At 31.2% G+C, this 57671-nt stretch carries 45 protein-coding genes, 2 tRNA genes and 1 riboswitch (2 of these 48 cut by a window edge); of the genes, 18 read left to right on the plus strand and 29 right to left on the minus strand.

Going from position 1 to position 57671, the window contains the following annotated elements; all coding sequences use genetic code 11:
- Nucleotides 1-865 carry the 3' portion of a DUF3103 family protein gene (locus Q1A15_RS00275; protein WP_299617203.1) on the plus strand. It extends 308 nt beyond the left edge of the window, so the window shows 865 of its 1173 coding nt (coding positions 309-1173); the start codon falls outside the window, past its left edge; the stop codon is at nucleotides 863-865.
- Between the two features lie 184 nt (nucleotides 866-1049).
- Here Q1A15_RS00275 and aat read toward each other — a convergent pair whose 3' ends face one another.
- Nucleotides 1050-1685 carry a leucyl/phenylalanyl-tRNA--protein transferase gene (gene aat / locus Q1A15_RS00280; RefSeq protein ID WP_299617205.1) on the minus strand — a complete coding sequence of 212 codons (636 nt, stop codon included), beginning with the start codon at nucleotides 1683-1685 and terminating at the stop codon, nucleotides 1050-1052.
- A complete protein-coding gene (locus tag Q1A15_RS00285; RefSeq protein WP_299617207.1) occupies nucleotides 1685-3058 on the minus strand; it encodes a TIGR00366 family protein in 1374 nt (457 codons plus the stop codon). Before Q1A15_RS00285 ends, aat begins: the two co-directional genes overlap by 1 nt.
- Nucleotides 3059-3156: 98 nt before the next feature.
- On the opposite strand from Q1A15_RS00285, the gene Q1A15_RS00290 reads away from it, so the two are divergent.
- Complete coding sequence (locus tag Q1A15_RS00290; RefSeq protein WP_299617209.1) at nucleotides 3157-3780, plus strand: short-chain dehydrogenase; 624 nt, start codon at nucleotides 3157-3159, stop codon at nucleotides 3778-3780.
- 62 nt (nucleotides 3781-3842) lie between these two features.
- Complete coding sequence (locus Q1A15_RS00295) at nucleotides 3843-4082, plus strand: DUF1456 family protein (protein WP_299617211.1); 240 nt, start codon at nucleotides 3843-3845, stop codon at nucleotides 4080-4082.
- A gap of 40 nt (nucleotides 4083-4122) precedes the next feature.
- Here the strand turns inward: Q1A15_RS00295 and Q1A15_RS00300 are convergent, their stop codons facing one another.
- The 3 genes from Q1A15_RS00300 to Q1A15_RS00310 form a co-directional block, all read right to left on the minus strand.
- A complete protein-coding gene (locus Q1A15_RS00300; protein WP_299617213.1) occupies nucleotides 4123-4671 on the minus strand; it encodes a hypothetical protein in 549 nt (182 codons plus the stop codon).
- A gap of 151 nt (nucleotides 4672-4822) precedes the next feature.
- On the minus strand, nucleotides 4823-5191 hold the full coding sequence (locus tag Q1A15_RS00305) for a DUF3127 domain-containing protein (RefSeq protein WP_299617215.1): 369 nt from the start codon (nucleotides 5189-5191) through the stop codon (nucleotides 4823-4825).
- Between the two features lie 4 nt (nucleotides 5192-5195).
- Complete coding sequence (locus tag Q1A15_RS00310; RefSeq protein WP_299617217.1) at nucleotides 5196-6059, minus strand: flavin reductase family protein; 864 nt, start codon at nucleotides 6057-6059, stop codon at nucleotides 5196-5198.
- An 84-nt stretch (nucleotides 6060-6143) separates the two neighbouring features.
- On the opposite strand from Q1A15_RS00310, the gene Q1A15_RS00315 reads away from it, so the two are divergent.
- Nucleotides 6144-7289 carry a HAMP domain-containing sensor histidine kinase gene (locus Q1A15_RS00315; protein ID WP_299617219.1) on the plus strand — a complete coding sequence of 382 codons (1146 nt, stop codon included), beginning with the start codon at nucleotides 6144-6146 and terminating at the stop codon, nucleotides 7287-7289.
- 58 nt (nucleotides 7290-7347) lie between these two features.
- Here Q1A15_RS00315 and Q1A15_RS00320 read toward each other — a convergent pair whose 3' ends face one another.
- The gene (locus Q1A15_RS00320) at nucleotides 7348-7740 is read right to left on the minus strand and encodes an HIT family protein (RefSeq protein ID WP_299617221.1); all 393 of its coding nucleotides are present in this window, start codon (nucleotides 7738-7740) and stop codon (nucleotides 7348-7350) included.
- A gap of 87 nt (nucleotides 7741-7827) precedes the next feature.
- Nucleotides 7828-8301: a transcription elongation factor GreA gene (gene greA / locus Q1A15_RS00325; protein WP_299617223.1), complete on the minus strand. Its 474-nt coding sequence runs from the start codon at nucleotides 8299-8301 to the stop codon at nucleotides 7828-7830.
- A gap of 107 nt (nucleotides 8302-8408) precedes the next feature.
- Between greA and Q1A15_RS00330 the strand changes: the two genes are divergently transcribed.
- The 7 genes from Q1A15_RS00330 to Q1A15_RS00360 all read left to right on the plus strand — a co-directional run bounded on the left by Q1A15_RS00330 (nucleotide 8409) and on the right by Q1A15_RS00360 (nucleotide 15414).
- Entirely contained in the window at nucleotides 8409-8816 is a 408-nt protein-coding gene (locus Q1A15_RS00330; protein ID WP_299617225.1) for a Rieske 2Fe-2S domain-containing protein, read from the plus strand.
- Nucleotides 8817-8880: 64 nt separating this feature from the next.
- Nucleotides 8881-10038, plus strand: coding sequence for a 5-(carboxyamino)imidazole ribonucleotide synthase (locus tag Q1A15_RS00335; protein ID WP_299617227.1), 1158 nt, complete (start codon nucleotides 8881-8883; stop codon nucleotides 10036-10038).
- A gap of 58 nt (nucleotides 10039-10096) precedes the next feature.
- The gene (gene purE / locus Q1A15_RS00340) at nucleotides 10097-10576 is read left to right on the plus strand and encodes a 5-(carboxyamino)imidazole ribonucleotide mutase (protein ID WP_299617229.1); all 480 of its coding nucleotides are present in this window, start codon (nucleotides 10097-10099) and stop codon (nucleotides 10574-10576) included.
- Nucleotides 10577-10656: 80 nt separating this feature from the next.
- On the plus strand, nucleotides 10657-12681 hold the full coding sequence (locus tag Q1A15_RS00345; protein ID WP_299617231.1) for a M3 family metallopeptidase: 2025 nt from the start codon (nucleotides 10657-10659) through the stop codon (nucleotides 12679-12681).
- A 47-nt stretch (nucleotides 12682-12728) separates the two neighbouring features.
- Entirely contained in the window at nucleotides 12729-13298 is a 570-nt protein-coding gene (locus Q1A15_RS00350; protein ID WP_299617233.1) for a Crp/Fnr family transcriptional regulator, read from the plus strand.
- Nucleotides 13299-13357: 59 nt separating this feature from the next.
- Nucleotides 13358-14122, plus strand: a complete 765-nt coding sequence (locus Q1A15_RS00355; protein WP_299617235.1) for an MBL fold metallo-hydrolase — start codon at nucleotides 13358-13360, stop codon at nucleotides 14120-14122.
- A 65-nt stretch (nucleotides 14123-14187) separates the two neighbouring features.
- Entirely contained in the window at nucleotides 14188-15414 is a 1227-nt protein-coding gene (locus tag Q1A15_RS00360) for a carboxypeptidase-like regulatory domain-containing protein (protein WP_299617237.1), read from the plus strand.
- Here Q1A15_RS00360 and Q1A15_RS00365 read toward each other — a convergent pair.
- Nucleotides 15404-16651, minus strand: coding sequence for a glycosyltransferase (locus Q1A15_RS00365; RefSeq protein ID WP_299617239.1), 1248 nt, complete (start codon nucleotides 16649-16651; stop codon nucleotides 15404-15406). The two genes, Q1A15_RS00360 and Q1A15_RS00365, sit on opposite strands and share 11 nt — an antisense overlap.
- Nucleotides 16652-17122, minus strand: coding sequence for a heme-binding domain-containing protein (locus Q1A15_RS00370; protein WP_299617241.1), 471 nt, complete (start codon nucleotides 17120-17122; stop codon nucleotides 16652-16654). It abuts the gene before it with no gap.
- A gap of 97 nt (nucleotides 17123-17219) precedes the next feature.
- Here Q1A15_RS00370 and lpdA point away from each other — a divergent pair, with 97 nt between their 5' ends.
- A complete protein-coding gene (gene lpdA / locus Q1A15_RS00375) occupies nucleotides 17220-18620 on the plus strand; it encodes a dihydrolipoyl dehydrogenase (protein WP_299617243.1) in 1401 nt (466 codons plus the stop codon).
- 155 nt (nucleotides 18621-18775) lie between these two features.
- Entirely contained in the window at nucleotides 18776-20548 is a 1773-nt protein-coding gene (locus Q1A15_RS00380; protein ID WP_299617245.1) for a T9SS type A sorting domain-containing protein, read from the plus strand.
- Nucleotides 20549-20620: 72 nt separating this feature from the next.
- On the opposite strand, the gene Q1A15_RS00385 is transcribed toward Q1A15_RS00380, so the two are convergent.
- From Q1A15_RS00385 to Q1A15_RS00410, 6 genes are all read right to left on the minus strand, one after another.
- Nucleotides 20621-22741, minus strand: a complete 2121-nt coding sequence (locus Q1A15_RS00385) for a peptidylprolyl isomerase (RefSeq protein WP_299617247.1) — start codon at nucleotides 22739-22741, stop codon at nucleotides 20621-20623.
- Between the two features lie 106 nt (nucleotides 22742-22847).
- Complete coding sequence (locus tag Q1A15_RS00390; RefSeq protein ID WP_299617249.1) at nucleotides 22848-24140, minus strand: hemolysin family protein; 1293 nt, start codon at nucleotides 24138-24140, stop codon at nucleotides 22848-22850.
- 196 nt (nucleotides 24141-24336) lie between these two features.
- Nucleotides 24337-24906, minus strand: coding sequence for an LPS export ABC transporter periplasmic protein LptC (lptC, locus tag Q1A15_RS00395; protein WP_299617251.1), 570 nt, complete (start codon nucleotides 24904-24906; stop codon nucleotides 24337-24339).
- Nucleotides 24906-26219, minus strand: a complete 1314-nt coding sequence (locus tag Q1A15_RS00400; RefSeq protein WP_299617253.1) for a hypothetical protein — start codon at nucleotides 26217-26219, stop codon at nucleotides 24906-24908. The genes lptC and Q1A15_RS00400 overlap by 1 nt, the downstream gene beginning before the upstream one ends.
- A gap of 13 nt (nucleotides 26220-26232) precedes the next feature.
- Nucleotides 26233-27519 carry a hypothetical protein gene (locus Q1A15_RS00405; protein ID WP_299617255.1) on the minus strand — a complete coding sequence of 429 codons (1287 nt, stop codon included), beginning with the start codon at nucleotides 27517-27519 and terminating at the stop codon, nucleotides 26233-26235.
- Nucleotides 27512-28243, minus strand: coding sequence for a type III pantothenate kinase (locus Q1A15_RS00410; protein WP_299617256.1), 732 nt, complete (start codon nucleotides 28241-28243; stop codon nucleotides 27512-27514). The genes Q1A15_RS00405 and Q1A15_RS00410 overlap by 8 nt, the downstream gene beginning before the upstream one ends.
- A 100-nt stretch (nucleotides 28244-28343) precedes the next feature.
- Between Q1A15_RS00410 and Q1A15_RS00415 the strand changes: the two genes are divergently transcribed.
- From Q1A15_RS00415 to Q1A15_RS00430, 4 genes are all read left to right on the plus strand, one after another.
- Nucleotides 28344-28416, plus strand: a tRNA-Phe gene (locus tag Q1A15_RS00415).
- 304 nt (nucleotides 28417-28720) lie between these two features.
- Nucleotides 28721-28793, plus strand: a tRNA-Phe gene (locus tag Q1A15_RS00420).
- 308 nt (nucleotides 28794-29101) lie between these two features.
- Nucleotides 29102-30517 (plus strand): lamin tail domain-containing protein, encoded by a 1416-nt coding sequence (locus Q1A15_RS00425; RefSeq protein WP_299617257.1) that lies wholly within the window; start codon nucleotides 29102-29104, stop codon nucleotides 30515-30517.
- Between the two features lie 88 nt (nucleotides 30518-30605).
- A complete protein-coding gene (locus Q1A15_RS00430) occupies nucleotides 30606-31994 on the plus strand; it encodes a hypothetical protein (protein WP_299617258.1) in 1389 nt (462 codons plus the stop codon).
- A gap of 79 nt (nucleotides 31995-32073) precedes the next feature.
- On the opposite strand, the gene Q1A15_RS00435 is transcribed toward Q1A15_RS00430, so the two are convergent.
- The 7 genes from Q1A15_RS00435 to Q1A15_RS00465 form a co-directional block, all read right to left on the minus strand.
- Nucleotides 32074-39117: a M60 family peptidase N-terminal accessory domain-containing protein gene (locus Q1A15_RS00435; RefSeq protein WP_299617259.1), complete on the minus strand. Its 7044-nt coding sequence runs from the start codon at nucleotides 39115-39117 to the stop codon at nucleotides 32074-32076.
- 25 nt (nucleotides 39118-39142) lie between these two features.
- The gene (locus tag Q1A15_RS00440; RefSeq protein ID WP_299617260.1) at nucleotides 39143-43534 is read right to left on the minus strand and encodes a hypothetical protein; all 4392 of its coding nucleotides are present in this window, start codon (nucleotides 43532-43534) and stop codon (nucleotides 39143-39145) included.
- A gap of 320 nt (nucleotides 43535-43854) precedes the next feature.
- Nucleotides 43855-46155, minus strand: a complete 2301-nt coding sequence (locus Q1A15_RS00445) for a S9 family peptidase (protein WP_299617261.1) — start codon at nucleotides 46153-46155, stop codon at nucleotides 43855-43857.
- Nucleotides 46156-46237: 82 nt separating this feature from the next.
- Entirely contained in the window at nucleotides 46238-47194 is a 957-nt protein-coding gene (gene metF, locus Q1A15_RS00450; protein WP_299617262.1) for a methylenetetrahydrofolate reductase [NAD(P)H], read from the minus strand.
- Nucleotides 47195-47211: 17 nt separating this feature from the next.
- The gene (locus Q1A15_RS00455) at nucleotides 47212-47451 is read right to left on the minus strand and encodes a hypothetical protein (RefSeq protein ID WP_299617263.1); all 240 of its coding nucleotides are present in this window, start codon (nucleotides 47449-47451) and stop codon (nucleotides 47212-47214) included.
- A gap of 163 nt (nucleotides 47452-47614) precedes the next feature.
- Nucleotides 47615-50284: a methionine synthase gene (gene metH / locus Q1A15_RS00460; RefSeq protein ID WP_299617264.1), complete on the minus strand. Its 2670-nt coding sequence runs from the start codon at nucleotides 50282-50284 to the stop codon at nucleotides 47615-47617.
- The gene (locus Q1A15_RS00465) at nucleotides 50274-51287 is read right to left on the minus strand and encodes a homocysteine S-methyltransferase family protein (RefSeq protein ID WP_299617265.1); all 1014 of its coding nucleotides are present in this window, start codon (nucleotides 51285-51287) and stop codon (nucleotides 50274-50276) included. The genes metH and Q1A15_RS00465 overlap by 11 nt, the downstream gene beginning before the upstream one ends.
- Before the next feature lie 49 nt (nucleotides 51288-51336).
- Nucleotides 51337-51452: riboswitch (SAM riboswitch) on the minus strand.
- 98 nt (nucleotides 51453-51550) lie between these two features.
- Here Q1A15_RS00465 and Q1A15_RS00470 point away from each other — a divergent pair.
- A complete protein-coding gene (locus Q1A15_RS00470) occupies nucleotides 51551-52354 on the plus strand; it encodes a hypothetical protein (protein ID WP_299617266.1) in 804 nt (267 codons plus the stop codon).
- A gap of 71 nt (nucleotides 52355-52425) precedes the next feature.
- On the opposite strand, the gene cysM is transcribed toward Q1A15_RS00470, so the two are convergent.
- The 7 genes from cysM to Q1A15_RS00505 form a co-directional block, all read right to left on the minus strand.
- A complete protein-coding gene (cysM, locus tag Q1A15_RS00475; RefSeq protein WP_299617267.1) occupies nucleotides 52426-53313 on the minus strand; it encodes a cysteine synthase CysM in 888 nt (295 codons plus the stop codon).
- 3 nt (nucleotides 53314-53316) lie between these two features.
- On the minus strand, nucleotides 53317-54039 hold the full coding sequence (epsC, locus tag Q1A15_RS00480) for a serine O-acetyltransferase EpsC (RefSeq protein WP_299617268.1): 723 nt from the start codon (nucleotides 54037-54039) through the stop codon (nucleotides 53317-53319).
- A 23-nt stretch (nucleotides 54040-54062) separates the two neighbouring features.
- Nucleotides 54063-54389, minus strand: a complete 327-nt coding sequence (locus Q1A15_RS00485; protein WP_299617269.1) for a 2Fe-2S iron-sulfur cluster-binding protein — start codon at nucleotides 54387-54389, stop codon at nucleotides 54063-54065.
- A gap of 82 nt (nucleotides 54390-54471) precedes the next feature.
- Nucleotides 54472-55527, minus strand: coding sequence for an NAD(P)/FAD-dependent oxidoreductase (locus tag Q1A15_RS00490; protein WP_095074184.1), 1056 nt, complete (start codon nucleotides 55525-55527; stop codon nucleotides 54472-54474).
- Nucleotides 55524-56114, minus strand: coding sequence for a bifunctional precorrin-2 dehydrogenase/sirohydrochlorin ferrochelatase (locus Q1A15_RS00495; protein WP_299617270.1), 591 nt, complete (start codon nucleotides 56112-56114; stop codon nucleotides 55524-55526). The genes Q1A15_RS00490 and Q1A15_RS00495 overlap by 4 nt, the downstream gene beginning before the upstream one ends.
- Complete coding sequence (gene cobA / locus Q1A15_RS00500) at nucleotides 56107-56880, minus strand: uroporphyrinogen-III C-methyltransferase (protein ID WP_299617271.1); 774 nt, start codon at nucleotides 56878-56880, stop codon at nucleotides 56107-56109. The genes Q1A15_RS00495 and cobA overlap by 8 nt, the downstream gene beginning before the upstream one ends.
- Before the next feature lie 5 nt (nucleotides 56881-56885).
- A protein-coding gene (locus tag Q1A15_RS00505; RefSeq protein WP_299617272.1) for a nitrite/sulfite reductase crosses the window boundary here: on the minus strand, nucleotides 56886-57671 show its 3' end. The gene runs 1326 nt beyond the window's last position; the window shows 786 of its 2112 coding nt (coding positions 1327-2112); the start codon falls outside the window, past its right edge; it ends in the stop codon at nucleotides 56886-56888.

The raw sequence follows: 57671 nt of genomic DNA on the forward strand, positions 1-57671 counted from the left end.
AGAGACCTTTTCAGAAAATGAAGCTCCTGAAAAAATTGAAATCCTTGAAGTTTGGATGCATAATTCAAATGAAACTACTGATTTTTCAAATGTATTATTCTCTTTCGCTCCTGAAGGTGAAGAAAAAGATTGGTCGAAAATTGAAGCATACACTATAAACAAAGAGTTAGTTTACTTAGATGCTAAAAATCCACCAAACCAACCCGTAATAGTTATTGAAACAGATGGTTTTGAAACACTTAAAAAAGAAGTTGAATTAATGAATAAACAACTAAGACTTGAAGGTATTCAAAATTCTAGATTCGATCAAAAAAACAGTAACTCTAATTTACTAGCTTCTAGAAATCAAGGTTTAGAAACTACAAAATTGAATAAAATCCGTTTGAATGATGATGAAGAACCTTGGATTAGTGGTGCTGCTGAAATTTACGCTATTACTTCTGGAATAAAAGACAGTGATAATTCTCCTGAAATTAAAGTAATACCAATGTATTATTTAGATCATGATGATACCGATTATTATCCGAATCAAATTTTATTATTCTGGGATGATTATAAATATCAAGCAGCAAATATTCAGCTTTTTGAAAAAGACGATAATGTAAATTACAAAGATTTAACATCAACAATTGTTAATGGAGTATTTCAAATAATTGGCACAATTTCTACACAACCTTGGGTAAATGCTCTTGGCCAAGTTGCAGGTGCTATTATTCAAGCAATGCCCGATCAATGGTACACAAACAATGATGATTATGTAGATTCTTTTTACACGATAGAAAAAAACAAAAGCTATACAAATCACTACGGAGCTAGAGGAAATGCAAAAGTAAATTTAGCACCTTTCTTTGTTGCAGCTAATTAACACAATATTTCAAAAGACTTTTTAAATGAAACTTTACATAAAATCACAAAAGAATACACAAAACAACAGCTAGTGTTAAGGTTCTTTTTCGTGAAAAAACAAAAATGTATATTTGAATTTAATTTAGTAATTAAGTCTTTTCAACATCTTAGTATTTTAATTACTACTACTACAAAAGGGGCTTTTATGCCCCTTTTAAATATTTCAAAAATTGTTCTCTAGGTATTTCTCTTGCTCCTAAACTAGCTAAATGATCGTTATATACTTGACAATCGATGAGTTGATAACCACATTCTTTTACCAAATATATAAAAGCAACCTTACTCATGTTGCTCGCTTTACTAAACATACTTTCTCCACAAAAAATTCCGTTACCTAAATCGACTCCATATAAACCTGCAACTAAGGTTTCATTTTTCCAAACTTCTATCGATTTTACAAAACCTTTTTCATGCAATGTCGTGTACGCAGCTTTCATATCTTCTGTAATCCAAGTTCCATCTTGATCTTTTCTTACTATTGTTTTGCAATTGGAAATTACACCTTCAAAATCTTTATTCATTGTGATTTGAAAATCTTCTTTTCGCAACACTTGCCTCATCGATTTTGAAACTTTAAGCTCATCAGGATACAAAACCATTCGTTCTAAAGGTGAATACCAAACTATTGGCTCACCTTCATTAAACCATGGGAAAATTCCATTCTTGTATGCAAACACTAATCTTTCCTCAGATAAATCTCCTCCTAAAGCCAAAACTCCATCTTCAGAAGCAAACTCATGTGCAGGAAACTCTAATTCTTCTCCAATCCAATAATACATTATATCAATATTAATCCTAAAATATAAATAAGCGAACCTACCAACATTGCTATTAATGTGTATGGTAGAATTTCTTTAGCTTTTAACTTTGTTATTCCTAGCAAAGGCAACGCCCAAAATGGCTGTAACATATTTGTAATTTGATCTCCGTAAGCCAAAGCCATAATTGCTTTTGGTAATGGTACTCCTAATTCTAATGCGCTTTGTAAAACAACCGGACCTTGAACCACCCATTGTCCACCTCCGCTTGGCACAAAAACATTAACTAAACCTGCACTAAAAAATGTAAAAATCGGTAATGTTGATGCTGTAGCAATTGAAACAAAAAAATCAGAAACTAAAGTTACCATTCCTGAACCGTTCATAATTCCCATAATTCCGAAATACAAAGGAAACTGAATTAAAATTCCAGATACATCCGAAATTGCAACACCAATTGCATTGATAAATCTTTTAAAATTTCCATGCAACAAAATCGCCATTCCTAACATTAAAAAGTTAATAAGGTTTGGGGTTATTTTTAAACTCTTTATGTCAGAAAAATATCTATATCCAAATGCAATCAAAATAAGCACACCAAAAATGAACGCTAAAATTTTAGAATTATCTAATTTCTCTGCTTTAGTTTTTGTTTCTTCTTCTATTGTTGCTTCATAAATATCTAAAGTCAAAGGAGTAGATTTTACTTTTTTTCCTATGAAATAAAAAACAGAAGCAACACTTAACATCACTACGAAAAACAATAATAAATTCCACCAACTTAACACTGTTTGATCGTAACTTATTAAATCTGGAATTTTAGCTAGATTAGGATTATCGACACTTAACATACTCTTTAAATGTCCTTTCTCATTAATTTTTATAGGAGCAGAACCAGAAATTCCACCATGCCAAACCATTAAACCGACATAACCAGAAGCTCCAATTAATGGATAATTTAATTTCAGTCCTTTCTTTTGTACATCTTCAGCGACTCTTCTTGCTAATAACGCTCCGAAGATCAATCCTAATCCCCAATTAAAAAAAGAAACCAACATTGTTACACTACTTACAATAAAAGCACTATTAGCTGTATTCGTACAATATTGAGTAAGCTTAGCTATTAAATTACTCATAGGTTTGCTTAAAACCAAAACATGACCTAAAACTAAAATAAGCATCATTTGATAGGCAAACACTAATAAATTACCATTCCACAATCCGCTTTCCCAAAAGCTTAGTATCTCTAAAAAATAACTTCCTGAACTAACTGAATCTGGTTTTGTAAAAAACAACGCTAGTATGAGTGTTAAAAAAGTAAGTAATATTGCAATCGTAAAAGGCGAAGGAATATACTTTTTGAAAATATTTTCAATAATTTTAGTGATCTTCATAATAGTTTGGATTGAAAGTTAAAAATAAGGAGATTTAACTTTTCTAGTCTGAAAAAGCTCACTATTTTTGCGCTCTTAAATGTTTGATGGAGACGCAAATGAAAAAAAAAGTCGGAAAAAAGAATAAAGATGCTCATGTAAAACGCTTACATAATTATTATCAGCGTACAGGGTTTTATATGTTTATATGGGAAAGCTTAAAAAAAGCCTTTATTCCTATCGTTCTTGTTGTTATTGGTTTATTTGTTTTCAACAAATATGTTTACAATATCAATGACGGTTTACAAACGATGACAGAAACTTTTTCTAGAACAAGTTTGTTAATTACCTTTTTTGTTTCTGAAACTATCCTTGGTTTACTTCCACCTGAAATCTTTATTGCCTGGTGTAAGAAAACTCCAACTCCTTTAGTAAATTTAGCTATACTTGCTGTATTATCTTATTCTGGAGGTATACTTGCTTACTATTTAGGAAAAGCTTCTTTAAAAATTAATGCTGTAAAAGAATACTTAGAAGTAAAGATGGCTAAGCATTTAAAGAACACAAAGAAATGGGGTGGTTTTTTAATTTTAGTAGGAGCTTTACTACCGTTACCATTCGCAATAAGTTGTTTAACTGCTGGTATGATTAAATATCCTATCAAGAATGTGATTATCTTCGGATTATTCCGTTTCTTACGATTTGCAATTTATGGTTGGGCAATCTTTTCGGTAGTAAATTAATATTTTTACTGAATCTTAAAATAGACCTAAATTTTCTATAACAGAAACTATACCTTTACTAAATGGGATTAACTAATAACGATATTTTAAAAAAATTAAGAGTAGCACATAAACTTAGAGATACAGATATTGTTGAAATTTGTGCTTTAGTAGATTTCAAAGTTTCTAAATCGGAATTAGGTGCTTTCTTTAGAAAAGAAGATCATCCTAAATACATGGAATGTGGTGATCAAATTCTAAGGAATTTTTTAAACGGACTAATTATACATCTGAGAGGACCAATGCCTCCTAAAAATAAGTAATCAAAAAAAGGATCTAATTTTACAATTAGATCCTTTTTAGTTAAGCAGTATATGTGAAAATTTTTATTCGCTCTTCATCGTGAGAACCTGCAAATCCAAAATGACATGGAGACAACTTCGGTAATTCTTTAAATGACTCGTCTTCCACTAGAAATGGTACAACTGCTTTAATAATGAAATAAAATATTGTTGTTATCTCTAAATAATCGTTTCCTATTTTCTTCCATGCTCCTTCACCATCTACACCAAAGTATTTTTCAAAAAACACATCATTATCTATAGCTGAATTATTCATGATACAACCTTCATCATAAGCAGTTTCAAAATCATTATCTGGCATAAAATCTATCTCAATATCACTTCCATATTCATTCCAACAAACATCTATTACCCCTATCTTTTCAATATCACTATAACTTAATTTATCTGTAGTAATAGAATTCAAATAATTAGTCATAGCAATTAAACATCTATTCGCTTCAACTTCCCAATCTACTTTTTGAATAATTTGAATATTCTCTTCTTGTTCAAATCTATCTTTAATCAAAGCTTCTAATTCAGTATAGAAGCTATCTGAAAGTATTTTCATTACTAAATAGTTAAGTGAATTTAAAACTATAATTTTAATTGATATAAACGAAACTTACCCCCCTGAATTCAGGATTTATCAAACTGTATTAAAAACAAAAAGCCTTGTGAATTTCACAAGGCTTTTTATATATACATCTTTATTTTTCTTCTTAGAAAGGTAAATCGTCTGGCTCGTTATCTGTTAAGTCTGGAGCTGGTTGAAACTGATCTACTGGTGGTACATTTTGTCCTGCAGCAGCTTGTTGTAAACTTTCAATTCTCCATCCTTGGATTGAATTAAAATACTTAGCTACACCTTCTGGATTAATCCATTCTCTACCTCTTAAGTTGATTGAAACTTTTACGTCTTGTCCAACTTGAAAAGAGTTTAATAAATCACATTTATCTTGGATAAATTCAATAAGTATCATTTGCGGATACTGTTCGTCTGTAGTTATAACGACTTCTCTTTTTCTAAAACCATTGCTTCCAAAAGTTTGAGTTTCGTTAATAATTTTAATTTTACCTATAACTTCCATAATCTTACCTATTTATCAAAAGTACCTTCCAAGCACTTTCTACATCATTTTTGTCTAAATATTGTTGTGCAAATGTATGCTTTTTTTCTTCTGATAGCCCCACATATTCAGGATGTTCTTGCGCAAAGTTATCAACAACTTCAGCATTTGGCAAAGCTTCTACATTGGCTAAAACACCTAAATTATTACCTGTTAAAACAGTACTGTTACGAATCGCTTCTGGAATTTGATCTACACCAATTCCTAAAGTTGATAATGGTTTAGGAATTTCAAAGAATCCATCTCTAGCACGAGAATAAAAACTTCCACCCGCTCTAGAAACTAAATCTATTTTATATTGATCAATTAATCCTTCTTCATTTAACACATCTTCGTTTACATGAAGTTTCACAACTTCACATACAATTAAGTTTCCTGCTCCGCCTTCATTTCCTGTATAAATGACATCGTTTACTTTACACTCAAATTGTACTGGAGATTCTGCAACTCTAAATGGTTTAACTTCTTCAGAAGGTAACATTGTAAGTCCAGATTTCACAAACTCATTCACTCCTTTAGGATACATTGTACTACTTAATGACATTTGCTGAACAATATCATAATTCACAACGTTAATTACTACTTCTTTAGTTTTCTCAACATTATCTAAAGTGTGTTTTGTTGTATTATTTCTAACACTTCTTGCCGGAGAAAAAATCATAATTGGTGGATTTGCTCCAAAAACATTAAAAAAACTAAATGGTGAAAGATTCGGATTTCCTTCCTCATCTATAGTACTAGCAAAAGCTATGGGTCTAGGCGCAACTGCTCCTAATAAATATTGATGTAATTTTCCTGTAGATACTTCTTTAGGATTTATCGTTAACATGATTTTTGTTTTGAATACTATAATGTAAATATACTACGGATTAAGTTATAAAGTTATACTCTTAGAATAGTTTATATTTGACTAATGAGTTTTTTGAAAAATTTCTTCGGAGTAAAACGGCTAATTATATTTATTTGTTTTGTTATTGTTTCCTTAATCTTATGGAATACATACTCTTTCTTTAAGAAGTTTAAGAATGATGAGAGAATAAAAATGGAACAGTTTGCAATCGCTTTAGAACGTATTGGAAATAATCCTGATTTAGATGCAGACATGAATCTTGAACTTAAAGTACTTTCAAACAATAAAATTCCTTGTATTTCTACAAGTATAAACGGTACCATTGGTGAACATCATAATTTAGATCCTAAACGTTCTTCTGATATTCTTTACTTAACCAAACAGTTAAGAATTATGAAAAATCAGAACAAACCGATTGAAATTAACTACTTAGGAAAACGAGAATATATTTATTATCGAAATTCAGATTTACTTACCAAACTTACTTATTATCCTATTGCTTTAATTTTAATCTTAGGATTATTTCTAGCCGTTATTTATTTATTCTTCAATTCCAGTAAAATCGCAGAACAAAATAAGTTATGGACAGGTATGGCTAAGGAAACTGCGCATCAAATAGGAACTCCTTTGTCTTCTTTATTAGGTTGGGTTACTATTCTACGTGGTGAAAACCTGGATCAAGATTATGTCGATGAAATTGAAAATGATGTTAAAAGATTAAGCACAATTGCCAATCGTTTTTCAAAAATTGGTTCACTTCCAAAATTAGAAAACACCAATATAGTTGAAGTTACCAGAAACACTTTTGATTATTTAGAATCGAGAAGTTCTAAACAGACTTCTTTCTCTTTTGAAACTTCAGATGATATTATAAATACAAATCTGAATAACGAACTGTATGGTTGGGTAATAGAAAACCTAATTAAGAACGCTATAGATGCTATGGAAGGTAAAGGAAAAATCAATTTAGCTATAGAAAATAGCGAAGAGTATATTAAAATTTTGATTTCAGATACCGGAAAAGGAATTCCCAAGTCAAAGTTCAATGCAATTTTTAAACCTGGATTTACTTCTAAAAAAAGAGGTTGGGGATTAGGTCTTTCATTGTCTAAAAGAATTATTGAAGACTACCACAAAGGAAAAATATTTGTTCAAAAATCTGAACTAGATAAAGGAACTACTTTTGAAATTCAATTCCTAAAGAACTAATCAAAATTTGCTAGTCTTTCTTTTTAAAAACTAGCAAACTTTTAAATGCATTCTAATTTTACTCGAAATTCTGAGCAATCTTCTCAGCTAAAGAAACAAACTCATCATTCGATAGTTTTTCTTTCTTTACAAACTGTATATCTTCCATTGCATTTAAAGGCACCAAATGCACATGTACATGAGGCACTTCTAATCCAATAACACTCATTCCGATTCGTTCACATGGTATTGCTTTTTCTAATGCTTTAGCAACTCTATAACTAAAATCCATTAATTCTGCATACTCTTGTTTACTTAAATCAAAAATCTTGTTTTCCTCTTTCTTTGGAATTACTAAAGTATGTCCTTTAGCATTCGGATTAATATCTAAAAAAGCAAAATGCTTTTCATCTTCCGCTACTTTATACGAAGGAATTTCTCCTTGAATAATTTTTGTAAATATTGAAGCCATTTAATTTTCTTTGGTGTTGATTGTAAAAATAAAAAATCGGATTTAGTAACTAACTAAATCCGACAGTATATTGTTTTAAAATTGAGTTTAACGTGATATCTCTAAAACTTCGAATTTCATTATTCCATTAGGGACTTTAATCTCTGCAATATCTCCTACTTCTTTTCCAAGTAATCCTTTACCAATTGGAGAATTTACAGATAACTTTCCATTTCTTACATCGCTTTCACTATCTGCAACTAAAGTATATGTAAACTCCATTCCATTAGCTGTATTTTTCAATTTCACTATAGAATGAATAAGAATTTTAGATGTATCTAATTCACTCTCATCTATAATTCTAGCATTAGCTACTACGTTCTTTAATTTGGCTATTTTAGTTTCTAATAGCGATTGTTCTTCTTTTGCAGCATGATATTCTGCATTCTCACTCAAATCACCTTTATCACGTGCATCTGCAATCTCTTGAGATACTCTTGGTCTCTCAACTTGCTCTAAATGTGCTAACTCTTCCTTAAGCTTTTTTAAGCCTTCAGGACTATAATATGAAACTTGACTCATAACTCTAAAATTTAAAAAAATCCCAGTCCGCTAGGAATGAGATCGTCTAACAAATGTACAAAATATTTGTAAATTAGCCGCGTTAGCATTTAAACAAAGCTGTATTCATGAAAAAAATTATTGCACTTCTTCTAACTATCGTTTTATATAATTGTACTGATAATGATATCAATAATAATTGTTTCTTAGGTATAGTTTTAAATGAAACTGTAAACTTATCCAATCCTCAGTTTATCGATATTCAAGTTCCCGGTGGACATACTGTAGCTAATATTGGAGGAAGAAATTTAATTATTATCAGAAGAAACAATAGCGATTTTAAAGCTTTCGATTTACAATGTCCTGACGGAAATTGTACTTCTCCAATGACTTTTGACGGATTAAAATTAGTGTGTCCTTGCAACAACAAAGAATACAATTCACTTAACGGTTCTCCTATAGATGGCGAAGGTTGTTTTGCTTTAGAATACAATGTTATTCAAATCGGTAATACTGCACTGCAAATAAGCCGATAAAAAATAATTTTATCACCCAATTAAGATTAGTACTTTTGTGCCACAACAACACAAAAAATTAATCGTGCAAAACTATTTTTCTTCTCACTTTAAATTGGGAGTATTAGGAGGCGGACAGTTAGGCAGAATGTTATTATCTGAAACTCAAAAGTTAGATATCCATACTGTTATATTAGATAAATCTGCAGATGCTCCATGTGCGCAAATATGTAACGAATTTCATCAAGGAGATTTATTAGACTTCGATACAGTTTATAATTTCGGTAAAAAAGTAGACTTACTAACTATCGAAATTGAAAATGTAAATATCGACGCCTTAGAAAAGTTAGAAAGTGAAGGTTTAACAATTTATCCTAAACCAAGTAACTTAAGAATTATTCAAAACAAAGCGCAACAAAAGAAGTTTTATAAAGATCAACAAATTCCTACGGCAGATTTTAATCATTATGCTTTCATAGAAGAATTAAAACATTCTTACGAAAACGGATTAATCACATTTCCTTTTGTTTGGAAATCTGCTAGATTCGGTTACGATGGAAACGGAGTTAAAGTTGTAAAAAACTATAATGATTTAGAGTCGTTACCAGAAGGTGAATGTATTGCCGAAAAAATGATTCCTTTCAAAAATGAATTAGCTGTTATTGTTGCTAGAAATCCTAAAGGTGATTTAGTTACGTATCCTGTAGTTGAAATGGAATTTCATCCTGAAGCAAATCAGGTAGAATATGTGATTTGTCCAGCTAGAATAGACGATACTGTTGCTAAAAAAGCTAGAGAAGTTGCTTTAAAAGTTGCTGATGCTTTCGATTTTGTTGGTTTATTAGCTGTTGAAATGTTTCAAACACAAGATGATGAAATCTTAGTAAATGAAGTAGCTCCAAGAACACATAACTCTGGTCATTATAGTATCGAAGCAAGTTATACAAGTCAGTTTGAGCAACATTTACGTAGTATTTTAGATTTCCCTTTAGGAAACACAGACAGTAAACTTGCTGGAATTATGGTAAATCTTGTAGGAGCTGAAGGACATACTGGTGAAGTTGTTTACGAGAATATTCAAGAAATTATGAATATCGATGGTGTAACGCCTCATTTATATGGAAAAAAAATTACAAAACCTTTCCGTAAAATGGGACATGTTACCATTGTAAATCAAGATGTAAATAAAGCCAGAGAAGTTGCTCAAAAGGTAAAAGAAACCGTACGAGTTATTTCAAAATAAGAATTAGTAAACAAAACTTTAAAGTTCTAAAAAGAACTTGAACAACAACATAAAAAATATGGTAGGAATTATAATGGGAAGTGATTCTGATCTTCCAATCATGCAAGACGCAATCGATGTTTTAGAAAGCATGGATATTCAAATAGAAGTTGATATTGTTTCTGCACACAGAACACCAGAAAAACTATTTGATTATGCTACAAATGCTCACAAAAGAGGCGTTCAAGTAATTATTGCAGGAGCTGGTGGTGCTGCTCATTTACCAGGAATGGTTGCAAGTATGAGTCCGTTACCAGTAATTGGAGTTCCAGTAAAAAGTAGAAACTCTATTGATGGATGGGATTCTGTATTATCTATTTTACAAATGCCTGGTGGTGTTCCTGTAGCAACTGTTGCTTTAGACGGTGCAAAAAACGCTGGTATTTTAGCTGCTCAAATTATTGGAGCATCTGATAAATGTGTTTTAGATAAAATAATCGCTTACAAAGAAGGCTTAAAACTAAAAGTTGAAAAAGCTTCTGAACGAGTAAAAAAATAAGTATCTTAGTACTATACAAACATAAAACCTCACAGATTGTTTATTTGTGAGGTTTTGTAGGTTTTTAAAATTAAATTGAAATGACGAAAAACCCATTACTACAAGAATTTGATACTCCTCCTTTTCAATCAATAAAAGAGGAACATTATAAAACTGCAATAAAAGAAGCTATCGAAATAGCTAAAAAAGAAATTCATGCAATTGCAGAAGCAACAGATACAGCTACTTTCGAAAACACTACAGTAGCTTTAGATGATACAGGAGAAAAATTAGATCGTATTACATCTATATTTTTCAATTTAAATTCTGCGGAAACCAATGAGGAAATTCAACTAATAGCTAAAGAGATTTCTCCTTGGTTAAGTGAATTTAAAAACGACATAATTTTAAATGCTAATTTATTTAAAAGAGTAAAAGCAGTTTACGATCAGAAGGATGCATTGACACTTACTCCTGAACAAAGTATGTTATTAGAAAAGCAGTACAAAGGTTTTTCTAGAAATGGAGCTAATTTAAATGATGAGCAAAAAAATAAGCTACGAGAATTAGACACAAAACTTTCTAAATTATCACTTGAGTTTGGTGAAAATGTTTTAGCAGATACCAATGCTTTTGAAATGTTGATTACAGACGAAAAAGATTTGGCTGGTTTACCTGAAGGAGCGAAAGAAGCAGCTAAGTTAATGGCGCAACAAAAAGAAAAAGAAGGTTGGTTATTTACACTAGATTACCCAAGTTATATTCCTTTTATGACGTATGCTGACAATAGAGAACTAAGAAAAAGTCTTTCTATTGCAATGGGTAAAAAAGGTTTTCAAGACAATAAAAACAATAACGAGAAAATTGTTTTAGAGATTGTTGAATTAAGACATCAAAGAGCTCAATTATTAGGTTACGATTCTCATGCTCATTTTGTTTTAGAAGAGCGTATGGCAGAATCTCCAGAAAAAGTATTATCGTTTTTAAATGATTTATTAGCAAAAGCTAAACCTGCTGCTGAGCGTGAATTTAAAAATTTAGAAAGCTACGCTAAAAAGCTAGATAATATTGATCGTCTTGAGAAGTGGGATGGTTCTTATTATTCAGAAAAACTTAAAAAAGATTTATTCGATTTAGATCAAGAAGCTTTAAAACCATATTTTAAATTAGAAAATGTTATTGATGGTGTTTTTGAAATTTCTAATCGACTGTTTGATTTAAACTTCGAAGAAATTGATAGTATCGATAAATATCATGAAGATGTAAAAACCTATAAAGTAACAAACTCTAAAGGTGAATTTATTTCTCATTTTTATGCTGATTTTCATCCTAGACCAGGAAAAAGAAATGGAGCTTGGATGACATCTTACAAATCGCAACAAATTAAAGAAGAACTAAACGACAGACCACAAGTTTCTATCGTTTGTAATTTCACAAAACCAACAGAAACTAAACCTTCTTTATTAACCTTTAATGAAGTAACTACGTTATTCCATGAGTTTGGTCATGCTTTACACGGAATGTTAGCAAACACCACCTACAAAAGTTTATCTGGAACTTCTGTTTCTTGGGATTTTGTAGAATTACCAAGTCAAGTTTTAGAAAACTGGTGTTACGAAAAAGAAGCATTAGAGTTATTTGCTAAACATTATGAAACTGGAGAAACAATTCCTATGGAATATGTTCAGAAGATTAAAGAATCTGCTGCTTTTCATGAAGGTATGCAAACGTTACGTCAATTAAGTTTCGGTTTATTAGATATGAGCTGGCATTCTGGAAACACTGAAAATATTTCTTCAGTTAAAGATTTTGAATTAAAAGCTTTCGAGAACACAAAATTATATCCAGATGTTTCTGAAAATTGTATGAGTACAGCTTTTTCTCATATTTTTCAAGGAGGATATTCAGCTGGTTATTATTCATATAAATGGGCAGAAGTTTTAGATGCCGATGCTTTTGAATATTTTAAAGAAGAAGGTATTTTCAATAGAGAAATCGCAACTAAATTTAAAGATCATGTACTTTCTAAAGGAGGAACAGAAAAACCGATGGAATTGTACAAACGTTTTAGAGGTCAAGAACCTAAACCTGAAGCTTTATTAAAAAGAGCTGGGTTAATAAGTTAAAAAACAAGAGCTGCAAAACATCCTTTTGCAGCTCTTTATAAATTCTTATGTACGATAAAATAGCTACTTTCTTCGAAACTGAATATCCATTAAATCAACATGGAATAGAAGAACTATTATCGTTATTTGAAGTTCATTCGATTAAAAAGGGAACACCTATTCTTAAATCGAATACCGTTGAAAAAGAATTACGTTTTTTAAACTCTGGTGTAATCAGAGAATTCTATGCAACTTCAGAAAAAGAAACTAATATCAACTTTTACACAAAACCTCAATTTGTTTCAGATTTATTCTCTTTCAGCAATGATCTAAAGACGAATAAAAATCAAGAAACACTTACAGATATTGAGCTATTATCTATCAAAAAAGCACCTTTTAGAGAGCTTTTACAGAAATACGAGTGTGGAAAATCATTTATTGAACTTTCTTTTCAAAAACTTTTAAAACAAAAAGAATTATTAGAATTCAATAGAATTACTAAAACTCCAGAAGAACTCTATCAAGAGTTATTCATTTACAAACCACATTGGCTAGAAAAAGTACCGCAATATCATATTGCATCATACTTAAATATTACTCCAGAAACATTGAGTAGAATTAGGAAACGTATTTATTGATTTGAATCAATGTAATGCATTTTTAAAGGATATTTCTTTGTATTTAAATAATTACAGTCATGAAAATTCAACATTTTAGAAATGCAACATTAACTATCGAAATCGATGATAAAGTAATTTTGGTAGATCCAATGTTAGGAGATCAAGGAACTTTACCTCCATTTTCTTTTTTCAGATTCAAAATGAAAAAGAATCCTACTGTTCCATTACCTGAAAACTGCCGGCCAACTCTTGAAAAAGTTACACTTTGTTTAATCACTCATAATCATCCTGATCATATTGATAGTGCGGCTGAGAAGTTTCTTATCGAAAGAAACATTCCTGTAATTTGTAGTACTCTAGATGAAAAAACTTTTATAAAGAAAGGGTTAAATGTTGTTCAAACAATTAATTACTGGGAAAAATCGTCTTTTTTAAACGGAACTATAGAAGGAATTCCTGCAAAACATGGTTACGGATTTGTAGCTAAACCTGCTGGAAATGTTATGGGATTTTTTATTGAACTTCCTAATCAACCAAGTATATATTTAAGTTCCGACACCATTTATACTGATGCTATAGATACTGTATTAAAAAAATACAATCCAGAAATTAGTATTGTTGCTACTGGTTCTGCTCAGTTTGATATTTTCAAACCATTGTTAATGACATTGGATGATATTGTAAAGTTTGTTGAAAATGCACCTCACAAAGTTATCGCAAACCACATGGAAGCCGTGAATCATTGTCCGATTACAAGAGCAAAACTTAGCGCTGTTTTAACTCAAAAAGGATTAATTCACAAAACGTATATTCCTGAAGACGGCGAAGTTATCGATATATAATTCAGTTAATTATTATAATTATCATTAAAAAAGTTCTTATTTTTAGATACCAAACTTGTTTATCTATGAAAAAAGAACTTTTTGTTTTATTGCTATTCATGCAATTCTTCGGTTTTGCTCAAAAAGAAATTAAAGGAATTGTACTTTCAGAAAAAAAAGAACCTTTAGAAGGTGCATCTGTGTTTTTTAATAACACTACGGTTGGAGACATTACAGATGTTAAAGGAGAGTTTTCATTAAAAACCAAAGAAGGAAAATATTCTTTAATTATCGCTTACTTAGGTTACAAAACTGTGCAATATGAGATTACTATCACCAAAGATTCTCCAAATAAAATTCTAAAATTCATTTTACTTCCTGAAGACGATCTACTTGACGAAGTTGTTGTTGATGCCAATAAAAAAAGGAGATCTTCAAGAGAGAAATATTACGACTTCAACAGATTTAAACGTTCTTTTTTAGGCACTGCTAATTTTTCTAAAAGTTGCAAAATTGAGAATCCGGAAGTTTTAAATTATTACTTCGATAGTGAAGACAATATTTTTTCTGTAGAAGCAGAACAACCAATTATTATAACTAATAAAGCATTAGGATATAAAATATATTACACCCTGGAGAAATTTGAACAATCTAGAAAACGCTCAGAATATTTGGGATACACTAGATATGAAGAATTAAAAGGAAGCAAGCGTAAAAAAAGAAAATGGGCGAAAAATAGATTGATTGCGTACAATGGTTCTAGAATGCATTTTTTAAGATCTTTAGATCGAGCTAATACAAAAGAAGAAGGTTTTATTATTGATCAGTTTGCTAGAATTCCTAATAAGAAATATCCAACAAAAGAAGAGAAAGCATTTGTTAGGAAAATCTTCAAAATGTATATGGATAATAACTCTCCTATTAACTTGAGAAAGAAAATTACTAAACCAGAATCTAAATTAGATAGTGCGCTGCTTATTAACAGAAGATTAAATCAGAAAAAAGTTATAGATTCATTGATGAGAAAAGATATTAATTATAGTGACATCACTTTCAAAATTCAAGGAAAGACCTTTTTAAAGTTTAATGATATTTTAAAAATAACATATACCAAAGAAAAGGAAGAATATGGATTTCGACCAGGAAAAGCCAGATTAGATCGACAAGAATCTAATTTATTTGTTTTTGAAAAACCTGAGCAAATTCATCATTATGGAGAATTTAGTAATCCGAGTAATCATTTAGTTGAAGGTTATTGGGCTTATGAACTATTTGCCAACACACTACCGTTAGATTACGAACCTAAGAAGTAGGCTTATTCTTTTCTTCAATCCACTTACTCATATATTTCGTGGCTTGTAATGTTTGATATTGAAGTAAACTTCCTAAGAAATTCGCATTTCTATGAGATTCAATTTCGTTTTGTAGATAATTTAACTTCTCTGTAAACTTATTTCCTAATATCGTTTTATCATAGATCGTGTTAATAATTTTGACACCATTATTTTGCGCCTGAAGCCATATTTCTTTTTCGGTGTATAGTTTTATAGCCAAATCAGCAAAAGCGTTTAAATCGTCTTCTACAAAGCCGTTCCAAGGAAATTCATCACGCATACCTTCAGCTCCTATAGCTGTCGTTACACTTGGTGTACCACAAATCATTGCTTCGGTTAATTTCCCTTTAATTCCAGCTCCAAATCTCAAAGGTGCCAAAACAACTTTGGCTTTACTTACTTTTTCGATAACATCTGAAGTATAACCATGTAATATAAAACCTTGATCTGGTTTATGTAATTGCTGAATTTGTTGACTTACATAAGCTCCATAAATATGAATATTCACTTTTGGTAAACGTTCACGAATACCACGCCACATTCGTTTTAATTCTAATACTGCATCAACATTAGGTTTATGAAAAAAATTTCCAACAAAAACAAAATCTTCTCTTTCTTCATAAGGCAACCATGCTTCCTGTTTAGACTCGTCAATCACATCTAAAAGGAAAGGAAGATACAGCAAGATACTTTCATCTATTCTAAACACATCTTTTAATAATCGCATTTCGTAAGAAGAAATAATTAAGCTTAAATCACATCGTAAAATAGATGCTATTTCTCTTTTAGCTTCATCTGATTTTAATAATGCTATATCTGAAAACTCTTCTGCATTTTTTAATTGTGTATATCTTACTTTTCTTAAAAAGTGTAAATCTTCAGTATCTAAAATACGAATGGCATTAGGACAATTTTCAACTACTCGCCACCCGAATTGCTCTTCCATCATAAAACGATCGAATACAACAATATTCGGATTCAATTCTTGAATAAAAGCATCAAATGAAGATGAGTTTAAAACAATCTCCGTTTCGGTTACTCCCATTTGGGATAAATCGAATGCATTTTCTCCTTTTTGAGCCGGACTAGCAAATGTTACTTCATAATTATTTTCTAGAAATAAATTAATAAGTTGAAGCATTCTACTTCCTGCAGCAGATGAAGTTGGTTCTACCCAAACGTAACCAATTATTAAAACTTGTGTATTAGTACTCAATTATCTTTGTTGTTGATATTTATATTCTCTTTCTACTTCTTTAGCCCAAGTTACTACCATGGCTATTTCTTCATCTGTTAATACAGCATCTCCATGAGTCCAAGTATAAGAATTTAAAGGCATATGTTTTTCTTCTACTTCTTCCCAAAATTCTTCCATCTTGTGTTCTTTTTTTCTAGACGAATATTTTGACCAATTTGAAAAGTTTAAATGTTCTTTACCTTCTTCAACATGATGATTGATCCAAAAATTCACTGGAGCTATTGAATGATACCAAGGATAATTAGTGACATTACTATGGCAATCGTAACAAGCGTTTTTCAGAATCGTTTTGACTTGGGGAGAAGGATTGGTTTCGTAAGTGAATACATCTAGAGAAGCCATTTCACCGTTATTTTTTTCAGTAGGAATAAACTGAATTACAACGAAAGCTAGTAAAGCTAACCATCCTATTTTTTTTATTATTTTCATACAAATACATCTTATCTGTTTTAAAAATAGTAATAATAACTAATACTCACTTTTAATTCGTAAATAATTGTAATTTTGTATTAAAATAAAACAACTCATGAAATACGATATCATCGTTATAGGTTCTGGACCTGGTGGATATATTGCTGCGGTTAGAGCTTCTCAATTAGGTAAAAAAGTAGCTATTATAGAAAAATATTCTACCCTTGGTGGTACATGTTTAAATGTTGGATGTATTCCTTCAAAAGCTTTATTAGATTCATCTCATCATTTTTACGATGCTGTTCACCATTTCGAAGAGCATGGTATTTCTGTAGAAAATCCAAAGTTTGATTTCTCAAAAATGATTGAGCGTAAAGCTAAAGTTGTAGAGCAAACTACTGGAGGTGTTAAATATTTAATGGATAAAAACAATATTGATGTTTACGAAGGGTTAGGTTCTTTCGAAGATGCAACTCACGTAAAAGTCTCTAAAAACGATGGAAGTTCTGAAGTTATTGAAGGAACTAACATTATTATAGCTACAGGTTCTAAACCATCTACTTTACCATTTATCTCAATAGATAAAGAGCGTATTATTACTTCTACTGAAGCATTAAAACTTAAAGAAGTACCAAAACACTTAATCGTTATTGGTGGTGGTGTTATAGGATTAGAATTAGGTTCTGTATACAAACGTTTAGGAGCTGATGTTTCTGTTGTTGAATATGCACCTACGATTACTCCTACAATGGATAAAGATGTTTCTAAAGAATTAACCAAAGTTTTAAAGAAACAAGGTGTTAAGTTTAATGTAAGCCACGGTGTTACAGCTGTAGAAAGAAAAGGAGATGAAGTTGTTGTAACTGCTACAAATAAAAAAGGAGAAGAAGTTACTTTTACTGGTGATTACTGTTTAGTTGCTGTAGGACGTAGACCATATACTGATGGTTTAGGTTTAGAAAATGCTGGAGTAAAAGTTACTGAAAGAGGACAAATTGATGTAAACGATCATTTACAAACTAATGTTTCTAATATTTATGCTATTGGAGATGTAGTTCGTGGAGCAATGTTAGCACATAAAGCTGAAGAAGAAGGAGTTGTTGTAGCTGAATATTTAGCTGGTGAAAAACCACATATCGATTACAACTTAATTCCTGGTATTATTTATACTTGGCCTGAAGTTGCTGCTGTTGGAAAAACTGAGCAAGAATTAAAAGATGCTAATGTAGATTATAAAGCTGGAAAGTTCTCTATGCGTGCATTAGGAAGATCTCGTGCAAGTGGAGACATTGATGGTTTTGTAAAAGTATTAGCTGATAAAAATACTGATGAAGTTTTAGGTGTACACATGGTTGGAGCTCGTGTAGCTGACTTAATTATGGAAATGGCTGTTGCAATGGAGTTTAGAGCTTCTGCTGAAGATATTGCTCGTATTTGTCATGGACACCCAACATATTCTGAAGCTGTAAAAGAAGCTGCTAAAGCTGCTTGGGATGGGAAACCATTAAATGCTTAAGACAAAACTTTAATAAAAATAAAAAAGCAACCTATTCAGGTTGCTTTTTTATTTTTATTGACTTTAAGATTTTATTGACTTTAAATAAGGTTTATTTAAAATATATGTTAATTTTTTAACTATATTTAAATACGTTAACAAATAAACCCTTATTTATGAAAACCAAAATTAAAGCGCTAATAGTAGCACTAGCCCTCCCGTTGTTTTTATTTTCTCAAAATTTTATTGAAAAACAACTTCCCTCTCCTAACGAACTCAGTTCTTTTTTTATTGGTCCACTTATTAAATCTACAATTCATTATGGAGAACGGCCATCAAACTATAATGGTGAAGTACTACTATTTAATCATGGATACATCGATTTAAATCAATTATTCTTTACTAACAATACTTTTTATCAAGATGCATACAATGCTGGTTACCAAGTTGTATTTGTAGCTACCACAAGAGGTGAAGGTCTATGGAAAAATGGTGAACTGCTTGCTGAATCTATAGATATTATTACCAATAAATACAGTGTAAATGATCTGACTGTTATTGCACATAGTAATGGTGGAAAAGCTGCTGAAGCGGCAATGTTTTCTTTCAACAAAAGAAATAAAGTAAAAAAAGTTATTGCCCTCGGCACACCATATTGGGGAACTTATCTCGCTGATGTATCACAAAAATGGTGGTTTAATTGGATTTGGAAAAATACTGGCTTAAATGAAGGCGCAGCAACATCTACAACTTATTACTGTAGAGACGTAGTTCGACCTCTTTTTGATAATGCTCCAAATAATCAACCTGAAAAGTTTATAATTCTTGGTGCATCTGGTTTTAAGAACGGACATACAATTTTAGCTCCTTTAATGTTTACTAGTGGCGGGATTTTATATTTAGCTCAAGGAACAAACGACGGTGTTACACCTTACAGTAGTTCTTTACGTCCAGGAGCTACTTATCTTTTCAACAAAGGAGAAGCTAAATTAGACCACATTGATGTTGCTTTAGGACAATATGTATGGAATACTATAAAACCTTATTTAAACAGCAATATAAACGGTAAAAAAACTACTAATAAACAAGAACAAGAAGCAGCTTACATCATTAGTGATTATCAAATAATCAATTCAGAAAATAGTTATGATAAAATAATTATGAATGATGATCAAGAAGCTTTAGTTGAGGTTTTCCATGAAAAGGAACTTCAAGACTTCAAACTACTATCAGATAAAAAAGCGTTACAACCAATTCATAAAACTAAAAGCAAAAATCCAGTAGCGATTTATAGTAGTTCTTATGTAATAAAAGATGTAGAACATTTAAACGCAAATTCTAAATTCGCCGCTTTTGTTCACTTTCCAAATGGACCAAAAATGAAATATCAAACTCAAAAGGAAGAACAAAATATATCAGTTGAATTTGATGATCTTACTATTCCTTTACAACTAATTGAAGTTAATGCTGTGATTACTAAAACTAGTAATCTTCTTGGTCAACCTTTAGATGGAGATTCTTTCATCTATCCGCTTTCTCTAAATAATAGAAAATTTATACTGAATACTTCTGATTTTTCAGATGGTGTTTACAGTATTCATATTACAGGAAAACATAAAGACTTTACTCGTTCTATTATTTCAGGTTTTACTGTTGGAAAACTAACTTCAAAAGACGTAGTAGAGGAAATTAAAAGTGAAGCTTCTTTAAATATTAGTTTAAAATCAACTATAATTCGTGATCATATTGAGTTAATTTCTAATGGAAATTCTCAAAATATAAACGTTTCAATTTTCAATTTAAATGGTCAATTGAAAACAACTGAAAACTTTAGTACTGACAATAACTATAAACTAACCAAAGGAATCTCCTCTTTAGCGAGTGGTTTATATATATTAACTGTAGAAAAAGGTAACTTAAAAAAGAGTTTTAAAATTATAAAGAAGTAATTTTTTAAATGATCAAATAAAAAAGCCGAGATATTACTAACTCGGCTTTTTCTTGTTTATAAAATAAATTTCTTATTGCTGTGCTTGACCAACACCGTAATATGTTTTACCTACATTATTATCAATATCTGAAGCTTTTTTAACAGCTTGATACATATTGTAAGTTTGATTCTTTCTTTGATTAGCTAAACGCTTTCTGTAAGTATCGTAGTTTGGTAAATCTGCTGGTAATTCTCTCTTTGTAATTACAAAAGCATACACACCTCTATCTCCTACTACTTTATTCTTTACTTCGTTTTCTTTAGCACTTAACATTGCTCCAACAACCTTAGGCTCAAATCCGATTCCTGTAATAGTTGGCGATTTTAATGTGATATCACTGAATTTTCTTACAGATTGCTTAGTTGCAGTAGCGATATCAGTTAATGTAGTTCCCTGTAACTTTGCACTTAAAATTTCAGCTTTCTTTTCATTTGTTAAGATTGGACGAACTCTAGAAATTGCGTTATCAACAGACATTAAACCTTTTTCAGTAACTCCTGTTAAAGTAGCTACTACATAACCACCATCGATATCAAAACGCTTGTAGTCTCCGATTTCTAAATCCTTACTAAAAGCCCAAGTGATGATTTGTCTTTCTGCACCTAAAGTACCAACATTTTCATCTAATTCTTTTAATCCCATAGCCGGAGAAACTGTTAAACTTTTCTCTTTAGCTAAAGCGTCAATTTTTCCTCCTGCAGAAATAGCTTGAGCAAAAGTTTCTGCATTTTGGTAAATATTATTTTCCGTTTCTTCTGAAGCTTCAATCTTACGAGCATATGTTGCTAATTTGATAGCTTTTTGGAAGTTCTTTTGATCTTGGATTTCAATTACGTGGAAACCAAACATAGTTTTCACAACTCCAACATCTCCTTTTTTGTTATTGAAAGAGTAGTCTCTAAACTCAGGCACCATTCTGTTGTAAGAGAACCAATCTAAATCTCCTCCTTTATCTGCATTAGATTTATCTTGAGAAAATTCTTTAGCTAAATCAGCAAACTTTGAATTGTTCTTCTTTACAATGTCAGCAATACTATCTGCTTTAGCTTTAGCTTGGTCTTCTGTTTCCTTAGTTTCTGGAGTTGCAGAATTTGAACCAATAAAAGGAATTAAGATGTGCCTCGCTTTTACCGAATCAGGAATCTCTAAAACTTCAGTAATCTTAGATAATTTGAAAAACTCTTGATCTTTATAAGGACCAAAAACATCTCCTACATTTCCGTTGAATAAAGTATCAGCAATTACTTGAGGAACTTGTCCTTTAAATTGGATATTATCGTTTAACGGTAAATCTGATTTATTATACTCTAAGAAATCAACGTAGTCTGCTGTGTTCTTAAGACCTTTATCATTTCCGTTATCGTTGATTAATTTTGCTACTTCAGCTTTGATACTATTTTCATCTTCAGGAGTTGCTTTAATTTCGAATTTCACAAAACTAATATCTCTAGAAGCTTCAACTTCAAATTCTGAAGCATGAGCATCAACATATTTCTTTACATCACCTTTAGTAATTTGAACTAAAGAATCTGCTACACTAGTAAATGGTAAATACACTAAATCACCACTCATTTTTGTATTTTCACTAAAATACTCAGCTTTACCTTCTTCTAATGAAGCACCTAAACCAGCAGCTACTAAGTTATCGTAAGTTGTTTTTTGTAAAGCACTCTTTACATTGCTCATGTACTCTCCCCATGCTTTCCATTGCTCACCATCTTCAGCTCTAATTGTCGCTAAAAACTCTTTGAACTTTTCTTTATCAAAAACTCCTGAAGTTTGATATCTAGGATCATTTTTGATGAACTCTTTCTCGTAAAGATCATTTAAAATATCAGCCTCTCCAACAGTAATTCCTGCTTCTTCTAATTGGCTATCGTATATTTTTTGACGTACTAAGTTTTCCCAAACATTCTTTGCAGATTGCATTTCAGAAACTCTATTTCCAGTTTGAGTTCTGTAATTGTCTAAAGCTTGTGCAAACTCTTGACGAGAAATTGATTCTCCGTTAACCTCTCCTACCTCATTAATTTTACTTGAGTTAAAAAAGTCTGATAATGTAGATGGATCTAATACAAAAGCAAATAATGCTAAACCTATTACAAGAATTAAGAACAATGAACGCTCTCTAATTTTCGATAAAACTGCCATTTTATGTTTATTTTATATACAGTGTGCGAAAATACAATTTCACATTTAATAATGCAATGTTTTTAATGGTTTTAGCTGTAGAAATTCAATGATCTTTTTGATCTATTTAACTTTCTTTATTTAACACTTTGAAGTTAATTGTGTCAATTTTTGTAGAACTTACTTTTGAAATTATAATTTGGAAGTTTTCAATTAATAATTCTTCGTCTTGTTCTGGTATTGTTTCTGTGTGGTTAATTATAAAACCACCTAAAGTTTCGTAAGCCTCCTCTTTAGGAATATCTAAATTATATTCTTCATTTAAATAATCTACTTCTAATCGTGCTGAGAAATTAAATTCATGATCATTTATTTTCTCTTCTAAAAGTACTTGATTATCATGTTCATCTTCTATTTCTCCGAATAATTCTTCAACAATATCTTCTACTGTGATAATACCTGAAGTTCCACCATATTCATCGACAACAACTGCTATACTTTTTCGTTTTTTAATTAACACATTAAGTACATCGTTAATAATCATCGATTCTGGCACAAACTCAACAGGTAATAAAATAGATTTTATCGATCTTGGTCTTTTAAACAATTCAAAAGCATTTACATAACCGATAATATCATCTAGCGAATTCTTGTAAACTAAGATTTTAGAATAACCTGTTTCTATAAAAGTATTCTTCAAATTAGTTACAGTTTCATGTAAATCGACGGCCATGATTTCGGTTCTAGGAACCATAATTTCTCTGGCTTTAACTTTATGAAAAACTAATGCATTTTGAAAAATCTGTATTTCAGAATCTAATTCTTCGTGTTCTTTTTTGGTTTCTAATTGCTCAGAGATGTAATTTCCAAGTTCTTCTTTGCTAAACTCTGTTTGAACTTCATCTTTTTCTGCTTTAAAGAAAACTCGAAGAAAGAAATCAGAAATTCTAGAAATTAATCCAGATAGAACATAAAATAAAATGTAAAAACCATAAGCAGGTAAAGCAAACAATTTTAAAGCTTCATTTGCATAAATTCTAAAAAGTGCTTTAGGTAAAAACTCAGCAGTGACTAAGATGATTAGAGTAGAAATTACTGTTTGAGTTAATAATTCTAAATCTTTAAATAATGTATTGACGATAAGAAAATCTGAAGGAAGAAAGTTTTGAAACCACCTCATTAACAACTCTCCCATAAAATAACTGTAAATTACCAATGCTATATTATTACCAACTAGCATTGAAGTAATAAATCTAGAAGAATTTGCAGTTATTTTTGAAAGGATTTTAGATAATAATCCTTCACCTTTTTTTTCTAATTCGATATGTAATTTATTAGCCGAAACAAAGGCTATTTCCATACCCGAAAAAAAGGCTGAAAAGAATATTGATCCAAATATGATTAAAATTTCATAACTCATTTTTGCTGATTATTCCTCTCTTCTATTTTTTTTCTAAAATTACGTTTAAATAAAAAAATGAGAGTTATAAAAATAGCAAAACCAAACATAAAATATGCTTGTTCTCTATTAGAATTCCACTTTAAAATTCCTTCTACTAAAAAAATGATCCCAACAACTAAATAACCGTATTGGGTATATTTCCATATTTTGTTCATTATAATTCCTCTTTTTGAACCTCTACTTGTCCTGTTATATCTTTAAGTAACCATCCTGATAAATCTTGCTTTGATTCAAAACCAAAACCATTGATTGTATCTTTAATACTAGTTACTCTAAAACCATCTTCGGTAAAGAAATACTTCTCTCTTTGATCCCAAAACAATTGATTTGTTTCTAATCTTCTTTGGTTCGTATGATTAAGTACTACAACATTTCCTTTTATTTCAGAAACTCTAGTTGAAGTGTAAGTTAATGCATAATTACCAGTAATTGTAGTAGAATCTTTACCTTCATTTTCATAGGTAACAATTTTAATTCCGTTAGGGAATTCATTGTATGCATGACCTTTATTCGTAAAGTCTTTTAAGATTGGAGTTATTAACTTAGAAGTTACTTTTCCTGAATCTTTATACACATGAAAAACATCTTTTCCGGTAGCAATTGGTAAGTTTTTGTCCGCTAAAAAATCTCTTACTTTTTTAGTATCGTTGGTACACGAAAAAAACATTGCCACCATAAAAATGGCAGCAATGCTTTGAAATATATTTTTATATAAAGTTCTCATTAGTTATTTGGTACGCGAACTGATTCACCAATCCAACACTTAACTCTGAAAGAACTTCCTGGTGCAACACCTTTTTGGAAAATTTCTTTTTTAGAAGGAACATTTTTCTTGTAACTTCTAATATATCTTCCTGCTCCAGAACCTGGATCAACTCTTTGCGCCTTCATTGCTTTGTTTAATGCAGCAACATAAGTCATTTTCTTTTCGAATACATCAGTACCACAAGAGTTTGCACTCTTAGCATATAAACTTGCGATGAATAAATATGCTTTACCCATGTTAGGGTTATACTTTAATGCTTCGTAAGCTAAAGCTCTAGCTCTAGATTTATTACGAGTACCTTGAGCTTCTCTTAACTTTAATCTTCCTTTCTTGATTGGATCTGTTTCTAAATCGAAAGCTTTCTTTCTCATTGCAGCAGCTCCTTTAGCATCTCCATTTTTCTCTAATACACCAGCAGCAAAGTTTAATGCATCTGCAGATTGAGTAACATCAGCATAAGAAGTAACTAATTTTTCAAATAATGGATCTTCTTGACATCCTTTATTGTACATTCTCGATACCGCTCTCTTTAACCAAACACCGTTTGCTTTATTCGCTTCATAATCTCTAGTGTAGATTGGAATTAATCTTTCACATGTAGCTAATTTAGAAATTGCAGCATCTAATCCTCCTTCAACTTGACCTAAAGCCTTCGAGTTTGTTGTATATATCTTTAATTTTTTCTTTTGCTTTGCATCTAAAGTTCCTAAAGAATCACCTTCTAATAATGGCTTTAACTTCTTGTTGTAGTCATCTAATTTCTCTCCAACAGATTCCATTACATCATCATACGTATCAAAAACCTTTTGTGGATTTGCATCTTTGTATTTTTTAACAATACCGTTAAAATATCTAAAGATATTTTTCACCCCCATGTCTTTAGGAGAAATCTTGTATGCCTTTTCTAAGATGTTGAAAATCTCATCATCTGTTCCTAAATTATTTTTAATTAAAAAGGTAGCATAATCATTGTGTGCTTTTGCTACTCCTTTCTTAGGGAAATTAGCTAACCTACCATCGTAAACTTTCTTTGCTAAAGTAGCATCTTTAGTTTTATCTGCAATCTTAGCTCCATACTTATAAATATTTACAGAAAGCGTTGCACAGTTCGTCATTAACCAATCTAAATCTGGCTTAGCTTGCTCATATTTTTTAGTTGTATAGTTTCCTTTAAACAAGTTGTACTTTATAGTACAATCTTGATTTCCTTGTGCTTTTACTCCTATAGTTAATAGGAATAATCCTGTGAATAAATACGTAATTTTTTTCATAATTATCGTTTAATTAATCTATTTGTCTCTTCTTTAACCAATTGTTACTATTCAATGAAAGACTCAATCTTACATTAAAATAACTCTCTTTTATAAGGTTATTTGCTGTTACTCCTTTTTGTCCATACTCAAATCCAAGATTTAAACTGGATAATTGTTTTGGTAATGGTAAACCAAAACCAACATTTATGCCAAAATCGGTTATTGAAGTAAAATTATTTCCTGTTCCTGTTCCATCTACCAATAAACCAGTGTCTTCAAAACGCAAACCAGCCCTATAAGTAATTCTATCCCAATAACTTGAAATCGAATTAATCTTTGGTATATAAAATCCTCCTAATGATAATCTATTTGATGATTCAAATCTGTATGAAGTTCCTTGGATTAAATCTCCTTGGTTTGAAAATGCTCCTTGAGTTTCGTAGTCGATACCAGCAAACCATTTATTTTCTTTACCTACTCCAACACCAATGATTGTTTTTAAAGGCACAGATAATTTACCAGTAATTCCTCTGTCGTATAAAGTATCTCTTGGCACTTCTCTACCACTAGATGCAAAAGAAAAAGAGAAAATACGCTCTCTACCAGATAAAGTGAAGTCATTTTCTAATTGAACTGCTGCTCCAGAAATAACATCTAAATCTTTATATTTAAATTTATATTGAGCACCTAATTTTAACTGACTTCCTCTTACAGTTGCATTTCTTTCGTATTTTGTTGCTAAAGCAACACCTGCTCTTTGGTTGATTGTGTTATTATCGATGTTTCCGAAAATAAAAGCAGCTTCTAATCCTAAAGCCAAACCTTTATAAACATTAACACCAAAACCTCCGAAAAGCCTGTTTGTTCCTCCTGAACCACTAAATCTTGTAGCTTCAGTTATATTATCGTCAGCGTCTAAGATATTTGTAAGTAAAGCATATCCTACATTAGAAACTGGTTGTAGACCAGCCATAAAACCTGCTTTTTTTCCGATTGGAATACCAAGTGCTATATATCGTAAACTTGTAGTATTATTCGTTTCGCTTGCTGTTTCGGTACTTACATTTAAAAGAGAAAGCTCTCCTCCGATACCGTAAGTTGCGAATCTTAAATCAGCAGTTGCTGCTGGATTTATAAAATTTAAGTGATAAATGTCTTTTTGTGCAACACCTATTCCTCCCATTGAAGCTTGCTCAATTGTTCCTCTTCCTACTTCTTCACCTATTCCGAAAAAAGAATAAGGAGATGAACTGTTCCTTTGCCCTGTTATCTTTATTGAAATTAGTACTAATACTACAATAAAAAATCGCTTAATCATTCGCTCTGTTATAAGTCAATATTTGATATAATCCCTCCAAAACCAAATTTGGATTGGCAAATATGTCATTTTTTAATTGTATAGCCAAAAATTTTGTGTCTCCTCCTGTTAAAAGTACTGTTAAATGTTGATATTTATCTATATACTGTGTAATGACACCATCTATTTCTCTACATAGACCGTTTACCACCCCTGAATGTATAGACTCTTGTGTATTCTTTCCAATAAAATCTTGAGGTACTTTGGAATTTAATAGCGGAAGTTTTGAGGTGTAATTATTTAACGATTGATATCTCATTTTTAATCCTGGAGAAATTGCCCCGCCTAAATATTCATTGTTTTCATTTACAAAATCGAATGTAATACATGTCCCTGCATCTATAAGTAAAATATTTTTATTCGGATATTTATTACTTGCATATGCAGCCAAAGCAATTCGATCTACACCTAAGGTTTTTGGTGTACCATATTTATTTAAAAAAGGAACACTTGTTTCATTATCTAACTCAATTAGATTTAAAATTTCGTGTAGTTTTTCTAACTTTTCATCACTCAATTTTGCTACTGCAGATATTATTGCGTCTTGAATTGGATATTTTTTTGAAATTTTTTTGACTTCAGCTAAAATTTCTTCTTTATCAAAAATAAAAAGTTCTATTACGCTATCTTTTTCAAAAACAGCTGCTTTTACTCTAGTATTACCAACATCGATAATTAAATCCATCCTTAAATTTTATAGTGGCAACAAATTTATAATAGAAATTTTACATTTTTATTTGGCTCAATTCAAAAAACTGTTATATATTTGCATCCGCTAACAAGCTGGTACCTTAGCTCAGTTGGTAGAGCAAAGGACTGAAAATCCTTGTGTCCCTGGTTCGATTCCTGGAGGTACCACTCAAAAGCCCTGATTATTTCAGGGCTTTTTTTATTTTAATACACTTCTTCTAAAATAAATTATCATTACCTCTTATTTATACCGATAGTTTTCTAAATAATGAGAAACTTTAATTATTTTCTTTTCTAATTCTGAATTCAAAAAATCTTTAAACTTTTTTCTAATTAAAAAAACTCGAAAGTTTTCAATAATAGCATATTAGGAGAATGTATTTTTATTACAATAAACAAAGAGCAATAAAATTTAAATTTATTGTGTAGTTATTAAGTTAAAAATTATATATTCGCACCCGCTAATAAGCATGGTACCTTAGCTCAGTTGGTAGAGCAAAGGACTGAAAATCCTTGTGTCCCTGGTTCGATTCCTGGAGGTACCACTCAAAAAGCTCTGATTATTTCAGAGCTTTTTTGTTTTAACAATCTTCTAAACCTCAACTTATTCCTACTTTTTATTAAATCAATAGGAATAAGATTTATTTCGTGCTTCCTGAAAGAACACCCATACCTAAATAACTTACAATCAAAGACTTTGTTGATTTTTATTTGGATTATCATTTTAGTTTTATAATGAAGTTAATCACCAAAACTTAATTGAGTAGCTACCTTTTTACACCTTTTTAACTTTAGGCAGTATCCGAAAAGCCTATACAATAGAGTAGGAAACCTTTTATAAATCATTCAAATTATGAGCGCAGTAGCAGAATTACCAACGGTACAAGCTGAAGCTATTATTGCAGAATTACGTTCTCAAGCATCAAAACTATTAGGAACAGCACTAGGAAGCAAAGAATTATCTGAATTTGCAACAGGTGGAGAAGGAAACTTCCCTTATTATTGGCAAAACCCAAATAACTTACAATTCAATTTAAAAACATTAAAATGGATTAACAGCCTTTTAGCTCCAGATCAAGTTCCTTATGAATTTGCTCCAGGAAGCACTTTTACAAATCAATTTATCAAAGCTTTAGCTGCTATTTCTTATAGTCTTTCGAAAGCAGACCAAACTGTTTTAAATGATGCTAATTCTAATGCAGTAGATCAACAAGGTGCTTTATTAAGACAATGGAATGAAATCTACGGACTTCCTTCTGGAAACCATCCTATAGACGAAATTATGTCTACTATTTGTAACGAGTGGGCTTCTGAACCACCAGTAACATTAATGGATATTCAGAGTGCAACTAACTTAAATCAATTATTAGGAAACACTCCCGCTTCTGGAAAACCTATTCTTCCTTTATTAGCTAATTATTTAAATGCGCTTGGAAGTGCAGTTTCTTTACAAAATGCAGTATCACTTAACAATGGATATTTAGCTAAAGCTTTAGACGCTGTACAAAATCCGTCTGCTAAAAATGGAGGATTAACTATTGGAAGTGAAACTTATCCTGCTTGGGAAGTGGCTACTCCAATTAGTGATATTATTAACAGTTTAAAAAGCTCAAATAAAATTGAACTTAATACTGAAGTAAGCAGATATGACGAAGAACAATTTACAGTTAGCGTTAGCGGTGGTACTGGTTTTAGAATTCCAATATTAAGTTTTTTCACTTTAGGTATTGGAGGAAATGCTAGTTATTTCCAAGATGAAATTGCAATTTCTGAAAATTCAATTTCTATTAATATGACTTATTCAGGACCAACATTGGTGCAATATGCTCCTTTGGCTTTTGAAAAGTCTACTAACAAAAACTGGTTCTTTATGGAACCAATCTTAGATGCAATTAAGAATAAAGATAATGATGTTTCTGGATTTAAGTTTTCTCCTAATCCACAAATTGACTTTGATAGAAATGGTGATTTCGGACTTACATCTGGAGTAGCTATAGCTAATTACCCTTCAATTGTAATAAAAGTTACCGGATCTAATTACGAACGTATTGAAAAGGAATTTAGACAAGAAACTAAAGTAAAAATGTCTTTCTTAGGTATTCCTTTAGGAAGTGCTAGTCAAAGTACTTACAAACATTCAGTAAAAGTAGATGCTTCTTCACAATCTGTTACTATAACATTAGATCCTCCTGCTGAATTAGTTGCAGGTACTAATGTAGATTCAATGGGATGGATTTTAGGAGCTATCACTGAATTCCCAGGTGCATAGTAACTCAATTGTTACCAATAAAAACTATTTAAATCAAATAAAAAACACCCTAATATTAAATCAATGTTAGGGTGTTACTTTCTCTATTATGACTAATGCTATCTTATTAAAAATATTTGAAAAAAGCTCTAATCAAATTGCTTTTAAAAAAGGAAGGTTACTATCAGATAAAAACAAGTTGCAACCTTTCAAAACTGGAGGTCTTGGAAACTTTCCATATTTTTGGGAAGATCCTAGCTCACTTGCTTTTAACATAAAAACATTCAACTGGATTAATGCCAATTTAAAACCTAATACGTTTCCGTACGAACAACAATTAGGATCAACTTTTACTAATGTTTTTATTGAATGTTTAGCTAATATTAGTTTTTCATTATCCAGTGATGATCAAAATAGACTCATAAAACTTAGTAATGATATAGAATTACTCCAGTTACAAATTGTTAAAACTTGGAACTCTATTTACTCACAAAACAATCCTAACGAATATTTCACTATTGATCAAATCTTCGATGTGATTCTTAATCAATGGGCATCTCCACCAGTTACTTTTATTCAGTTACAAAACTCAACAAAACCAGAAGATTTATTAACCAATGCTCCTATTGAAGCTAATGCTATTTTTCCTTGCTTAACAGATTATCTTTCTTTACTTAGAACAAGTAGTAAATTTATTAATCTGGTTTCTTTGAATGCCGGCATGCTTGAAGATGCTTTAAATGCAGTACAAGAACCAAGTCTTGTTAATGGAGCTATGAAAACCACAGATGGATTACGACCAATGTATACTTTTTCACCTTCTGTAAAAGAAATAGAGAGTAAACTAAATGACAGCTCAAAAAAAACAACACTAGAACTTGAAGTTATTAAAAATGAAAATGGAATATCTATCAATGTTGATAATAATGAGAATTTTAAAGGCCCTTTAGATGATGTTATTGATATTATTAAAGAAGGAAATAATTTTGAAGACTTATTGAATATAGCTCAAGGAAAACTTAAAGTTACAGCCATATTTAATGGACTCTGTAATGTTTACTTTCAACCTAAAGAGTTTAACAAATCTAAGTTTTGGTACTGGATGGAACCTATTCTTAAAAGCATTGAAAACAAAAGAACGGATCATACTGGATATCATTTTTTTCCTACACCAAACATTAACTTCAATGATGATGGTCCATTCGGACATATCACTGGCGCTATGATTTCTAAACTTCCTAATTTTATAATTGATTTAACTGTAGAGAATCTAAACGACGTAGATGCTTTTTTGCAAACATGGAATATTGTAAAAGTCTATTTTTTAAATCAAATAATTGCAGAAGAATATAAAGTTGAGCAAGATACATTACAGCTTATGGGTAAAAATACAAACGCCATTAGTTTAACACTAACACCATCAGAAAAAACAACTTCAGAAAGAACAGCTTACGTACAAGGTGTTTATGTTAATTACCCCGCTAATCAAAATAATTAAATAAAAAAACCGAGATATAAAATCTCGGTCTTAAGTAGTAATACAGGCAATCCCTGTATGAAACATATACACTCTCAATTTAAAACTGTTGTCCTTTTCCTGAATTCGGATTTAATAAATTATTGATATCTGAGTTTTGAATTTGTCCGTTCATATCTATATCAGCTTTATTATAACCTGAACCTCCTAATAAAGAAATAACTGCATTTATATCTGTATTTTGAACCTGCCCATTTTCATCATAATCACCTGCAACTAGAGCATACAATCCGTTTTTGAGTATAACTACAGCATTTGTTCCTCCATTAATACTATTTGCATCATTACTTAAGTCTAATTTATTAGGTGTAACCGATAATGTAATAGGATTTGCCGTTATTATTCCTAAATGATTTCTATGATTTACTGCTACATAATAATCGCCAGCAGCAACATTAAAAAACAAACTTCGTTCTTTACCATTTACCATTTCTACTATATCTCCATCTCTTTGTAAAACAGCAGATTTTCCTTTTATTACTGTATTAACATCTGAAGCATCTCTTAACTCTACCCAAACCCAATCTACAATTGCATTATCTCCAGCAACATCAAAAACTGAAGCATCATAAATTACTGCGTCTTCATACGGACTTGTATTTGGTAAATGTCCTCCTACTCTTAAATCGTCTCGCATTAAACTTTCTTCTCCTGTATTTGGATTTATTGCTGTTCCTTGTAGAAAAACTTTAGATTCTACTGTTGTTTTATCGCAATACAAACCAGCTAAATAATCTATTTGTGCTAAAATTTGACCTGAAATATCTTCAGTTTCCCAATTGTCATAGATATCTGTCAATCGATCAAAATGATTTGAATTTGTAGTCGCAATTAAAGCATCGTGCCAAGTTTTATATTCTGCTTGTGTACGTGGAATTAAACGTCGATAATATTCTAAACGATCGCAAAACTCTGAACTTGGAGCAAAATCATCAAACTCTTCTCTTAATTCTTCTTCAGGAATATATCCCCAAAAATGCAATAACGGAGTTAAATTGATTCCTGTTGCTTCTGTAGCTGCTCTAATCAATTCCTCTCTTGTTATAGAACCAGGATTAGAAGGATCATTACTATCATTTTTTGCCCATTCATCATAAAATACTTTTTGAATCTCTCCTAAAGTTTCATAATCGTATAATGAAGCAATTTCATGCCATTTCATTGCTCCTCTAATTTGATATGATATTTCATCACACACAGTTGAATCTAACGTTGGATCACATTTCATAGGTTGATTATTCCTAAAATTATAAGCCGTCATCCAATACATCGCTGCTAAATCACGATCATGCTTCTGATTATCTAGAATTAACAATACCTCATCAATATCAAATCCTAAAGCTGAAACTAACATGGGAGCGCCACATAATTGAATTATTGCTTCCGATTCTCCTGGTGGCTCTGGCAATAACATAGTATGACCCATTTCATGAAAAATTGTAGAAGGATAATTTGTGATATAATCTTCATCCATTACTCGCAATGGATTCCATGTTAAATCTCGTGTTGTTCCTTGGTAAGATTCAAACTCAATATCAGAAGGATATCCTGCAGCATTATTTATACCTCCACAATCTACCAACCAATATTCCGGCCTAATTTTATCAACTGGTCTTCCTGCCGCAGTTGAAAAAGCATCCCACATAGAATTCCATGTATTCATTATCTCAGTTGGATCAGCAACATCAACTAAATCTCTGGGAATTAAAAACATCATTCTATCAGATTCCATATCAACCCAATTCACATAAGCATTCGCCATGTCGTTTTGAAACTCTGCTAGATTAGTTGATTGGCCTGTTACCATTCTAAAATAAGGAGACTTTACCGCTCCATTAAATGTAAAATCTACCCAACCAAAATTAACTTCCGCAGGAACTTTGATGTAGATAACTCCTCCTAAAGGATTTCCTACTTTGGTAGTTTCTGAAGTAATCTCAAATTTAGTACTAATTCTATAGTATCTATTAATTTTTGAAACACTATATAAATCTCTAGATGGCGCACCAACTATAACTTCAAATCTTTGTCCAACAATAGAAGATGGTACTGTAACTGTTACTAATTCACCGGGAGCAGCATAATATCCTGTTGGTCGATATACTCCTTTGTCTTGCCCCATTAACTCATAACCTGGATCCAGTTGATAGGTGGAATTTATAGGGATTATACCATCTGTTACTCGAGGAGCTCCATCAGCAACTGGACCAGGATAAATTTCTGAAAACTCAAATTTTGTTCCGATAACATTATCAATATTATCAGGAGTAAAGGCATTATCAATAATATCTTGTTGTAGGAAGAATGCTATTATTTGCTCTGATGATAAATCAAACACGTTTACCTTAGTTCTATCTTGAAATAAAGGATCAAAATTATCTTCAAAAGCAGTTAAATAATTATCCACTTCTGTTCTAGCATTCATATAATTGTAACGAAGGTTTGACAAAATATCAAACTCATAATCTTTAGTTTGCTCGGAAGTAAGTGTAATATTACCTAAAATGTGATCTGTCATTTGTGTCAGAGCACTCTCTAATAGATCTACATCGCTAGGTTTTGCAGGAATATGTATACTAAAATCATCGATAACAACAGTAGATACTAGATTCCCTATTTTACTATAAAAATCACCTAAATACACTGGTGTATCTTGTATTTGATTGATTAGAAAATCTAAATCATAAACATATCTAAAAGCCCCGTAATTAAAGTAATTATTAGCGTACAAATACCATTCTCTCTGAGATCTATCTATTATTAATCTTGTATGAACTTCTTCTCCTATTGCAAACGTTCCTAGATTGATACCTTCTCCTCCACCACCTAAAGAATCCTCGTCATTCCAATACAATCCTAACGTAAATTCTGATGCACTTGTAGCTTCTGCCCACAAAGTAAATCCAGCAGCATTTAGAGCTTCATAACGTTTTAGTGTAAATAAATTTTTCCTTCCATCCTCAGCTCCTAAGTCTGTACATATAAAATTCATCTCAAATTCTACCGAATCATCTGTGAATAAAAACGGAGTTATGTCTGCTGGTAATTGCACTCCTTCATTTGGTTTAGATTGTATACCCATACCAGAAGAAGTTGCCAAATACGATGCATTAGTCTCTAAGGCTACAGCTTGTTCAAAAACATAACTTGCTGTGTAACTACCAGTGGAATCTTCTAAATTACTAGCAAAATTATAGTGTGCGAACGTACAATAAGTATCTGAATATTGTGTTTGCACGTCTTTATTCGTCCAACTTGTTGTTGCAGCTGCATCTTCAACTAATACGCAAGTAAGATTCGAATTATTAGTGATATTTATAGCTGAGATTGCAGCGTTATTCCCATTTTTTAAATTTAGAAAAGATAAATTATTATCATTCGCAAGAATGGTTGTTAACGATACATTTGAAGTTAAATCTAATGCTCTTAATTCGTTATTATTACAAACCAATGTTGTTAATCCTGAATTTTCTCCAACAGACAACATCTTTAAACTTAAACTGTTTACATCCAAACTTATTAAATTATTGTTTGAAACATCTAATTTCTCTAACGATTTAAAATCTTCAATTCCTGTTAAATCAGAAATTCCTTTACCACTTACATCTAATTCTGTTATACCTTTTATCAAGTCTGTAGGAACTTGTCCATCACTTGAAGCATCATCATAACCTAAGCTTTCTAAATAATTTTCAAAAGCAATATTTGGAACGGCCGTGTAATTACAATATGAAGTATTTGTAAAATCAGTTTGACTATCTATAGTTATCCAATTGTTAGAAGAATAAGTTGTATCATCAACTAAAACACAAAAAAGATTATCATTAGAAGTTGTATCAAACTCCAAAATGTTTGTGTTATTTCCATTTCTAATATTTAAACTTTCTAAATTGTTACCGCTAGCGTTGAGTTTAGTAATATTTGTATTTAAAGTTAAATCTAAAGCACTGATTTCATTTCCTGAGACATTCAACTCTTGTAAAGCAGTAAAATCAACAATACCTGTTAGATCAGAAATATCTCGGTTACTAACATCTAAAGAAACTAAAGTATTTATGCTATCTGTTGGAACTTTCCCATCTTCTTTAGCATCATCTAAACCAAGCTCAAATAAAGCAGTTTCAAAATTCGGATCTGGAATCAACGTATAACCACAATTAGTTTCACTAAAAACAGCATGCGCATCAATCCCGTTCCAATTGGCAGTTGAAAAAGCTGCATCATCTACGGTTATACATGTTAAATTATCATTTTTAATCGCGTTGAATTGACCGTGAACACTATTAGCTCCGTTTCTTAAACTTAAACTACGTAATTCATTAGAAGCACAATTTAAAGCAGATAACTTTGTGTTATAATCTAAATTTAATCCGACAATATCGTTACGAACACAATTTAGAGCAATCAACTTAGTATTGTATCGTAGATTTAAAACAGTTAAACTATTGTCTTTACACGATAAATCAACTAATTCAGCAAAATACTCTATTCCTGATAAATCTGAAATCCCTTTATTATTGATATTTAAATGAGTAATATTTTCAACAGAAGATAATAGAACTAATCCGTCTTGAACCGTATCGTAACCTTGAGCTATTAATTCATTTTCAAAATTTACATCTGGAATTTCTACATAACCACAGTCTAAATAATCTGAAACAAATGAAGCTGTACCGTCGATTTGAGTCCAATTTGAAGTAGCATAATCTGGATCATCAACAAAAACACAGGTTAAACTTGAGTTATTTGTGATATCGATTGTTGTAATGTTGGTATTATTGTCGTTTCTGATATCGAAAAATGAAAGCGAATTATTACTTGCATTTACAGCAGTTAAATTTTGCAACTCACTTAAATCTATTGATGAAATTGTATTGTTTGATACATTCAAAGTCGAAAGCAATTGAAAACCTTCAATTCCTGTAACATCAGTAATACTTTGATTAGAAATATTTAAACTCGTAACAACATCGATTAATTCTGTAGGAACTTGTCCATCTCCAGAAATATCATCATAACCTAAAGCTTCTAGTTCTGCTTCAAAATTCGAATCAGGAATAAGTGTGTATTTACAATATGAAGTTTCCGTAAATCCACCATCAGAATCAATGTTTGTCCAATTCGTTGTACTATAATCTTTATCATCTACAAACACACAAACATTAGCATTATTCGTAATATCAAAACCTGTAATATTTGTATTGACTCCGTTTCGAATATTTAGCTGAGTTAATAAATTTGAACTTAGATTTACTGAAGTAAGGTTTGTTAAACCACTTAAATCTAAAATATTTAACAAGTTGTTTGAAGCATTTAAAATTGATAATGCTTCGAAGTTTTCTATTCCACTTAAACTTGAAATATTTTGACCAGAAATATCTAAACTGGTTACACTTGTTATTAAATCTTCTGGAACTTGACCATCTCCAGAAATATCATCATAACCTAAAGCTTCTAATCTAGATTCAAAATTAGCATCGGGAATAGTAACGTAATCACAATATAGAGTTTCACTGAAATTTGTAATTCCGTTTTTGTTCGTCCAATTTGTATCTGAGTACGAAACACTGTCTACAGTAACACAAGACAACGAACTATTTGTAGAAGAATCGAACGTAGTAACATTTGTATTGTTTCCATTTCTAACATTTAAAAATGATAAATTATTAGAATCAACCCTGATAAAAGTTAACACTGAGTTCTGACTTAAATCTAATGATGTAATTGAATTAAACGAGACATTTATTCTATCTAAACTTGTTAGACTTGTACAATCTAAACTAGTTAAATTATTACTGTACGCCAATACATCTTCTAACTCGGAAAGACTACCTAAAGTTAGGCTTGTCATGTTGTTATTATTACACTTCAAGAACTTCAGGTTTGTATTTTGAGAAACATCTAAACTTGAAATACTGTTAGCATTACAGGTTAAATTCTCTAATGCTTTAAAATCTTCGATTCCACTTAAACTTGAAATAGATTGACTATTGACATCTAAATCAGTTACAATTTCAATTAATTCCGTAGGAACTTGTCCGTCTCCAGCAATATCATCATAGCCTAATGTATTTAAAGCACTTTCGAAATTAGCATCTGAAATGGTTGTATATCGACAATAAGAATTAAAACTAGTTGTATTATCAATATTAGTCCAGTTAGTTGTACTCCAAGTAGGATCATCAACTTCGATACAAGAGAGAGATGGATTTCCTGTAGCTATAAAATTACCATTTGTAATTATTGTATTGTTTCCATTCTTTAGATTCAAATAGGTTAGACTATTATTTTCACATTCTAATCTTTCTAAAGCTGGATTATTTGATACATCTAGTTCAGTAAAATTATTATCTCCAATTCTTAATTGCTTTAGTAATGATAAATTAGAAACATCTATTGAAGAAAAATTTACACGTTCTATAATTAACACCTCTAATTTTGTATTAGAAGCAACATCTAATCCATTTAAAGCTGTGTCTTGTAAATACAAAAAAGCTAACTCTGTATTATTTGAAATATCTAAACTTGTTAAACTAGAACAACCACGTAAATTCAGCGTACTTAGTAATATATTATTAGAAACATCAACAGTCGTGAATAAATTATCTCTTAAATTCATAAAAGTCAAATTCGGAATCTGACTTAAATCGATTGTTGTAAGTTGATTGTATCTTCCTTCTATTGAATCTAAGTTTGAATTTGATCCTAAGTTTAACGAAGCAACAGTATTGTTATCAAAATTTAACGTCTTAAGATTTATGTTTGAACTAACGTCTAAACTAGTTAATGAATTACTTTCACAGTTTAAATCTTCTAAAGCAGTAAACGCCGCTATTCCGGTTAAATCTGAAATTGAATTACTTGAAACATCTAAAGTTGTAACTGTATTAATATTCGCAATAGGAACTTGACCATCTCCAGGAATATCATCGTAACCTAAAGCATTTAAAGCTGATTCAAAATTTGCATCGGGAATAGCCACATACGTATTTGCTATTTCCTTTTTTGATGGTTTCTGTAATGTATTAAAGGCAAATAATCCAAATAATGTTATTACAGAAGAAAGAATAAATGTTCTTCTCATCTTAAAAAATTAAATGATTATTAGTTTAAAACTGTTGTCCTTTTCCTGAATTCGGATTCAATAAATTATTGATATCTGAGTTTTGAATTTGTCCGTTCATATCCATATCAGCAGCATTGTAACCTGAAGCTCCTAATTGAGAAATGATTCCATTGATATCAATATTTTGAACTTGACCATTTCCATCATAATCTCCTGAAGTTAATCCGTAAAAACCATTACTTAATAGTGTAACAGCATTAGAGTTCCCTAACAACAAACTTGGATCAGAAGTAAAATCAATTGTAGTTCCAGAAATTAACAACTCAACAGAAGTCGCAGTTAATATTCCTAAATGAGATCTATGATTTACAGAAACATATACATTATTGTCGTCAGACAAGCTAAATGATAGTGGGGAACTTCCGTCTAGAGCAACGACGTCTCCATCTCTTTGTAATAATCCAGATTGAGAAGCCACAACAATAGAATGATCAGTTTTATCTCTTAATTCTATCCAAACCCAATCGACAATAGCATTATCTCCTGTCGTATTTAAAACTGAAGCTTCACAAGAAATTTTATCAGAATACGGACTTGTTACAGGAAGCATACTATTAGAACGAATATCGTCTCTCATGATACTTTCTTCTCCTGTGTTCGGATTAATTGACGCTCCTTGTAAATATATTTTCAATGCAAGATCGTAGTTTATCGGGCAAACGGATTCACTAAAACTCGTGTTTGAATGTCTGTCCGTCCAATTTGTAGTTGAATAAGCTGCATCGTCTACAGAAATACAAGATAAGCTTGAATTAAGTGTTGTATTAAAGTTCGTAATATTTGTATTTGTTCCGTTTCGTAAATCTAAGCTTACAAGATTATTATTATCTAGTCGAACAAAAACTAAGGCTGTATTATTCGATAAATCAAGAGTTGTAATTTCATTATTAAATAAAGAGATCTTTTTTAATGCAGGAACATTTGAAAAATCGAAAGCAGTAAAATCATTTCCATAACCAACTAATTCTTCAAAATATTGTAGCCCTTCAAGATTTAATACATCCATGTTATTGTCATCACATTTAATGTATTCTAACAATGTATTGTTTCTTAAATCTAAATCTTGAATTGCATTATCGTTACATCGTAAACTCGTTAAAGCTATAAAATCTGATATTCCTGTTAAGTCTTTAATATTCTTAGTTCCTACATCTAAACTTGTAACTACTTCGATTAATTCCGTTGGAACTTTTCCATCTGCTGAGATATCATCATAACCTAAAGCTTCTAAAGCTGATTCAAATTTTTCATCTGGAATAGTAGTATATCTACAATCTAACACTGTAAAATATGCAGTTGCATCTATGTTCGTCCAATTTGAAGTTGCATAAGCCGCATCATCTACTGAAACACATCTTAAATCAGTGTTATTATTCGCTACGAAAGAAGTGAAATTTGTATTGTTTCCATTTCTAACATTTAAAGTAGTTAACTCATTATTTGCACAGTTTAATTCTGTGATTAAAGTATGTAAACTAACATCGATACTTGTAATCTCATTATCTTCAACCAATAACGACCTTAACTGTAAATTCTGATTAATATCTAGAGTTGCTATATTATTTTGAAATATATCTAGTTCTCGTAAATCTGTATTTTGTGTAACATCAATACTTGTTAATTGATTTCCGTATAATACTAAAGTTTTTAACGCTGTATTTTTTGAAACATCGATAGTAGTTAATCCGCTTGAATTTAAATTTAAAGTTTCAAGTTTCGTATTCTGAGAAAGATCGTATGTAGTTAATACATTTCCTGCACTGATTAATATTTCAAGATTTTTAAAATCTTGGATTCCTGTTAAATCTGTAATTGATTGATTCGAAATATTCAAACTCGTTACGAGTTCAATCTTTCTTGTTGGTACTTTTCCATCACCTGAAATATCATCATGACCTAAAGCTTCTAATCTTGCTTCGAAGTTAGCATCTGGAATTGTTGTGTATTTACAATATTGATCATTAAAATTAGAAGTACCATCAATGTTTGTCCAGTTTGTAGTACTCCAAGAAGCATCATCAACCAAAATACACGAAAGAGCAGAATTCCCTGTAGCAATAAAATTAGAATTTGTTATTGCTGTATTATTTCCATTCTTTAGGTTTAAGTAAGTTAAATTATTGTTTTCACATTCTAATCGTTCCAAAGCTGGATTGTTAGATAAATCTAACTCGGTAAAATTATTATCTCCAATTCGAAGTTGTTTTAATAGCGGCAATGTAGATACATCTAATGATGAGAAATTTACACGCTCAATAATAACAACTTCTAACTTTGTGTTCGACATTACATCTAAACCGGTTAAAGCTGTATCTTGTAAATATAAGAATGCTAATTCTGAGTTATTCGAAATATCTAACGTAGTTAAGTTTGGACAATCACGTAAATTAATCGTATTTAACAATGTGTTATTTGCAACATTTACTGTTGTAAATAAATTATTTCTAATATTTATAAAAGTTAAATTCGGAACCTGAGTTAAATCTATCGTAGTTAATTGATTATATCTTCCTTCAATTGAACCTAAATTTGAATTTGATCCTAAATTTATGCTTGCAACACTGTTGTTATCAAAGTTTAAATTCTGAAGATTTGAGTTATTACTAACATCTAAACTTGTTAATGAGTTCGTTTCTACATTTAAATCTGTTAATGCTGTAAAATCCTGAATTCCTGTTAAATCAGAAATACTCTTATTACTTACGTTTAAATTAGTAACATTTAAAATTAGTTCAGTTGGCACCAATCCGTCACCTGAAATATCATCATAACCTAGTGTATTTAGTGCTGCTTCAAAATTACTATCAGGAATTGCTGTAAAATCAATGGCATCTACTGTAATCGTTCCTAAGTTTACAGCACAAGAAGAAGCATCAAATCTTACCCAAACATTATAATCTCCCTCAGTTAAATTGTTTAATTCTGCAGTTCCTGAAGCATCATCAAAACTATACGGATACGTTACACCATTATCAACACTAAACTGAATAGAGCTTTTTGTAGCCTCATCAGAAAAATTGACTTTAATAATTCCATCATTAGAAGCTGCACTTTCTCTAACAACTTCTGAAACTGAAGCTGTAGGTTTTAAATCCGATGCTAAAGAAGCGAAATAAATTGCTCCTGAATTTGTAGGAGAATCGTCTTCATTTTGTCCGATAATTATATTCGGAAAAGAAACAGCTACTGATCTATTTGCAAACTCATCCCAACTAGAACCAGAAGTAAGTTTAGAAATTTGAGTCCAGTTATTTGTTCCATCATTTTTGAAGATATAGACAGCATCTGTATTTGTAGAACCATTTCCGAAAGAACTTACATATAAATAATCTCCATCTAAAACCACATTAGAACCAAAACGCTGATCGTTATAACTGTCTTTATCATCATTTTGAATCATTACGCGATTAGACTCTAAATAATCTCCATTAGTATCTGCCTTGTATATAAATACTCTACCTTGATCTGCTTCAGGAGTAGAAGATACTTCAAAATTATAAGCCCCAATAGCTAAATAATCTCCTTCAACATCTAAACCACTACCAAAATATTCAGAAGTTTCTGTTCCTCTTAATCGGTGAGTACGAGACCAAGTTCCATCATTAGCTTGCTCCCAAATTTGAACGGATCCAGCTGATGCTCTTCCTACTGAAGAATAATCTTGAGCACCTGAAACATAAGCTTTTCCATTTTCAATTTTTACATTATAACCGAATCTCGCTCCAGAATAATTAGATTGAACTTGAGGTTCTAATTTTGTTTCAGAATATGTAAATGTTCCTGTACCATCATTCTCATAAACATATGCACATCCTCCAACACTTCCATTTCTAGCTCCAACTAAAATAAGATTTCCTTCAATAGCAATAGACTCTCCAAATCGATCGTCTGAAATACCATCACTTGGATGAAAAATAGCTACCTCTGTCCAAGTTCCAGCTCCGTTATATTCAAATAAATACGCAGCTCCAGTATCAACATCACTAGAGTTTAATTGTGATCTGGCTCCAACAACCAAATAATTTCCTTCAATTGCTACTGATGATCCAAAGTTATCTCCTGAAAAACCATCACTTGCTGTTAATATGGTTTGTTCAGACCAATTTCCTGATCCATCATTTACATAAATGTATACTTTACCTAATCCTGCTCCATTACTTCGAGATGTAACTGCGGCTATATCACCGTCTATTGCAACGCGTTCTCCAAATCTATAATTTGAAGTAGCATCGCTAGCTTTTATTTTTGTTGCGCCTGCTGAAGTAACATTTAAAGTTCCTGAAAATAAACTTTCATCAAAAGGACAATCTTCTGTTTGACTAAAGCTAGATAACACGTAAAAAAATAAGGGGATAAAAAGTATCTTTAGTTTCATAATATACATTTACTTTAGGTTATGTGATGTAACCACCTCTTTATTGTTTTTTTGATCAATAGATATTTATCAAATTCTTGCACAATAGTAATCGATTTGAAAACCAGAAAAAAGAAATTCTAGGGTGCAAAAAAGGGTGCAAAAACCACAACACTTTATTTCAAAAGGAGTTACAATGAACCCACAAAAAACTTCAACGTATTAAAACAAGGAACCTTTTTAGATTTAAGAACACTAATATTTTTTGAATTTGGCATAAAAAAAACCGAGATGTACATCTCGGTTTTCGTAATATTAAAAGTTTTATTTTTTACTATTTATTAATGTTTAATAGGCTCTTGAACTTTTCCTTTAAGATGTTTTGCATAGAATCCCATCATTGATTTATATAACGCTATTCTATTTTCTTCTTTTCCAAAACCATGTCCTTCATCATATCTTACCATGTACGGAACATCTACACCTTTAGCTCTAAGTCCTTCTACAATTTGATCTGACTCATCTATATTTACTCTAGGATCGTTTGCTCCTTGAACTACAAATAAAGGCTTCTTGATTTTATCGATATGGAAAACAGGTGAAACTTCGTTCATAATTGCTTTTTCAGCAGCTACATCTTCGTCGTACCAAATTTCTTTGATAATTTTTAAATAAGGTTTCCAATAAGGAGGAATAGTTTTCATGAATGTAAATAAGTTAGACACACCAACATAATCTACACCACAAGCGTATAAATCTGGAGTTTTAGTTAAACCTCTTAATACAGCATAACCACCATGACTACCTCCGTAAATTGCAGCTTTCTTTGCATCTACCCAACCTTTTTCGGTAACATATTTTAATCCGTCTTCTACATCATCCATTGCTTTTCTACCAATTTCTTTAAATCCTGATTCTAAGAATTTTCTTCCATATCCACCAGAAATTCTAAAGTTAACTTGTAACGTAGCATAACCTCTACTTGCAAATAATTGTGATTCTGGATTGAATCCCCAAGAATCTCTAATTCCTTGTGGTCCTCCATGAGGATTTACAATTACAGGAACTTTTTCTCCATTTAAAGCCGCTTTAGGTAAAGTAATATATCCATGAATTGTTAAACCATCTCTACTTTTAAATGTAATCGGACGCATCTCAGCCATGTCTTCTGGATTTAACTGAGGCATTGTGTTATAAATCTCTTTTAATTCATTTTTCTTTAAATCGTAGATGTAATAAATACCGTATAATTTATCACTAGTGATGTATAACATAAATTTAGTTTCATCATCAGTTTTTCCAGTAATATAATATTGCATTCCAGGAAGTTTCTTCTTTACAGCTTTATCTATTTTTTTGTAGGTTTTACTTACAGGAATTAAAATATTCTTTTCTCCTTCATACGATAAATAATCGATAGCGTAGTTGTTCTTTTTAGATAACCCTAAACCTCCAACATCATACTTTTCGTTTGAGAAAATTTTCTTGATTGTTTTTTTCTTCTTTAAATCATATAATAAAATTTCGGCTTTATCTGTTTCTAAATTACTTAACACATAAGCATCGTGTGGGTAATCTGTAGCATAATTGAATGAAATAATACCGAAATTATCTTTCCAATTTAATTGTTTCCATAACTCATATCCTCCTTTTCCATCTTCATAATACACCTCCATATTTACACCATCTTTCAACTTCGTGTAACCTCTTAAATTTCCGTCTTTATCGAACTGATATCCTGCAATTGGATTACTTGCGTCTTTATTTACAAACAATTGCTTGATTTCACCTGTTATTACGTTCAGTTTATAAGGCTCAAAAATTTGTGGATTGTTTTTGTTTAATTGAACAATGATATGATCTTTATCTTCTCTTAATAAAGATTCGAAATTAGCTCTAACACCTTCGAAAGGAGTTAAATCTTTATTATTACTTCCGTCTAAATTTACAGCATAAATATGGTAGTTTTCATTTCCTCCTTTATCCATAGTATAAAAAAGGCGATTAGAATTTAACCATCCGTATCCTCTAATTAATTCTTCTTTTTGTTCAATTACTCTTTTTGCTTTTCCTGTTTGAGTATTTTTCACATATACATGTTGCTTTCCATTAGCATCACTTTCTTTATATGATAAATATTTTCCATCAGGTGAAAAGCGGAATGAACTTCCTTTTGGATTCGCAAAATAATCTTCAACAGAATATTTGTACGTTCCCTTCTCTAAAGTTGAAAGTTTATTTAAATCTTGTTCTGAAGAAACCAATGTTGGATTTCCTGGAACTGTTTTTTCTGTTTTTTGTAATGATAATGGAATTTCCATACCTCCTTGTTTAAAGGTTCCTTTGAACTCTTTTCCTTCTAATTTTGCTGAATAATTAATTCCTGCTTTTTTAAATACAACTGTTAATGTATTATCAGTAAACGTAGTTATATCCATTGAAATTCCTGTCGCACCTTGAGATGGACTATCCATAGTTGAAGAAAATGCTCCGTCTTTTTCAGAAATATTAAAAATTAAAGGCATTTCCATACCTTGAACTTTTAATGTTCCTTTCCAAGAACCTGTAATTTTTTGAGCACTTCCTACAGCAACACTAACTACAAAAAGTAAAAGTGTTAATAGATGACTGCTTTTTTTCATTTGAATTTGTTTTAGGTTATTAATCTGACTTTATATAAGTTAGTATACTCACCTAACAAATTGTTACAAACAGTTTCTATTTTTAAAAAACTTCTTTGGCTATTTTTTTAATATTATCTGATTTTCCCATTGAATAGTAGTGCAAAACAGGAACGCCCGCTTTAATTAATTCTTTACTTTGCTGAATTGCCCATTGAATACCCACTTCACGTATTTGTTTATTGTCTTTACATGCCTCGATTTGCTCTACCAATTCTTGAGGTAAATCTAATCGGAAAACTTGTGGTAACACATGTAAATGACGTTTTACAGCAATTGGTTTTATTCCGGGAATAATAGGCACATTAATTCCTGCTTCTCTAGCTTTTTCAACGAAATTGAAATATTTCTGATTATCAAAAAACATTTGCGTAACCACATAATCTGCACCCGAATCTACTTTTTCTTTTAATCGTTTTAAATCAGATTCGATACTTGGCGCTTCTAAATGCTTTTCAGGATAACCAGCAACTCCCACACAGAAATCTGACTTGTATGGAGTTTCTATGATTTCGTGTAAATATTTCCCTTTATTTAAATCACTGATTTGTTTTACTAAATCTGATGCGAATTTATTTCCACCGTTAGAAGCCTGAAAATATTGTTGATCTTTTCTAGCATCTCCACGTAACGCCATAATATTATCAATTCCTAAATAATGACAATCGACCAAAACATATTCTGTTTCTTCTTTTGTAAATCCACCACACAATACATGCGGAATTGCATCTACATCATATTTATATTTTAATGAAGCACAAATACCAACCGTACCTGGTCGCATTCTTGTGATTTTCTTTTCTAATAATCCGTTTTCTTTTTCAATGTAAATGTATTCCTCTCTAGATGTTGTAACATCTATAAACGGAGGTTTAAATTCCATTAACGGATCGATATTATTATATAATTGCTGAATATTTTGTCCCTTTTGCGGTGGAACAATTTCAAATGAAAATAACGTTTTCCCCTTTGCCTTTTTTATATGTTCTGTAACCTTCATTTCTAATTTTCTATCTGTTAAAGTAACTGCTGTCGTATTTCATTAATATCACCTTCATATTCCCAGTAAATCCATCTTCCGTGAGCATAATCTGTAAGAATAAATTTTTCACTAACAGATTTTATTCTATCTAAATTGACTAACTTTCTATTAAAGCCATCGACAGTTACTTCTTCAATTATTTCTTTATTTTGAGCATCGAAACCATGAACAATTTGATGGCTTCCTAACTTTAATTCTATAAATCTTTTACTCATTTTATTTTTATTGAATGTCTAAGTTCTGATGTCATTCCGAATTTACTTGTGCTGAATTAATTTCAGTATTTCGGAATCTCATAAGACTATTAAACAATTCGTAATGAGAACCTGAAACAAGTTCAGGTTGACGCGAACTTATCATTATACATTCCTGATTTTTTTAATCTGCAAGTACTGGATTCAACCACTTTTTTGCATGTTCTAAAGAATTACCTCTTCGGTTAACATAATCTTTTAGCTGATCTTCTTTTATTTTCCCTAAACCGAAATATTTAGATTCTGGATTTCCGAAATAATACCCAGAAACACTTGCTGCTGGCCACATGGCTAAACTTTCGGTAAGTTTAACTCCGATAGTCTCTTCCACTTTTAAAACATCCCAAATGATATTCTTTTCTAAATGATCTGGACAAGCTGGATAACCTGGAGCTGGACGAATTCCTTTATAACTCTCTTTAATTAATTCTTCGTTAGATAAGTTCTCTTGATTTACATATCCCCAATGTTTCGTTCTTACTTCTTTATGTAAGTATTCTGCAAAAGCTTCAGCCAAACGATCTGCGATAGCTTTAATCATAATTGAATTATAATCATCGTTATCTTTTTCGAATGCTGCTGCTAATTCTTGAGTTCCGAAACCTGCTGACACACAAAAACAACCTATGTAGTCTTTCTTTCCAGTTGTTTTTGGCGCTATAAAATCTGCTAATGCAATATTTGGCACACCTGATTTTTTCTTCAATTGCTGACGAAGTGTTACGAAAGCAGCTTGAGTTTCTCCGTTTTCGTTATATACTTCGATATCATCTTCATTTACTGTATTCGCTGGAAACAGACCAAAAACTGCTTTTGCTTTTAGCAATTGTTCATCTATTACTTTTTGTAATAAAACTTGCGCATCTTTATATAATTCTGTTGCTTGTTCTCCAACAATTTCATCAGTTAAAATATTTGGAAACTTTCCGTGTAAATCCCACGATCTGAAAAACGGACTCCAATCGATATAATCTAACAGCACTTTTAAATCCAGATTTTCAATAACCTGAGTTCCTAAGAAATTAGGTTCTTTAATCTCTGAAGTTTCCCAATCTATTTGGAATTTATTTTCTCTTGCTTCAGCTAATGAGATATAATTCTTCTGCTTTGTTCTGTTTAAAAATTGATCTCTAAACTTATCGTACTCTGTTCGAATTTGTTCTTTATAAACTTTATTATTCTCTTGTAATAAATCTCCAACAACAGTAACTGCACGAGATGCATCGTTAACATGAACTACAGAATTGGTATACTTCGGTGCAATTTTAACCGCCGTGTGTGCTTTTGATGTTGTAGCTCCACCAATTAATAATGGAATATTCATTTGTTCTTTTTCCATTTCGTTGGCCAAATACACCATTTCATCTAACGACGGTGTAATTAATCCGCTTAAACCAATAACATCTACTTGCTCTTTTTTAGCAGCTTCAATTATTTTTTCTGGCGGAACCATTACTCCTAAATCAACAATTTCATAGTTATTACAACCCAAAACAACACTCACAATATTTTTACCAATATCGTGTACATCTCCTTTTACAGTTGCCATTAAGATTTTTCCAGCAGATGAAGCAGCACTATCTTTAGACTCTTCAATAAAAGGTTGTAAATATGCTACAGCTCTTTTCATTACACGAGCTGATTTTACCACTTGAGGTAAGAACATTTTTCCGCTTCCGAATAAATCACCAACCACATTCATTCCTGCCATTAAATTTCCTTCAATAACTTGAATTGGTCGATCTACTTGCTGCCTTGCTTCCTCAACATCTTCTTCAATAAAAGCATCTAAACCTTTTACTAAACTATATGTAATTCTATCTTGTAATGCTTCTTCTCGCCAAGCTAACTTTTTAGAATTTTCTTCTTTTTTCGTTCCTCGAACAGTTTCAGCAAAATCTAATAAACGTTCAGTAGCATCGTCTCTTCTATCTAATAAAACATCTTCTACATGCTCTAATAAGTCTTTAGGAATTTCATCGTACACTTCTAACATGGTAGGATTTACAATTCCCATATTCATTCCATGCTGAATCGCATGATATAAGAAAGCAGAATGCATTGCTTCACGTACTATATTATTTCCACGGAAAGAAAAAGACACATTACTCACACCTCCAGAAACACTTGCATACTGTAAATTTGTTCGAATCCATTTTGTAGCCTTAAAAAAATCTAAAGCATTTTTTCGATGCTCTTCCATTCCAGTTGCTACCGGAAATATATTTGGATCGAAAATGATGTCTTCTGGAGCAAACTTTACCTTATCAACTAAAATTCTATATGAACGCTCACAAATTTCAATACGCCTTTCATAATTATCTGCTTGTCCAACTTCATCAAAAGCCATAACAATTGTAGCTGCTCCGTATCTTTTAATCAATTTCGCTTGACGGATAAACGTTTCTTCTCCTTCTTTTAAAGAAATTGAATTGACTACACATTTACCTTGTGCTACTTGTAATCCCGCTTCGATAATTTCCCATTTAGAGCTATCGATCATAATTGGAATTCGAGCAATATCTGGTTCTGAAGCAATCAAATTTAAAAATGTTACCATGGCATGAACACCATCTAACATTCCTTCATCCATATTTACATCAAGAATTTGCGCACCACCTTCTACTTGGTCTCTTGCGACTGCTAATGCTTCTTGATATTTTTCTTCTTTAATTAATCGTAAAAATCGTCGAGAACCTGTAACATTTGTTCGTTCGCCAACATTAATAAAGTTACTTTCTGGAGTAACAATTAATGGTTCTAATCCTGATAATTTTAAATATCTACTGCTCATTCCCTGCTACCAAAACTTTTCTTGGTTTATAATTTTTAGCCACATTTGCAATTGCTTTAATGTGTGCTGGAGAAGTTCCACAACAACCTCCAATAATATTAATTAATCCATCTTTTAAAAAACTCTCAATTAAATCTCTCATTTCTTCTGGAGTTTGATCATATTCACCAAAAGCATTTGGCAAACCTGCATTTGGATGTGCAGAAGTAAAAAACTCTGTGTTATGCGATAATCGTTTTAGATAAGGTTCTAATTGTTCTGCTCCTAAAGCACAATTAAATCCGACACTTAATAAAGGAATATGAGATATTGAAATTAAGAAAGCCTCAACTGTTTGTCCAGATAATGTTCTTCCACTAGCATCTGTAATCGTTCCAGAAATCATTACTGGAATTTCGATTCCTCTTTCTTCTTTGACTTCTTCAATAGCAAAAATTGCAGCTTTTGCATTTAATGTATCAAATATTGTTTCAACAAGTAAAACATCTGAACCACCATCCAATAAAGCTTCTACTTGTTGTTTGTAAGCGATACGTAAATCATCGAAAGTTACAGCTCTATATTCTGGCTTATTTACATCTGGAGATAAACTTGCTGTTCTGTTTGTTGGACCAATAGAGCCGGCTACAAAACGTGGTTGCTCTGGATTTTTAGCTGTAAATTCATCTGCTACTTCTTTAGCAATTTTTGCAGACTGAAAATTTAGTTCATAGACTAAATCTTCCATATCATAGTCTGCCATAGCTATTGTTGTTCCAGAAAAAGTATTGGTTTCAATAATATCTGCTCCAGCCTCTAAATATTTTCTATGTACTGATTTTACAGCTTCTGGCTGTGTTATAGATAATAGATCATTGTTTCCTTTTAATGGAATATGATGTGATGTAAATCTTTCTCCACGAAAATCTTCTTCTGTGAATTTAAATTCTTGAAGCATAGTTCCCATTGCACCATCAAGTACAAGGATTCTTTTTTGTATTTCTGTAAAAATGTTGTGTGACATTCCTGATATTTATTAGTTAAAGTTATCAGGAAAAGAAGAAGTATTCTTTGGGTTATCTCTCCACAATATTTTAAATATTGAAGTAGAATTTAGCACCTTCTTTGTTCACACAAAGGGTTGCTAAGGCTTCAAAGGGTCTATTCCCTCCACCTTTCTTGATAACTATAAAATGTTTATGAACTGAATTACAAAGTTATTAGTTTATTTTTTATTACACAATAATAGATTGTTTTATATTTAAATTTATTATTTAAACCTCCAAAATGGATATTGAAAAAGTTAGACAAAAAATTCAATCTTATAAAGATGAAGTTAAAGATTTACATCCTTTTTTAAAAAACTTCTTTACTCATCTACCTTATATTAAACATATAGAATACACTCATGGAAACAGAGAATATGGTTCTGACTTTGTCTTAGTACAAGAAGATCAAACATTACTTAAAGAAAAATATACAGGTGTAGTTGTCAAAAGTCAAAAAATTACACAGTCAGACATTGAAAATATTGAACGTCAAATAAATGAATCTTTTAGGATGCCTAAAACTATTTTTAATGGGCAAAAAAGAATTTTGTTAGATAATGTATGGTTTATAACTAACAATAAAATTACTATTAATGCTCAAGATAAAATCAAAGAATACTTCCGTGGTAAAAACCTAACAATTATAGATATAGATCAACTGACTAATCTAGTTTTAAATCATTATAAAGAATTCCAAAATATTTTAAAAGATAATATTTTCACTATAGAAAATAATCACATAAAAGGTTCTGGTAAATTTCCAAAAATTGATATACAAGGGAAATATTTAGGTTATTATGAAAATAACTATAATGAACAATTTATCTTCATTGGTGATCAAAAAAATCAAACTGCTACAATATACGGCGGAGATTTAGGTTGGGAAACAGAAATTAAATTATCAATGGAAATGGATAAAACAGATTATATTTTCAGCAAAAATGAAATACTATGGATATCAATTTGTTTTTCAAATATGTCTTCAAAAGATATAACAGAAACTAACTCTTTTTTTACAGAAAAACTAAGCTACATTTTATAATCAAAAAGCCTTTTCAAAAATGAAAAGGCTTTTTATTTATATATTTTCGACGACAATCGAACTAAAATTCTCTACACAAAAATATCTGATGATAAATAACGATCTCCTCGATCACATATAATTGCAACTATAATTCCTTCATCTAGTGTTTCTGCTAATTTTAATGCTGAAGCTACTGCTCCACCACTACTCATTCCTGAGAAAATTCCTTCCTCACGAGCTAAACGAATGGTCATTGCTTTTGCTTCTTCTTGATTTACCTCTAAAACTTTATCAATTTTTTCTCTTTTAAAAATTGCAGGTAAATATTCTTCTGGCCATTTACGAATTCCTGGAATACGAGCTCCTTCTTTTGGCTGAACACCAACAATGGTAATATCTTTATTTTGTTCTTTTAAATAATCTGAAACTCCTGTAATTGTTCCTGTAGTTCCCATAGCAGAAACAAAATGAGTCACTTTTCCTTCAGTATCTCTCCAAATTTCTGGTCCGGTTGTACTATAATGTGCTTTCGGATTATCTAAGTTATCAAACTGATTTAATCTAAAATATCCTTTCTTGTATTTTAATTCTAAAGCATGATCAATAGCTCCTTCCATGCCAACTTCAGATGGTGTTAAGATTACTTCTGCTCCGTAAGCTCGCATTGTTTTTACACGTTCTACAGTTGCATGTTCTGGCATTACTAATACCATATTTAATCCTAAAACTTTCGCCATTAATGCAAGTGCAATTCCTGTATTTCCACTTGTTGCTTCTACTAAAGTATCTCCTTTTTTAATGTTATTCTTTTTCAAAGCTTCAGAAATCATGTAATACGCTGCTCTATCTTTTACACTTCCTCCTGGATTATGTCCTTCTAACTTTAAAAACAGACGAACATTTTCTTTATTTATAATATTTGTAGCTTCTACTAAAGGTGTATTTCCTACAAAATCTGTAATATTTTTTGCGTTCATATACTAGTTGTAAATACTATTTTGTGATTTATAAATCACAGTTGAATTTGGCTCTATAGACTTTGTTATGCAAACATTTGCTCCGATAACTGTATTTGATCCAACCACAATATTTCCTAAAATTGTAGCATTTGCATAAATGGTTACATTACTTTCTATCGTTGGGTGCCTTTTAACTTCTGCTAATTCTTTTTTTACTTGAATTCCACCTAAAGTTACTCCTTGATAAATACTAACATTATTTTCAATAATTGTAGTTTCACCTATTACGACACCTGTTGCATGATCGATAAAGAAAGCTTCTCCAATTGTTGCTCCTGGATGAATATCTACACCAGTTAAACTATGTGCATATTCACTCATCATTCGAGGTAAAATTGGAACATTAATTTTATACAATTCATGACTTAAACGATATATCGCAATGGCATGAAAACCTGGATATGCTAAATATACTTCTCCTAAACTTTTACAAGCTGGATCTGTATTTTCAAAAGCTTTAGCATCTAAATCTAATTTCTTTCGGATATCGCAGAATGATGTTTGATAATACATCCAAATTTCTTCGTGCTTTTCTACAGATAACCCTTTTAAGATTTTTACAAACTTACTTTTTAAATGATTGGCTTTTTCCTGACAAACATCTTCAAACAATGCATAAAATAGTTGTTTTGTAAAGTATTCTACATCGTCTTTTAGTGATAAGTTGTAATTTCTGAATTGCATTTTAATTTTTTATATAAATATAATTAACTTTCTGGAGCCAACTCTACTTCTAAACCTTCTAATTCTGGTGTCATTTGTATTTGACAACCCAACCTACTATTATCTTCTACATCGAAAGCTTCTGCTAACATCGCATCTTCATCATCAGACATTTCTGGAAGCTCGTGGTTAGACGTAACATAACATTGACAAGAAGCACACATGGCCATTCCTCCACAAATTCCTATGGTTCCTTCTGGAGCTAATTCGTAAGAACGAACAACTTCCATTAAGTTCATTGCCATATCTGTCGGAGCAAGTACATTATGAATTACACCTTCTCTGTCTTTTATTTTTATATTAATATCCATTTTTTAAGTCTTTAGTAAAAAGTAGTAAATATTAAACACTTCGATAATTACAACTCTTTACTTTTTACTCTTTTATTTAATGCTAATTAATTGCTTTTACTACGGCTTTTGGCGCCTCTTTTTTAGTTCCATCAAAACCTTCTACTCCTCCTACAGTTGTATATTTCATTACATACTTTTTATCTGGAAAGATTCTCTTATATGCACTCTGACACATTAAAGTAGCTTCATGGAAACCGCATAAGATTAATTTTAATTTACCTGGATATGTATTCACATCTCCAATAGCATAAATCCCTGGGATATTTGTTTGATAATCTAAAGAATTGTCAACTTTAATAGCATTCTTTTCAATTTCTAATCCCCAATTTCCAATCGGCCCAAGTTTTGGAGCTAATCCGAATAAAGGAATGAAATGATCTGTATCAATTATAAATGGTTCTTTATCTTTTTGCTCTACAACAACACCTGTAACTTTATCGTCTCCAAGAATTCCTTTTACCTCAGCAGGAGTAATTAAATTAATCTTTCCTAAGTTCTTTAATTCTTGAACTTTTTCTACTGAATCTAAAGCTCCTCTAAATTCATTTCTTCTATGAATTAATGTTACTGATTTTGCAACATCTGTTAAGAAAATTGACCAGTCTAAAGCAGAATCTCCACCACCTGCAATTACAACATCTTTATCACGATATAATTCAGGTTCTTTAATCATGTATTCGACTCCATTATCTTCGAATTGAGCTAGATTATCAATCTTAGGTTTTCTTGGCTCAAAACTACCTAAACCTCCAGCAATTGCAACTACTGGTGCTTTGTGTTTTGTTCCTTTATTCGTTGTAACGATAAATGTTCCATCGTCTTGTTTATCGATTGTTTCTGCACGTTCTCCTAAAGTAAAACCTGGTTGAAACTGCTTTCCTTGTTCTAATAACTTCTCCGTTAAATCACCTGCTAAAATTTCAGGATAAGCTGGTATATCGTAAATTGGTTTTTTCGGATAAATCTCTGAACATTGTCCACCTGGTTGTGCTAATGCATCTATTAAATGACAACGTAATTTTAATAATCCTGCTTCAAAAACTGTAAATAAACCTGTTGGTCCTGCTCCTATTATTAATATATCTGTTTCTATCATTTTTCTATCTTTTCTACTAAACCTTTAGTAAACTCGTTTAATGTTTCTACTTTTTGTTCAAAATTTCCTTTAATTGTTTTTCTATACTCGTTCAAATTCTGCACGAGGTCATCTATTTTATCTGGAATTACTTCCTCAAAAAATTGTCGTAATCTTTTTGCTGTTGTAGGTGATTTTCCATTGGTAGAAATTGCAATCTTTACATTTCCTTTGGTAACTACACCTCCCATATAAAAATCACAATATGGTGGATTATCTGCTACATTTACCAACTTACTTTGCGCTCTACAATCTTTGTAAACCTCAACGTTTATTTCAGGAATATCTGTGGTTGCGATCACAATATGTTTTCCATCTAAATACGAAGTTTTATACATATCGTTAATTAGCGTGACATCACCCTTTTTTGCTAAAGCTTTTGTTCCTTCTCTAAACATTGGAGAAACAATCGTAATTTTTGCATCTGGGCTAGATTTTAACAGAAACGTAAGTTTTTCTTCTGCAACAAAACCTCCTCCTACAACTAACACCTGTAAATTCTTAACCTTAAGAAAGACAGGATATAAATTATTTCTTTCTTCAACCATTTGTAACTGCTTTTATTCCTACTTCATTTTGAATCTTTGCTAAGATTTCTCTATGTCTTACTACTTCTCCAATAACTATAATCGCAGGATTACTTAGTTGTTTTTCTTCAACTACTGCTGCTATAGTATTTACAGTTCCCACTCCAACTTTTTCTTGTGGTGTTGTTCCTTCTTGAATAATTGCTACAGGTACATCACCTTTTCCTTCTTGTTCAAACAAACTTGTGATTTGAGAAAGTTTTCCCATTCCCATTAATATCACAACTGTTGCGTTTGATTTTGCTGCTAATGCAACATCTTTAGAAAGTTTATGCTGTTTTGTAGTTCCTGTAATTACCCAGAAACTTTCTACGCTTCCTCTTTTTGTTAATGGTACATTTTGATATGCTGGAACTGCTATTGATGACGAAATCCCTGGAACCATTGCCACTTCTAACCCGTGTTGTGCTGCGTATTCCATTTCTTCAGAACCTCTTCCGAAGATAAAAGGATCTCCACCTTTTAAACGAACCACGTGTCCGTGCGATTTTCCTCTAGCAACAATTAACTCATTGATTTGTTCTTGTTGATATCGGTAACAACCACGACGTTTTCCTACAAAAATTAACTCAGCATTCGGATTCACGTGATCTAACAATTCTGCATTTACTAAAGCGTCGTATAATACAACATCTGCTCTTTGTAATGCTTTAATTGCTTTTAATGTGATTAATTCAGGATCTCCCGGTCCTGCTCCTACTACAGTTAATTTTGGAATTACGTTCATCGTATTTATTTTACTTCAACTTCTAACTTTCTGTACGCATCTACCTTTTGATAAAAATTCTTTGCTTTATTCGCATATGCTTTTGCGAACTCTTCAGTTGGTTCATGTTTATTGATTTCGTAAACCAATTCTTCAAAAGAACCCTCTAAAACGATTCTATTTGTTTCAACAAATACTTTATCAAAATTCGTTATGATTGCTGCTTGAGTATTTGTTTTCACTTTTGATCCTTCTGCAGTCAATAACGCTTTTGCAGTGTTCACAATTGATGCATATGCATGGTAAATACTATCTGACCATTTTTGCTCTTGAATTGCTGCTTCTGCGTTTACTATTTTTTCTTCGCTTTCGAATAAAAGTGTTGCCACTAAATCTATAACCACACCGGCACATTCTCCTACACCAATGGCTTTTACATATTTTTTATCGTGTCCCCAATCCACAAAGTCATCCTCTGTTAAATCGTCGGTACTTGATAAATGCTTCAGAATATCATAAAAGTAAGTTTTTCCTCTCCTATCATAATAATTCAAAAAGGTTTCTTGATTATTTTTATGATTTTCGAAATCATTTAACAGTATTTTTAAAGATTCCGGACCACGTTTACTTGGAACTTTAATTACTTTATCAGAAAATCGTCCAGCTCCATTTCCTAAAACACCTCCACCTAATAAAATTTGTAATGCAGGTGCAACTAAATTTCCTGACTTAATTGACATTCCTTGAAAACCAATGTGTGCCATATTATGCTGACCACAAGCATTCATACAACCACTAATTTTGATTGTAAT

This window comes from uncultured Tenacibaculum sp. (genome assembly GCF_947495995.1).
Classification (GTDB): Bacteria; Bacteroidota; Bacteroidia; order Flavobacteriales; family Flavobacteriaceae; genus Polaribacter.

Coding starts and splice junctions, on each gene's coding strand:
- aat (WP_299617205.1), bottom strand. CDS start 1,685: ATGTATTATTGGATTGGAGAAGAATTAGAGTTTCCTGCACATGAGTTT.
- Q1A15_RS00285 (WP_299617207.1), bottom strand. CDS start 3,058: ATGAAGATCACTAAAATTATTGAAAATATTTTCAAAAAGTATATTCCT.
- Q1A15_RS00290 (WP_299617209.1), top strand. CDS start 3,157: ATGAAAAAAAAAGTCGGAAAAAAGAATAAAGATGCTCATGTAAAACGC.
- Q1A15_RS00295 (WP_299617211.1), top strand. CDS start 3,843: ATGGGATTAACTAATAACGATATTTTAAAAAAATTAAGAGTAGCACAT.
- Q1A15_RS00300 (WP_299617213.1), bottom strand. CDS start 4,671: ATGAAAATACTTTCAGATAGCTTCTATACTGAATTAGAAGCTTTGATT.
- Q1A15_RS00305 (WP_299617215.1), bottom strand. CDS start 5,191: ATGGAAGTTATAGGTAAAATTAAAATTATTAACGAAACTCAAACTTTT.
- Q1A15_RS00310 (WP_299617217.1), bottom strand. CDS start 6,059: ATGTTAACGATAAATCCTAAAGAAGTATCTACAGGAAAATTACATCAA.
- Q1A15_RS00315 (WP_299617219.1), top strand. CDS start 6,144: ATGAGTTTTTTGAAAAATTTCTTCGGAGTAAAACGGCTAATTATATTT.
- Q1A15_RS00320 (WP_299617221.1), bottom strand. CDS start 7,740: ATGGCTTCAATATTTACAAAAATTATTCAAGGAGAAATTCCTTCGTAT.
- greA (WP_299617223.1), bottom strand. CDS start 8,301: ATGAGTCAAGTTTCATATTATAGTCCTGAAGGCTTAAAAAAGCTTAAG.
- Q1A15_RS00330 (WP_299617225.1), top strand. CDS start 8,409: ATGAAAAAAATTATTGCACTTCTTCTAACTATCGTTTTATATAATTGT.
- purE (WP_299617229.1), top strand. CDS start 10,097: ATGGTAGGAATTATAATGGGAAGTGATTCTGATCTTCCAATCATGCAA.
- Q1A15_RS00345 (WP_299617231.1), top strand. CDS start 10,657: ATGACGAAAAACCCATTACTACAAGAATTTGATACTCCTCCTTTTCAA.
- Q1A15_RS00350 (WP_299617233.1), top strand. CDS start 12,729: ATGTACGATAAAATAGCTACTTTCTTCGAAACTGAATATCCATTAAAT.
- Q1A15_RS00355 (WP_299617235.1), top strand. CDS start 13,358: ATGAAAATTCAACATTTTAGAAATGCAACATTAACTATCGAAATCGAT.
- Q1A15_RS00360 (WP_299617237.1), top strand. CDS start 14,188: ATGAAAAAAGAACTTTTTGTTTTATTGCTATTCATGCAATTCTTCGGT.
- Q1A15_RS00370 (WP_299617241.1), bottom strand. CDS start 17,122: ATGAAAATAATAAAAAAAATAGGATGGTTAGCTTTACTAGCTTTCGTT.
- lpdA (WP_299617243.1), top strand. CDS start 17,220: ATGAAATACGATATCATCGTTATAGGTTCTGGACCTGGTGGATATATT.
- Q1A15_RS00380 (WP_299617245.1), top strand. CDS start 18,776: ATGAAAACCAAAATTAAAGCGCTAATAGTAGCACTAGCCCTCCCGTTG.
- Q1A15_RS00385 (WP_299617247.1), bottom strand. CDS start 22,741: ATGGCAGTTTTATCGAAAATTAGAGAGCGTTCATTGTTCTTAATTCTT.
- Q1A15_RS00390 (WP_299617249.1), bottom strand. CDS start 24,140: ATGAGTTATGAAATTTTAATCATATTTGGATCAATATTCTTTTCAGCC.
- lptC (WP_299617251.1), bottom strand. CDS start 24,906: ATGAGAACTTTATATAAAAATATATTTCAAAGCATTGCTGCCATTTTT.
- Q1A15_RS00400 (WP_299617253.1), bottom strand. CDS start 26,219: ATGAAAAAAATTACGTATTTATTCACAGGATTATTCCTATTAACTATA.
- Q1A15_RS00405 (WP_299617255.1), bottom strand. CDS start 27,519: ATGATTAAGCGATTTTTTATTGTAGTATTAGTACTAATTTCAATAAAG.
- Q1A15_RS00410 (WP_299617256.1), bottom strand. CDS start 28,243: ATGGATTTAATTATCGATGTTGGTAATACTAGAGTAAAAGCAGCTGTT.
- Q1A15_RS00425 (WP_299617257.1), top strand. CDS start 29,102: ATGAGCGCAGTAGCAGAATTACCAACGGTACAAGCTGAAGCTATTATT.
- Q1A15_RS00430 (WP_299617258.1), top strand. CDS start 30,606: ATGACTAATGCTATCTTATTAAAAATATTTGAAAAAAGCTCTAATCAA.
- Q1A15_RS00435 (WP_299617259.1), bottom strand. CDS start 39,117: ATGAGAAGAACATTTATTCTTTCTTCTGTAATAACATTATTTGGATTA.
- Q1A15_RS00440 (WP_299617260.1), bottom strand. CDS start 43,534: ATGAAACTAAAGATACTTTTTATCCCCTTATTTTTTTACGTGTTATCT.
- Q1A15_RS00445 (WP_299617261.1), bottom strand. CDS start 46,155: ATGAAAAAAAGCAGTCATCTATTAACACTTTTACTTTTTGTAGTTAGT.
- metF (WP_299617262.1), bottom strand. CDS start 47,194: ATGAAGGTTACAGAACATATAAAAAAGGCAAAGGGGAAAACGTTATTT.
- Q1A15_RS00455 (WP_299617263.1), bottom strand. CDS start 47,451: ATGAGTAAAAGATTTATAGAATTAAAGTTAGGAAGCCATCAAATTGTT.
- metH (WP_299617264.1), bottom strand. CDS start 50,284: ATGAGCAGTAGATATTTAAAATTATCAGGATTAGAACCATTAATTGTT.
- Q1A15_RS00465 (WP_299617265.1), bottom strand. CDS start 51,287: ATGTCACACAACATTTTTACAGAAATACAAAAAAGAATCCTTGTACTT.
- Q1A15_RS00470 (WP_299617266.1), top strand. CDS start 51,551: ATGGATATTGAAAAAGTTAGACAAAAAATTCAATCTTATAAAGATGAA.
- cysM (WP_299617267.1), bottom strand. CDS start 53,313: ATGAACGCAAAAAATATTACAGATTTTGTAGGAAATACACCTTTAGTA.
- epsC (WP_299617268.1), bottom strand. CDS start 54,039: ATGCAATTCAGAAATTACAACTTATCACTAAAAGACGATGTAGAATAC.
- Q1A15_RS00485 (WP_299617269.1), bottom strand. CDS start 54,389: ATGGATATTAATATAAAAATAAAAGACAGAGAAGGTGTAATTCATAAT.
- Q1A15_RS00490 (WP_095074184.1), bottom strand. CDS start 55,527: ATGATAGAAACAGATATATTAATAATAGGAGCAGGACCAACAGGTTTA.
- Q1A15_RS00495 (WP_299617270.1), bottom strand. CDS start 56,114: ATGGTTGAAGAAAGAAATAATTTATATCCTGTCTTTCTTAAGGTTAAG.
- cobA (WP_299617271.1), bottom strand. CDS start 56,880: ATGAACGTAATTCCAAAATTAACTGTAGTAGGAGCAGGACCGGGAGAT.